52 protein-coding genes (2 of these 52 only partly in view) are annotated in these 57671 nt (G+C 61.6%); 13 read left to right on the forward strand and 39 right to left on the reverse strand.

Going from position 1 to position 57671, the window contains the following annotated elements; genetic code table 11:
* Window positions 1–478: the beginning of a malate synthase G gene (locus QEZ52_RS14790; protein ID WP_406645191.1), read on the reverse strand. 1655 nt of this gene lie to the left of the window's left edge; the window shows 478 of its 2133 coding nt (coding positions 1–478); its start codon is at window positions 476–478; the stop codon falls past the left edge of the window.
* Between the two features lie 260 nt (window positions 479–738).
* Here QEZ52_RS14790 and pepN point away from each other — a divergent pair, with 260 nt between their 5' ends.
* The 4 genes from pepN to gatB all read left to right on the forward strand — a co-directional run bounded on the left by pepN (window position 739) and on the right by gatB (window position 7033).
* Window positions 739–3291, forward strand: a complete 2553-nt coding sequence (gene pepN / locus QEZ52_RS14795; protein ID WP_406645192.1) for an aminopeptidase N — start codon at window positions 739–741, stop codon at window positions 3289–3291.
* A 38-nt stretch (window positions 3292–3329) separates the two neighbouring features.
* Entirely contained in the window at window positions 3330–3761 is a 432-nt protein-coding gene (locus tag QEZ52_RS14800; RefSeq protein WP_406645193.1) for a hypothetical protein, read from the forward strand.
* Between the two features lie 215 nt (window positions 3762–3976).
* On the forward strand, window positions 3977–5275 hold the full coding sequence (locus QEZ52_RS14805; RefSeq protein WP_406645194.1) for a hypothetical protein: 1299 nt from the start codon (window positions 3977–3979) through the stop codon (window positions 5273–5275).
* 246 nt (window positions 5276–5521) lie between these two features.
* Complete coding sequence (gatB, locus tag QEZ52_RS14810) at window positions 5522–7033, forward strand: Asp-tRNA(Asn)/Glu-tRNA(Gln) amidotransferase subunit GatB (RefSeq protein WP_406645195.1); 1512 nt, start codon at window positions 5522–5524, stop codon at window positions 7031–7033.
* A gap of 168 nt (window positions 7034–7201) precedes the next feature.
* On the opposite strand, the gene QEZ52_RS14815 is transcribed toward gatB, so the two are convergent.
* On the reverse strand, window positions 7202–7987 hold the full coding sequence (locus tag QEZ52_RS14815; RefSeq protein WP_406645197.1) for an MBL fold metallo-hydrolase: 786 nt from the start codon (window positions 7985–7987) through the stop codon (window positions 7202–7204).
* Window positions 7988–8266: 279 nt separating this feature from the next.
* Between QEZ52_RS14815 and QEZ52_RS14820 the strand changes: the two genes are divergently transcribed.
* Window positions 8267–8836: a DUF4177 domain-containing protein gene (locus tag QEZ52_RS14820; protein ID WP_406645199.1), complete on the forward strand. Its 570-nt coding sequence runs from the start codon at window positions 8267–8269 to the stop codon at window positions 8834–8836.
* Here the strand turns inward: QEZ52_RS14820 and QEZ52_RS14825 are convergent.
* Complete coding sequence (locus QEZ52_RS14825) at window positions 8833–9087, reverse strand: BolA family protein (protein WP_406645200.1); 255 nt, start codon at window positions 9085–9087, stop codon at window positions 8833–8835. The two genes, QEZ52_RS14820 and QEZ52_RS14825, sit on opposite strands and share 4 nt — an antisense overlap.
* Before the next feature lie 105 nt (window positions 9088–9192).
* Between QEZ52_RS14825 and QEZ52_RS14830 the strand changes: the two genes are divergently transcribed.
* From QEZ52_RS14830 to cobT, 3 genes are all read left to right on the forward strand, one after another.
* Window positions 9193–9816, forward strand: a complete 624-nt coding sequence (locus tag QEZ52_RS14830; RefSeq protein WP_406645201.1) for a DnaJ domain-containing protein — start codon at window positions 9193–9195, stop codon at window positions 9814–9816.
* Between the two features lie 364 nt (window positions 9817–10180).
* Window positions 10181–11167: a cobaltochelatase subunit CobS gene (gene cobS / locus QEZ52_RS14835; protein WP_406645202.1), complete on the forward strand. Its 987-nt coding sequence runs from the start codon at window positions 10181–10183 to the stop codon at window positions 11165–11167.
* A gap of 194 nt (window positions 11168–11361) precedes the next feature.
* Complete coding sequence (cobT, locus tag QEZ52_RS14840; protein ID WP_406645203.1) at window positions 11362–13239, forward strand: cobaltochelatase subunit CobT; 1878 nt, start codon at window positions 11362–11364, stop codon at window positions 13237–13239.
* A gap of 847 nt (window positions 13240–14086) precedes the next feature.
* Here cobT and QEZ52_RS14845 read toward each other — a convergent pair.
* Window positions 14087–14917 (reverse strand): methyltransferase domain-containing protein, encoded by an 831-nt coding sequence (locus tag QEZ52_RS14845; RefSeq protein WP_406645204.1) that lies wholly within the window; start codon window positions 14915–14917, stop codon window positions 14087–14089.
* Window positions 14918–15066: 149 nt separating this feature from the next.
* Here QEZ52_RS14845 and QEZ52_RS14850 point away from each other — a divergent pair, with 149 nt between their 5' ends.
* Together QEZ52_RS14850 and QEZ52_RS14855 are read left to right on the forward strand one after the other, a co-directional pair.
* Entirely contained in the window at window positions 15067–16869 is a 1803-nt protein-coding gene (locus QEZ52_RS14850; RefSeq protein WP_406645205.1) for an aminopeptidase P family protein, read from the forward strand.
* 66 nt (window positions 16870–16935) lie between these two features.
* The gene (locus QEZ52_RS14855) at window positions 16936–17280 is read left to right on the forward strand and encodes a DUF427 domain-containing protein (protein ID WP_406645206.1); all 345 of its coding nucleotides are present in this window, start codon (window positions 16936–16938) and stop codon (window positions 17278–17280) included.
* 84 nt (window positions 17281–17364) lie between these two features.
* Here QEZ52_RS14855 and QEZ52_RS14860 read toward each other — a convergent pair whose 3' ends face one another.
* From QEZ52_RS14860 to napF, 10 genes are all read right to left on the reverse strand, one after another.
* Window positions 17365–17889, reverse strand: coding sequence for a DinB family protein (locus QEZ52_RS14860; RefSeq protein WP_406645208.1), 525 nt, complete (start codon window positions 17887–17889; stop codon window positions 17365–17367).
* A gap of 529 nt (window positions 17890–18418) precedes the next feature.
* A complete protein-coding gene (locus QEZ52_RS14865; protein WP_406645209.1) occupies window positions 18419–18943 on the reverse strand; it encodes a DUF2478 domain-containing protein in 525 nt (174 codons plus the stop codon).
* Window positions 18940–20247 (reverse strand): gephyrin-like molybdotransferase Glp, encoded by a 1308-nt coding sequence (glp, locus tag QEZ52_RS14870; RefSeq protein ID WP_406645210.1) that lies wholly within the window; start codon window positions 20245–20247, stop codon window positions 18940–18942. The genes QEZ52_RS14865 and glp overlap by 4 nt, the downstream gene beginning before the upstream one ends.
* A 34-nt stretch (window positions 20248–20281) precedes the next feature.
* Window positions 20282–20923, reverse strand: a complete 642-nt coding sequence (locus tag QEZ52_RS14875) for a NapC/NirT family cytochrome c (RefSeq protein WP_406645211.1) — start codon at window positions 20921–20923, stop codon at window positions 20282–20284.
* A gap of 33 nt (window positions 20924–20956) precedes the next feature.
* Window positions 20957–21391: a nitrate reductase cytochrome c-type subunit gene (locus tag QEZ52_RS14880; protein ID WP_406645212.1), complete on the reverse strand. Its 435-nt coding sequence runs from the start codon at window positions 21389–21391 to the stop codon at window positions 20957–20959.
* 21 nt (window positions 21392–21412) lie between these two features.
* On the reverse strand, window positions 21413–22336 hold the full coding sequence (napH, locus tag QEZ52_RS14885) for a quinol dehydrogenase ferredoxin subunit NapH (protein WP_406645213.1): 924 nt from the start codon (window positions 22334–22336) through the stop codon (window positions 21413–21415).
* Entirely contained in the window at window positions 22336–23196 is an 861-nt protein-coding gene (napG, locus tag QEZ52_RS14890) for a ferredoxin-type protein NapG (protein WP_406645215.1), read from the reverse strand. The genes napH and napG overlap by 1 nt, the downstream gene beginning before the upstream one ends.
* Window positions 23197–23222: 26 nt before the next feature.
* Complete coding sequence (gene napA, locus QEZ52_RS14895; protein ID WP_406650505.1) at window positions 23223–25724, reverse strand: nitrate reductase catalytic subunit NapA; 2502 nt, start codon at window positions 25722–25724, stop codon at window positions 23223–23225.
* A 28-nt stretch (window positions 25725–25752) separates the two neighbouring features.
* Window positions 25753–26022 carry a chaperone NapD gene (locus tag QEZ52_RS14900; RefSeq protein WP_406645217.1) on the reverse strand — a complete coding sequence of 90 codons (270 nt, stop codon included), beginning with the start codon at window positions 26020–26022 and terminating at the stop codon, window positions 25753–25755.
* Window positions 26019–26516, reverse strand: a complete 498-nt coding sequence (gene napF / locus QEZ52_RS14905) for a ferredoxin-type protein NapF (RefSeq protein ID WP_406645218.1) — start codon at window positions 26514–26516, stop codon at window positions 26019–26021. Before napF ends, QEZ52_RS14900 begins: the two co-directional genes overlap by 4 nt.
* Window positions 26517–27015: 499 nt before the next feature.
* Here napF and QEZ52_RS14910 point away from each other — a divergent pair, with 499 nt between their 5' ends.
* Window positions 27016–27702 (forward strand): Crp/Fnr family transcriptional regulator, encoded by a 687-nt coding sequence (locus QEZ52_RS14910; protein WP_406645219.1) that lies wholly within the window; start codon window positions 27016–27018, stop codon window positions 27700–27702.
* Window positions 27703–27728: 26 nt separating this feature from the next.
* Here QEZ52_RS14910 and QEZ52_RS14915 read toward each other — a convergent pair whose 3' ends face one another.
* The 17 genes from QEZ52_RS14915 to ftsW all read right to left on the reverse strand — a co-directional run bounded on the left by QEZ52_RS14915 (window position 27729) and on the right by ftsW (window position 46253).
* Window positions 27729–29417 (reverse strand): chloride channel protein, encoded by a 1689-nt coding sequence (locus QEZ52_RS14915; protein WP_406645220.1) that lies wholly within the window; start codon window positions 29415–29417, stop codon window positions 27729–27731.
* 226 nt (window positions 29418–29643) lie between these two features.
* Complete coding sequence (gene recN, locus QEZ52_RS14920; protein ID WP_406645221.1) at window positions 29644–31293, reverse strand: DNA repair protein RecN; 1650 nt, start codon at window positions 31291–31293, stop codon at window positions 29644–29646.
* Between the two features lie 41 nt (window positions 31294–31334).
* Window positions 31335–32186, reverse strand: a complete 852-nt coding sequence (locus QEZ52_RS14925) for an outer membrane protein assembly factor BamD (RefSeq protein WP_406645222.1) — start codon at window positions 32184–32186, stop codon at window positions 31335–31337.
* Between the two features lie 176 nt (window positions 32187–32362).
* Window positions 32363–33307, reverse strand: coding sequence for a UDP-3-O-acyl-N-acetylglucosamine deacetylase (gene lpxC / locus QEZ52_RS14930; RefSeq protein WP_406645223.1), 945 nt, complete (start codon window positions 33305–33307; stop codon window positions 32363–32365).
* A gap of 201 nt (window positions 33308–33508) precedes the next feature.
* Window positions 33509–35128 carry a cell division protein FtsZ gene (ftsZ, locus tag QEZ52_RS14935; protein WP_406645224.1) on the reverse strand — a complete coding sequence of 540 codons (1620 nt, stop codon included), beginning with the start codon at window positions 35126–35128 and terminating at the stop codon, window positions 33509–33511.
* Window positions 35129–35593: 465 nt separating this feature from the next.
* Window positions 35594–36928, reverse strand: a complete 1335-nt coding sequence (gene ftsA / locus QEZ52_RS14940) for a cell division protein FtsA (protein ID WP_406650508.1) — start codon at window positions 36926–36928, stop codon at window positions 35594–35596.
* 2 nt (window positions 36929–36930) lie between these two features.
* A complete protein-coding gene (locus QEZ52_RS14945) occupies window positions 36931–37842 on the reverse strand; it encodes a cell division protein FtsQ/DivIB (RefSeq protein ID WP_406645225.1) in 912 nt (303 codons plus the stop codon).
* The gene (locus QEZ52_RS14950) at window positions 37830–38723 is read right to left on the reverse strand and encodes a D-alanine--D-alanine ligase (protein ID WP_406650511.1); all 894 of its coding nucleotides are present in this window, start codon (window positions 38721–38723) and stop codon (window positions 37830–37832) included. The genes QEZ52_RS14945 and QEZ52_RS14950 overlap by 13 nt, the downstream gene beginning before the upstream one ends.
* Window positions 38724–38948: 225 nt before the next feature.
* Window positions 38949–39890, reverse strand: coding sequence for a UDP-N-acetylmuramate dehydrogenase (murB, locus tag QEZ52_RS14955; protein ID WP_406645226.1), 942 nt, complete (start codon window positions 39888–39890; stop codon window positions 38949–38951).
* 136 nt (window positions 39891–40026) lie between these two features.
* Window positions 40027–40320 (reverse strand): hypothetical protein, encoded by a 294-nt coding sequence (locus tag QEZ52_RS14960; protein ID WP_406645227.1) that lies wholly within the window; start codon window positions 40318–40320, stop codon window positions 40027–40029.
* 133 nt (window positions 40321–40453) lie between these two features.
* Window positions 40454–40735, reverse strand: a complete 282-nt coding sequence (locus QEZ52_RS14965) for a hypothetical protein (protein WP_406645228.1) — start codon at window positions 40733–40735, stop codon at window positions 40454–40456.
* An 8-nt stretch (window positions 40736–40743) separates the two neighbouring features.
* Window positions 40744–40995: a DUF2484 family protein gene (locus tag QEZ52_RS14970; RefSeq protein ID WP_406645229.1), complete on the reverse strand. Its 252-nt coding sequence runs from the start codon at window positions 40993–40995 to the stop codon at window positions 40744–40746.
* Window positions 40992–41267: a DUF2484 family protein gene (locus tag QEZ52_RS14975; RefSeq protein ID WP_406645230.1), complete on the reverse strand. Its 276-nt coding sequence runs from the start codon at window positions 41265–41267 to the stop codon at window positions 40992–40994. Before QEZ52_RS14975 ends, QEZ52_RS14970 begins: the two co-directional genes overlap by 4 nt.
* Window positions 41264–42451: an APC family permease gene (locus QEZ52_RS14980; RefSeq protein WP_406645231.1), complete on the reverse strand. Its 1188-nt coding sequence runs from the start codon at window positions 42449–42451 to the stop codon at window positions 41264–41266. The genes QEZ52_RS14975 and QEZ52_RS14980 overlap by 4 nt, the downstream gene beginning before the upstream one ends.
* A gap of 90 nt (window positions 42452–42541) precedes the next feature.
* The gene (gene murC / locus QEZ52_RS14985) at window positions 42542–43945 is read right to left on the reverse strand and encodes a UDP-N-acetylmuramate--L-alanine ligase (RefSeq protein WP_406645232.1); all 1404 of its coding nucleotides are present in this window, start codon (window positions 43943–43945) and stop codon (window positions 42542–42544) included.
* A gap of 8 nt (window positions 43946–43953) precedes the next feature.
* Window positions 43954–45045, reverse strand: coding sequence for a UDP-N-acetylglucosamine--N-acetylmuramyl-(pentapeptide) pyrophosphoryl-undecaprenol N-acetylglucosamine transferase (locus tag QEZ52_RS14990; protein ID WP_406645233.1), 1092 nt, complete (start codon window positions 45043–45045; stop codon window positions 43954–43956).
* 44 nt (window positions 45046–45089) lie between these two features.
* Window positions 45090–46253 carry a putative peptidoglycan glycosyltransferase FtsW gene (gene ftsW, locus QEZ52_RS14995; RefSeq protein ID WP_406645234.1) on the reverse strand — a complete coding sequence of 388 codons (1164 nt, stop codon included), beginning with the start codon at window positions 46251–46253 and terminating at the stop codon, window positions 45090–45092.
* 224 nt (window positions 46254–46477) lie between these two features.
* Here ftsW and QEZ52_RS15000 point away from each other — a divergent pair, with 224 nt between their 5' ends.
* Window positions 46478–47515, forward strand: coding sequence for a glucosaminidase domain-containing protein (locus QEZ52_RS15000; protein ID WP_406645235.1), 1038 nt, complete (start codon window positions 46478–46480; stop codon window positions 47513–47515).
* 50 nt (window positions 47516–47565) lie between these two features.
* Window positions 47566–48750, forward strand: coding sequence for an NAD(P)/FAD-dependent oxidoreductase (locus QEZ52_RS15005; RefSeq protein ID WP_406645236.1), 1185 nt, complete (start codon window positions 47566–47568; stop codon window positions 48748–48750).
* 70 nt (window positions 48751–48820) lie between these two features.
* Here the strand turns inward: QEZ52_RS15005 and QEZ52_RS15010 are convergent, their stop codons facing one another.
* The 8 genes from QEZ52_RS15010 to rsmH all read right to left on the reverse strand — a co-directional run.
* Complete coding sequence (locus QEZ52_RS15010) at window positions 48821–49669, reverse strand: fumarylacetoacetate hydrolase family protein (protein WP_406645237.1); 849 nt, start codon at window positions 49667–49669, stop codon at window positions 48821–48823.
* Window positions 49670–49710: 41 nt separating this feature from the next.
* On the reverse strand, window positions 49711–51114 hold the full coding sequence (gene murD, locus QEZ52_RS15015; RefSeq protein WP_406645239.1) for a UDP-N-acetylmuramoyl-L-alanine--D-glutamate ligase: 1404 nt from the start codon (window positions 51112–51114) through the stop codon (window positions 49711–49713).
* A 161-nt stretch (window positions 51115–51275) separates the two neighbouring features.
* The gene (gene mraY, locus QEZ52_RS15020; RefSeq protein WP_406645240.1) at window positions 51276–52358 is read right to left on the reverse strand and encodes a phospho-N-acetylmuramoyl-pentapeptide-transferase; all 1083 of its coding nucleotides are present in this window, start codon (window positions 52356–52358) and stop codon (window positions 51276–51278) included.
* Window position 52359: 1 nt separating this feature from the next.
* A complete protein-coding gene (gene murF / locus QEZ52_RS15025) occupies window positions 52360–53781 on the reverse strand; it encodes a UDP-N-acetylmuramoyl-tripeptide--D-alanyl-D-alanine ligase (RefSeq protein ID WP_406645241.1) in 1422 nt (473 codons plus the stop codon).
* Window positions 53778–55259 carry a UDP-N-acetylmuramoyl-L-alanyl-D-glutamate--2,6-diaminopimelate ligase gene (locus QEZ52_RS15030; protein WP_406645242.1) on the reverse strand — a complete coding sequence of 494 codons (1482 nt, stop codon included), beginning with the start codon at window positions 55257–55259 and terminating at the stop codon, window positions 53778–53780. Before QEZ52_RS15030 ends, murF begins: the two co-directional genes overlap by 4 nt.
* A 12-nt stretch (window positions 55260–55271) precedes the next feature.
* Window positions 55272–57056, reverse strand: coding sequence for a penicillin-binding protein 2 (locus QEZ52_RS15035; protein WP_406645243.1), 1785 nt, complete (start codon window positions 57054–57056; stop codon window positions 55272–55274).
* A complete protein-coding gene (locus QEZ52_RS15040) occupies window positions 57053–57409 on the reverse strand; it encodes a cell division protein FtsL (RefSeq protein ID WP_406645244.1) in 357 nt (118 codons plus the stop codon). Before QEZ52_RS15040 ends, QEZ52_RS15035 begins: the two co-directional genes overlap by 4 nt.
* On the reverse strand, window positions 57406–57671 hold the end of the coding sequence (rsmH, locus tag QEZ52_RS15045; protein WP_406645246.1) for a 16S rRNA (cytosine(1402)-N(4))-methyltransferase RsmH. 739 nt of this gene lie beyond the right edge of the window; 266 of the gene's 1005 nt are visible here — the last part of the coding sequence; the start codon falls outside the window, past its right edge; the stop codon is at window positions 57406–57408. The genes QEZ52_RS15040 and rsmH overlap by 4 nt, the downstream gene beginning before the upstream one ends.

Consider the following 57671-nt stretch of genomic DNA (forward strand, 5'->3'; position numbering starts at 1 on the left):
ATCCGTGGCCTCGGTCATAGCCGCCCACGGGCGGTTTGGAGCCCATGGCATCCGTGCCGTAAAGCCCGTCATACAGGCTGCCCCAGCGGGCGTTGGCAGCGTTCAGCGCATAGCGGGCATTGGTGATCGGCACCACCAGCTGTGGACCGGGCACCTGGGCAATTTCAGGATCAACATTTTCGGTGCCGATTTCAAAGTCTTCACCTTCGGGCAGCAGATAGCCGATCTGCTCCAGAAAGGTCTTGTAGGCCTCATGGTCATGGGGGTGGTTGCGATGGGTTTTGTGCCAGTCGTCAATCAGCCGCTGGATGTTTTCGCGCTGCGCCAGAAGATCCCGGTTTTCCGGCCCGAACCCGTTGACCAGTTCGCCCATCCCGGCCCAGAACTGATCCGCATCGACGCCGGTTCCCGGCAGCGCCCGGGTTTCGATGAACTCGGCCAGTTCGGACGCCACCTGCATCCCGTGAATGTTGCGCATATTACCCATATCCTCGCCACTCCCAATGTCTGGCTGTCACACCGTCTGTCTGTCTTGCATACGACAGTTACAGGAATGATTTCCCGCCAGCAAACACGTCGGTCAGGAAAACTTACCAATTTAACCGAATACAGTTTTCTGGTTTTTTTGTAGACAACGGCATACAACGCCACCCTACCACGCACGCGCCCTGCAATGCCAGCTTGCAGCCACCCCGCCAGTTTCCTAACGTCGGGCCAATTCATCACACGAGGCCCCCCATGCGCGATGCTGCCCCCCAGACTATCTATCTCAAGGACTACACCGCCTTTGGTTATGTGGTGGACAGCGTCCATCTGACCTTTGATCTGGCCCCCAATGCCACCCGCGTGACCAGCCGCATTGCGTTCCGGCCCAACCCGGACTCATCTGACAGGGCTTTCTTTTTGCATGGCGAACAGCTGAGCCTGATGTCGGCCAGCATCGACGGCACGACGGTCGCGCCTGATGTCACGGACGAAGGTCTGACCTGTGATGTACCGGATGCGCCATTTATCTGGGAGGCGATTGTCGAAATCGACCCGGCAAACAACACTGCACTCGAAGGGCTGTATATGTCGAACGGCATGTATTGCACCCAATGCGAGGCCGAAGGGTTTCGCAAGATCACCTATTATCCCGACCGCCCCGATGTGATGTCGACCTTTACCGTGCGCATCAACGGACCGGAAAAGGTGATGCTGTCGAACGGCAACCCTACAGGGTCCGGGGATGGATGGGCCGAATGGCATGATCCCTGGCCCAAACCCGCCTATCTGTTTGCGCTGGTCGCCGGTGATCTGGTCAACCACCCCGACCGGTTCACCACCCAATCCGGCAAGGATGTGGAGCTGAACATCTGGGTGCGTCCGGGGGACGAAGGCAAATGCGCCTTTGGCATGGAGGCGCTGAAGAAATCCATGACCTGGGATGAACAGGTCTATGGCCGCGAATATGACCTCGACATCTTCAACATCGTCGCGGTGGATGATTTCAATATGGGCGCGATGGAGAACAAGGGGCTGAACGTCTTCAACTCTTCCTGTGTGCTGGCCAGCCAAGAAACCTCGACCGATATGAATTTCGAACGGATCGAAGCGATCATCGCGCATGAATATTTCCACAATTGGACCGGCAACCGCATCACCTGCCGCGACTGGTTCCAGCTGTGCCTGAAAGAAGGGCTGACCGTGTTCCGCGATGCCCAGTTCACCGCCGACATGCGCAGCGGGCCTGTCAAACGCATTGCCGATGTGATCGACCTGCGCGGACGCCAGTTTTCCGAAGACAACGGGCCGCTGGCCCATCCGGTGCGGCCCGACAGCTTTCAAGAGATCAACAATTTCTACACTGCCACCGTCTATGAAAAGGGGGCCGAGCTGATCGGGATGCTCAAGCGGCTGGTCGGTGATGACGCCTATGCGGCTGCGTTGGATCTGTATTTCGACCGCCACGATGGACAGGCCTGTACCATCGAGGATTGGCTGGCTGTGTTTCAGGACACGACAGGGCGCGATCTGAGCCAGTTCAAACTGTGGTACGAACAGGCCGGCACCCCGCGTCTGTCGGTCAGCGACGCCTATCAGGACGGCACCTATACGCTGACCTTCGAACAATCGACGCCCCCCACCCCAGGACAGCCGGACAAGGCGGCCCGCGTCATTCCGATTTCCGTCGGACTGCTGGGCCCCAATGGGGACGAAGTACACGCCACGCAGATTCTGGAAATGACCCAATCCCGCCAGAGTTTTTCGTTTGAAGGACTGTCCGCCCGACCGGTGCCGTCGATCCTGCGTGATTTTTCTGCCCCCGTGATTCTCGACCGGGACACCAGCAACGGGGAACGGGCGTTCTTGCTGGCCCATGACACCGACCCGTTCAACCGTTGGGACGCAGGCAACGCATTGGCCAAGAATGCGCGTCTGTCGATGATCACCGACGGCGCTGCGCCGAATGCGGATTACCTGTACGCCTTGCAGAAATTGGTGCGCGATGACTCCCAAGATCCTGCATTCCGTGCATTGGTGCTGCACCCGCCGAGCCAATCGGACCTGGCGCAATCGCTGTTTGATCGCGGGATCACCCCGGATCCGCAGGCAATCTACGATGCCGCCGAAACCTTTGCCCAGACGTTGGCCCAAACCCTGTCCGACAGCCTGCCGCGGCTATATGCCGACACCACGGTCCCCGGCGCTTATGTGCCAGACGCCGCCGGGTCCGGCAAACGGGCATTGAACTTTCGCCTGTTGTCCCTGTTGTCCCGTCTGGACGGCGGCGAACAGGCGGCGCGCCAGTATGAATCTGCCAACAACATGACCCAGCAGAGCGCGGCGCTCACCTGTCTGTTGTCGATCGACAAAGGCACGGAACAAACACAGGCCTTTTTCGACCAATGGCAGGGCGACCGGTTGGTCATGGACAAATGGTTCGGTTTGCAGATCGCCTGTGCCGCACCGGACACCGCCGCCACTGTCGCCCTGGCTCTGACGCGGCACGCGTTGTTTGACAGGAAGAACCCCAACCGGTTCCGCGCAGTGATGGGCGCATTGGCCATGAACCACGCCGGGTTCCATCACGCATCGGGGACCGCCTATGTTCTGCTTGCCGATCACCTGATCGCGTTGGACGCCGTCAATCCCCAGACCACGGCCCGCATGTGTTCTGCCTTCCAAACCTGGAAACGGTATGACGCTGATCGTCAAACCTTGATCCGGGCTCAGCTGGAGCGGATTGCCGCCGTGGACACGCTCAGCCGGGATACAACTGAAATGGTCACGCGGATTCTGGACGCGTGAGCCGTGCCACCACCCCCAGTATGGATGAGAAGCCGCCAATGCCCACAGACCTGATACACAGGCGCGACACCCGCACCCCCAAGGCGCTGATTGGCGTGGCGGCATATTATCTGATCCTGTTGGGCCTATGGGTGGGCGTGGACGCCGCCTGGTGGATCATCCTGGGGCTGGCCCTGCCCGGTCTGCCGGCCGTGGCCGACCTGTGGCGCAATCCACAGGCCGGGCTGACCCTGACGGACACAAATGTCAGCTGGTTCAGTGGTCCACATCACGATCAAATCGATCTGGCGGAAATCGACATCGCCCGATTTGACACCCGTTGGGATTTCTCGATCCGGGTCACGCTGAAGCTGAACACGGGCAAATCGCTGCGGATCCCTTTTGAATCCCTGCCACCGCACCGCCAGTTTGAACAGCAGTTGCAAGACCGCGGGATCGACGTGAAACGTCGCCACTTTGTCTTTCTGTGATCCGCGCTTGGGTGCCCCGCGTATAACCCGCTATTGAACACGCCATTGATCACGCCCCGGAAACAGGGCGTGATCACTGTTTCCGCACCGGACCATGATGACACGCAATTTCCCGGTGAAGGATCCCGAAACACCGCATCTGCGCCTTTTTTGCGCCCAATTGAGCTGTCAATTTTCAGGAATTGAACGAATTTTTGCCAATTGATGGAACCGAGATGCTGAACCGACCAAACACTGCCCTGGATGCCCTGAAACCTCTGCTCGCCGCACTGGGCAAAAGGTTTGGCGTCCCGGCCTTGTCGGCCCCGGCCCCCCAACTTTTGTTGCCTGCCCCCGCCGCGCTGAACGAACCGACGCGCGCCGAACAATTCCTGGACATACCGATCCCGGATCACAGCAACGACGACGCGGCCTGTCAGACCACCCAATCCCGCGGCCAGTTTCTGGCCCGTCAGGATCGCTGGGACGAACTTTCGGCTGAAATCCGCAGCGCAGACGAAGCCCGCGACACAACGCCCGGCGGAATGCCCATTGCCGACTTGCTGGCCTATGGAGCCCGATCCGATGTGATTCACGCCGTGGAACACGGGCTTCAGGACAATCTGCCGGTGACCCACAGCACGCTCACCGATGGCATCTCTGGCCTGGAAGAGGTGCGCGCCGAATATCCCCAAGACCCCTATATTGCCATGATTGTCGCCCATATGCATGTCGACATTGCCTGGGCCTGGCGGGGCACCAATTGGGACCCAGTCGTCCCCAAGCTGAACCGGGCCCGGTTTGCGGCGCATTTCGACCGCGCTTCGGACATCATGCAGCCCTACTGCTTTCTTGAATTGAACAGTCCCAGCCTGGCTGCCTGCTGTTGTGCGCTGTTGGCAGGCAAACAGATCCCGGGGCGTCGCATTGCCGACACCTACGAAGATCTGATTGATCTGGACCCTCACAATCACCGGCACATGCGCGCATTGGGCAATCACATGCTGCCCCGCTGGTTCGGGTCGTACACCGATCTCGAACTCGAGGCGCGCCGGACCGCCGCCCGAACCCAGGACATCTGGGGCGCGGGCGGATATACATGGGTCTGTTTCGATGCCATCGCAATTGATGATCAGGCCTGTGCCAACGTAGATGTGCCCTTCTTTCTGGACGGATTGCACGACATTGTTGCAGCCCGCCCCAATCAGGAGATGATCAACCTTTTGGCGGCCTATTGCGCGGTTGCCATGCGCAACGGGTTGGGATTGAATCAGGATGCCGACCTGCCGAGGATGCAGATTTCTGATGCCGCCAGTTGGCTGATCCGCGACCATCTGACCGAAGTCCACCCCTTGATCTGGGCGCACGCTGCGGATGGGTTTGACAACAATTCGCGGGTGACTTCTTCGCGTCGATTTGCGGCACGGGGGCGCGCTGATGCGCTTCAGGTGATTGCAGATATGTTCCAGGATGAAATCAGCCAGGGACTGCGGGTGACCTTTACCCCCAATGGGCCCAAGCTGGCCCCGGGCTAAGGGCAGGGTCGGCTTTTTATCTTGCAATTTCGCAATTTACTCACACCACAAACCACAATATACGGCTAAATCTGCAAGACGCAGCTCTGCTGTGCCTTGCCGCGCCCAACGGGAGAGCCCATCCCGCAGGGGGTGGTGCCGACGGGCAGGAGCCTTCGTGGTCGCTTTCGCGCCCATTCCCCCTTGCTCCTCGGCCTTTGCAGCCCTAGAACGCTGGCAAACCGGTATCTATGGAGCGGACAGACCATGCTCGACCTGACTTATGAACTCCCCAAGCCCAAAGTGATCGCGGGCGCCAAGCATGACTGGGAATTGGTCATTGGCATGGAAGTGCATGCCCAGGTCAGCTCCAACGCCAAACTCTTTTCCGGTGCCTCGACCAAATTCGGGGCCGAGCCGAATTCGAATGTGGCCTTTGTGGACGCGGCCATGCCCGGCATGTTGCCCGTGATCAACGAATACTGCGTCGAACAGGCGGTACGCACCGGTCTGGGGCTCAAAGCCGACATCAACCTGAAATCCGCCTTTGACCGCAAGAACTATTTCTACCCTGACCTGCCACAGGGCTATCAGATCTCGCAGCTGTATCACCCCATCGTGGGCGAAGGCGAAGTGCTGGTGGAGCTGGGCAATGGTCAGGCCCGCATGGTGCGTATCGAACGTATCCACATGGAACAGGACGCAGGCAAATCGATCCATGACATGGACCCGAACATGTCATTTGTCGACCTGAACCGGACTGGCGTCTGTCTGATGGAGATCGTGTCGCGCCCCGACATCCGCAGCCCCGAAGAGGCCGCCGCCTATATCGTCAAGCTGCGCCAGATCATGCAGTATCTGGGCACTTGTGATGGCAACATGCAGAACGGCAACTTGCGCGCGGATGTGAACGTGTCGATCTGTCTGCCGGGGCAGTACGAGAAATACCAGGAAACCCAGGATTTTGACCATCTGGGTACCCGCTGCGAGATCAAGAACATGAACTCGATGCGGTTCATCCAGCAGGCCATCGAAGTCGAAGCGCGCCGCCAGATCGCCATCGTCGAAGGCGGCGGCAAGGTCGATCAGGAAACCCGGCTCTATGATCCTGACAAGGGCGAAACCCGGTCGATGCGCTCCAAGGAAGAGGCGCATGATTATCGGTATTTCCCCGATCCCGATCTGCTGCCGCTGGAGATTGAACAGGCGTGGGTCGATGACATCGCGGCCAAATTGCCCGAGCTACCCGACGACAAAAAAGCGCGATTTATCAGTGACTTCGGTCTATCCAACTATGACGCTTCGGTGCTGACAGCCGAAGTGGAATCGGCGGCCTATTTCGAGGCGGTGGCGCAGGGGCGCAATGGCAAGCTGTCGGCCAACTGGGTGATCAACGAATTGTTTGGCCGCCTGAAGAAAGAAGACCACGACATCGCCGACAGCCCGGTTTCCCCGGCACAGTTGGGCGGGATCGTGGATCTGATTTCATCGGATGCCATTTCCGGCAAGATCGCCAAGGACCTGTTTGAAATCGTCTATACCGAGGGCGGCGATCCTGCTGATATCGTTGAGAAACGTGGGATGAAACAGGTGACCGACACCGGCGCGATCGAGGCCGCATTGGACGAGATCATCGCCGCGAATCCGGCGCAGGTGGAAAAGGCCAAGGTGAACCCAAAGCTGGCCGGATGGTTCGTCGGTCAGGTGATGAAAGCCACCGGCGGCAAGGCCAACCCCAAGGCCGTGAACCAATTGGTCGCGCAGAAATTGGGCGAATAATCCGGGCCCAAATCTGGATCTGAAAAGGGCGCCGCGGTGGCGTCCTTTTTTACGTCAAAACCCTAAAAAACCCCCGGCACTATGCGTGCACCGGACGTGCACCACCCGTGCACCGGTTGATGTCGGGTTTTCTGGCCGGTACATTTGGTCTCCCGGCTCTCTTGATCCTCAAATTTCGATCAAGGATCCAGCACCTGGTCGGTCATAGCCAAACACGGTCTGTAGCCGTGCCTGGATGTCAAACGATACACAATGCACAGGTAACAGACGTGGGATATTCGCCGCCCTGAACCAATCAATTGTCTCATCGACTGCGGGCTTTTCCGGGTTGACCAGATGAAACCCGCCGATGACCGCATACAAGTCCTGTCCGGTCACTTTTTGTGCGTGTGTGCAAATGTTGCAAATACCGCTGTGAGAACAGCCAGTCACAACCACTGCGCCTTTGTCCGTACGAAAGGCCAAAGCGGTATCATCCTCCATCGGATCTTCAAAATAATACCCGCGCTCGAACGACACGACCCTGGGAATTTGCCCCAGAAAGAATGCGCCGGGCGCTATCTCCAACGGTTCTGACGCTTCAACAACCTGAAAATCCGCACGGATTTTTCTTTCGATATCTGCGTAATTGTGCGGCAGATGGCGGTCCGGTGGTTCAATAAAGGGATCCAGAAACGCTGTCAGGACACGTGGATGCAGCACAATTTTCTTACGTGTCTTGAACGAATGATACAGAAGCCCGCGCGAGTGATCGCTGTGAAAATGCGAGAGCGCAATGATGTCGGCTGTTTCCAAGTCGATATTGGCGGTCGCCGCGTTTCGGCACCAGACATCTGACCACCCTGTATCAAACAAAATGTTGTGCCCTTTGTATTCAATCCAGGCTGAAAACCCCCATTCTGCCAGCCAGCACAGATCAGACACCAGATTTTCGTTCAATAACCGGATCTTCATTTCCCTCTGGCTCCTTTTTTCGGACTTTCCCAAAACCATAGCATATTTTGCCGAAATGGACGAATTTGCAGCAATTCCAACGCTGTCGGGCGTCTCGTCGAAGTCTCTTATGCGCACAGTTTCGCTGCGATCATCCCCGCGTTCCAGTGTGCATGCACAAGCGACACAGTCATAGACGTTCCGCCAGGTTCACTCTAACGCTGAGCCCCCTCAAACAAGCCGGTGCTTGACCCCCGGTGCCTATGCGCTAAGACGATACCCCGGAACATGGAGAGCCCGATGCAGCAGTTTGAGTACAAGGTTGTGCCCGCCCCGGTCAAAGGCACCAAGGCCAAGGGGGTCAAGGGGCCCGAGGGGCGGTTTGCCAATTCGATCGAGGCTCTGCTGAACGAAATGGCGGTGCAGGGGTGGGAATTTCAGCGCGCCGAGTTGCTGCCGTCAGAGGAGCGCGCCGGGTTGACCGGGTCCGCCACCAACTGGCGCAATGTTTTGGTGTTTCGCCGCCCCGTTGATCAGGGGGTGCCGGTGATTGTCGCAACCGCGGCCGAAACCGAAGCAACCAAAGCGGCGGACACCCCCACAGAGGTGCCCGCGGCCACAGCTCAGCCAGTTGCGCCCGTGGTTGCGCCGCCCGTGGGTGCCGCCAACGACGATGACGTGAGCGGCTCGAATGCGCCTGCGGTCACGATCGAGGTCGATGACGGCGAAGGCGTGATCCCGCATTCGGTGCCCGGCCCCGGCGCTGTGGCGATGTTGAAGGATGACGGTGTCGAAGAGGTCAGCCCGGTTGCCGGCATGACGACGGCCCTGAAAGTCCGGGCCGCCCAGAAGAAAACCGAAGACGATTAAGCCCCGATATCCAACGCCAGGGCGTGAATGCGCCCGACTATTTCGCCCAGGGCCTTGTGCACCATGCGATGTTGTTGCACCCGGGATTTCCCGGCAAATCCGGCGGCGCGGATCCGAACGTTGAAATGGCTTTCGCCGCCGTCCTGATACCCCGCATGGCCGCGATGGGCGTCGCTGTCGTCGTGCACCTCCAGTTCGGTTGGGTCAAAGGCGTCTTGTAGGCAGTGGCGGATTTCAGCTGTCACGGACATTTGCGCATCTCCTTGCAAATATTTCTCTCGTCCCCTCTTCTATCTGGCGGTGCATAGATTACAATCTGCCCTCCGAGTCGAATAACGCGTCCAAAAGGTGCCCCTATGACCAAATCCGATCCCTTTGGTTTTGATATGTCGGTCCGAACCGCCAAGAAGAAGAACCCGCGCGGGCGGCGTGGGATGTCCGGTGCGTCCGAGACATCCGTGCGGGTGTGTGAACACGAAGGCTGTGAAGAGGCCGGGAAATTCCGCGCGCCCAAGGCACCCGATGTGCTGGATGAGTTTTTCTGGTTCTGTCAGGATCATGTGCGTGAGTATAACGCCAAGTGGAGCTTCTTTGACGGCACCACCGAAGCCGAGCTGAACGCGCAGCAGTCCAAGGACAAGGTCTGGGAACGCCAGACCCGCCCCATGGGCGATCCCGAGGCCCGCGCCTGGGCCCGGTTGGGCATCGAAGACCCGCATCAGGTGCTGGGCAACAACGCCACCCAGAACCCCGGAAAAGGCGCGGCCAGCGGCCGCCGTCTGCCCCCCACTGAACGCCGCGCCATCGAGATCCTGGAAGCCAAGGACAATTGGACCAAGGCCGAGATCCGCAAAGCCTATAAGAAGCTGATCAAGGTGTTGCACCCCGATATCAACGGCGGTGACCGCAGCCAGGAAGAACAGCTGCAAGAGGTGGTCTGGGCCTGGGATCAGATCAAGGACAGCCGCAGCTTCAAGTAAACGCAGCGCGGTAGTGCCCGCGACCGGCGCTGGCCCGGTCGTGACGGGGGCGGTCGTGACGGGGGCGATCGGCTGTGCCCGTGTGCAGTCCGGGCGCGGGCAGTACGTAATCAGGGCGCACAACACCGTGCCACCGTCGTGCGATCATCGTGCGACCGTCGTGCCGGACCCTGCATTACGCCGGAATTTTGCGCCTATTGTATCAATACAAATCCCTAAAAACACGGCGCGTAACGCCAGTTTGACCCAGATCACCACGTCATGTGGTCAAACCCTTCCCTGCCCTCTTGCCCTTGGCCTAAAACTGGTGCACCACATGCGGGTTTAGACCCCTTGTGATGGGCAGAGAATAAGGATTTTAGGCATGGCTGATGGTATGCTCGACATCGACGCGAAACCAACCGACGCAGTTTCGGTGCGCGATGTATTCGGAATTGACACGGACATGACCGTAAAGGGCTTTGCTGAGGCCAGCGAACGTGTGCCTGCAAGCGATCCGACGTACAAGTTCGATCCCGACACCACAATGGCGATCCTGGCCGGGTTCAGCCACAACCGTCGTGTCATGGTTCAGGGCTATCACGGGACAGGCAAATCGACCCATATCGAACAGGTTGCCGCGCGCCTGAACTGGCCCGCCGTCCGGGTGAACCTGGACAGCCACATCAGCCGGATCGACCTGATCGGCAAGGACGCAATCAAGCTGCGCGATGGCAAGCAGGTCACAGAATTCCACGAAGGCATTCTGCCCTGGGCGTTGCGCAACCCGGTTGCGATCGTGTTTGACGAATATGACGCCGGCCGCGCCGATGTGATGTTCGTGATCCAGCGGGTTCTGGAACATGACGGCAAGCTGACGCTGATGGATCAGAACGAAATCATCACGCCGAATCCGCATTTCCGTCTGTTCGCCACGGCCAACACCGTTGGTCTGGGCGACACCACGGGCCTGTATCACGGTACCCAGCAGATCAACCAGGCCCAGATGGACCGGTGGTCGTTGGTGGCGACGTTGAATTATTTGTCCCACGATGCGGAAACCGCCATCGTTCTGTCCAAGGCCCCGCATTACAACACGGCTGAGGGGCGCAAGCACATCAGCCAGATGGTGACCGTTGCCGATCTGACCCGGACTGCGTTCATGAACGGCGATCTGTCCACCGTCATGAGCCCGCGGACCGTGATCAACTGGGCCCAGAACGCCGAAATCTTCCGCGATGTCGGCTATGCCTTCCGCCTGAGCTTCCTGAACAAATGTGACGAGCTGGAGCGCCAGACCGTGGCCGAGTTCTATCAGCGTTGTTTTGACGAAGAGCTGCCCGAAAGCGCAGCCAGCGTTTCGCTGGGTTAACTGCGACGTGCCGCCCGGCCGCAAGGCCGGGCAGTGCCCATCCCGCCCTCCGTCAAGCAGGAGGCGTGCTTGCAGCACAGGGGCGGGCACTTCGTTTCCCGCCCGCGGCCAGGCCCCGCCCTCTCGTTTGATCAAAGAAGGCTGGACAAAAGCCGCGCATGGCGGAATGCTTCGACCGAGGACACCTTGCGACCATGAAAAAGCCCAACGATAACCCCGCCGATCCGTTCAAGAAGGCGCTGGCCGAAGCCACCAAGGTGATGGCTGACAATCCCGAGCTGAACGTCTCTTATACGGTCGATCCATCCGGTGTGACCGGGGATTCCGTGCGTCTGCCGCAGGTCAGCCGCCGGATGAGCCGCGAGGAAGTTCTGCTGGCCCGGGGCACGGCCGATGCGCTGGCGTTGAAGTTGAAATACCATGACGACGGGGTGCACAATCGGTATGCCCCGCCCGGTGACATGGCGCGGGATCTGTATGAGGCGTTGGAAAATGCGCGCTGCGAGGCGATGGGCGCGCGCGACATGCCCGGCACCGCATCCAACATTGACGTCAAGATCCAGAACGAAGCCATCCGGCGTGGCTATGATCAGTGCAAACAGCCCGCCGATGCGCCTTTGTCGGTGGCTGCCGGGTATCTGGTGCGCCATCTGGCCACCGGTCGTCCGATGCCCGAAGCCGCCGCCAATGTGATGGAGCTGTGGCGTCCGTTCATCGAGAGCCAGGCGGGCGATACGTTGGACAATCTGGACGACAAGCTGGCCGATCAGGCCGAGTTTGCCAAATTCGCGCGTCAGGTGATCACCGATCTGGGCTATGGCGATCAGCTGGGTGATGATCCGGATGACATGGATGATCAGCAGGATGATCAGGCCGAAGACGATGCCGAAGAACAGCCCGATCCCGACAGCACCGGCGAGGATGATTCCGATCAGGAACAGGCCGATGCGGACGCCGAACAGGCCCAGGAGCAGCAGCAGGACCAGCAGCAGGCCCAGGTGTCGATGGACGAGATGGCCGAAGACGACATGGGCGAAGAGACCGAGATGCCCGAGGGCGAGGCCCCTCAGGAGCCCCCGGCCCCGCCCCCCGCGTCCGAGGCCGACCCGGATTATCAGGTGTATATGGACACCAATGACGAAGAAATCGCCGCCGAGGAACTGGCCGAGGCGGCCGAGTTGGAACGCCTGCGCGCCTATCTGGATCAGCAGCTGGAGCCGCTGAAGGGGGCCGTATCACGTTTGGCCAACAAATTGCAGCGCCGCCTGCAGGCCCAGCAGAACCGCAGCTGGGAGTTTGACCGCGAAGAGGGCATTCTGGATGCCGGTCGTCTGGCGCGTGTGGTGGCCAACCCGACCACGCCGTTGTCGTTCAAGGTCGAGAAAGACACCGAATTCCGCGACACCGTGGTGACGCTGCTGCTGGACAACTCGGGGTCGATGCGGGGGCGCCCGATTTCCATCGCGGCGATTTGTGCCGATGTTCTGGCCCGCACGCTGGAACGGTGCAACGTCAAGGTCGAGATCCTGGGCTTTACCACCCGTGCCTGGAAGGGCGGACAGGCGCGCGAGGCCTGGTTGGCCGAGGGGCGCCCGCAACAGCCCGGACGTCTGAACGACCTGCGCCACATCATCTATAAACGGGCCGACGCCCCGATGCGGCGGACCCGGGCCAATCTGGGCCTGATGATGAAGGAAGGGTTGCTGAAGGAAAACATCGACGGCGAGGCGCTGGAATGGGCGCACCGGCGCATGACTGCGCGGCAAGAAGCGCGCAAGATCCTGATGGTGATTTCCGATGGGGCTCCGGTGGATGACAGCACCCTGTCCGTGAACCCGGCCAACTACCTGGAAAAACACCTGCGCGACGTGATCGCGATGGTCGAGCGGCGCAAGCAGGTCGAGCTGCTGGCAATCGGCATCGGCCACGACGTCACCCGCTACTATGACCGGGCCGTCACAATCACCGATGTGGAACAGTTGGCCGGTGCCATGACCGAACAGCTGGCCGCGCTGTTTGACAGCGACCCACGCGCCCGTGCGCGGGTGATGGGCATCCGCAGGGTCAGCTAGGGCGCGGCCCCCGCATCCGTGGGCTCCCGCCCGGTTTGACCGCATCAAAGATGCGACCAAACCCGTTGGGCCTGGCACAGCAAAGCTGTGCCGGCGGCGGCGGCGGGCTGGTCGCTGTTGGGTTCGCAGGCAGCACAGAACACACAAACCTGGACACCAGACGCGCCTGCGCCGCGCCGCAGGCACGGTGCCCGGCCCAACGGGACGCGGTGCTTTTCAAAGCATCGCGGACGGGCGGGAGCCCTCCGTCGTGGCATTGGGTGCCTCCAATCCGGCAGACAGCCCAACCATGACGGGCAGCTCCTGGCGCATCATCTTGCCGTGTCTCGCCCCGGCAGTCCCATCCTCATGGTCATCGGTATGGTCATCGGCATGGTCATGGCGAAGGTCATGGCGAAGGTCATCGCCCTCCCCAGTGCCTTGGAACCACGCAGACAAACCGGGAAAGAGCCGGCAGGCTCACCGCCAGGACGCAACACCACTGTGACGCGCGATCCCGCCCATTTGCGCCGGTGGACCACATGCGGCGCGCGGCCGCGAAGCGCCCCCCTGTTGGCAGCTGGGCAACGCCCGCTGATCCCCGGCCGCCCGCCCGGAGTTCCGGTGTGATCACGGCGGCGGGGTTCCGCGCCTGCGCTGCTGTCGGCGCGTATTCGACGCCCCCATCACACAGTCCTTTTTGAACTGGCCTTATCGACCTGTCAGGCGCATTTCCCAAGGTGCCTCAAGGCCGCAACACCCAAACCCTGCACCGGCGAGGCCAACGCATTCCGGGACACCTGTGTTCTGTCTGATCCCATCCAATGTCAAAGCGGCGCACGGTTGGCGGGTCTTTTGGGCGCTGCCCTCAGGTCGCCTGAGCCGAGGTAATCACCGCGGGAATTGGCACGGTCCAGGGGCCGGTCGCGCCATGTGCGGCCCGGACGGTTTCCGCCACCGACTGACGAATTTTGGTCAGTGCCGCCTCGGGTTGCGAGGCCAGCAACGCCTTGCCCCGCACCGCCCCTTTGGCAAAGAAGGTGACCGGCGCATCGGGCTGGTCAATCGTCCAGGCGCTGTGCACGACCTGTTGGGCACACTCCGTGAAACCGGCACGCTCCAACGCCGGATAGGCGATGGCGGCATCGGCATAATCGTGCAATCCCGGTCCTGGTGGCAGCTGCACAGCCGGATCACCATGCGCGCCGATGGCCGCAAACACATATCCCAGCGCCGTTGGCACGGTGGGCGCATGCCACACCGAAAACGCCAACCGCCCGCCCGGACGCAGCACCCGATGCGCCTGGGCCAGAACCTGTGGCGCGTCCGGCACATGCAGAATGCCGAACCCGATGGTCACAACATCGAATTGGCCGTCCTCGAATGGCAATTGCATGGCGTCGCCTTCGACAAAGGTCACGCCCGGCACCCGTTCCCGGGCCAGATCCAGCATGGCCGGGGAAAAATCGAGCCCCGTGACATCCGCCTTGGCCTGGTGCAGACCGGCCGCCACGATCCCCTGACCGCAACACAGATCCAGCGCCTGGCTGCCCGCCCCTGCCCCGACGGCGGCGACCATCGGCGCGACGCACATCTGGGACGCCTGGGCAAACCCGTCGGCATAGCTGCGCGCCACCTCGGGATCGGACCATCCCTGTTTTTCAAAGGCCGCAAACGCGGTAAAGGTCGGTTTGGACATCTGGAACACTCCTCAGGTTGGCCCCATGCGCGTGCAGCGACCTGCTGTCTCTTGCAGCATAGCAGATCGCGATGCGAAAATCGCGTCTTGCGCCCGCCCCCGGTTCACGGTTCTCTGGCACCGGATACAGATAGACACAGGACGCGCCCATGACCCTCCCGCCTCTCCAGAGCTTTGATGTGACTGCCCGCCCCGATCAGGGCCCGCCGCGGTTGCAGGCCCTGCGTCGTGAAATCGCCCAGGAGGGGCTGAGCGGGTTTCTGGTGCCGCGGGCGGATGCGCATCAGGGGGAATATGTTGCCGCGCGCGACAACCGTCTGGCCTGGCTGACCGGCTTTACCGGGTCTGCCGGGTTCTGTGCGGCGCTTGCGGACGTGGCCGGTGTCTTTATCGACGGGCGGTATCGCACCCAGGTCAAAAGTCAGGTGGCGGATGTCTATACGCCGGTGCCCTGGCCCGAGGTCCAATTGGTCGACTGGCTGATCGAACAGCTGCCCAACGGGGGGAAGATCGGATTTGACCCCTGGCTGCACACCTCGGGGCAGATCCGTGGCCTGTACCGGGATCTGGAAGGCACCGGGATCGAAATTACGCAGATCGACAATCTGGTGGATCGCATCTGGGCAGATCAGCCGGCTGCGCCGATGCATCCGGTTGCCGCCCATCCGCTGGATTATGCCGGGGAAACCGCGGATTCCAAGATCGAGCGTCTGGCCCGGTCCTTGCAGGAGGCCGGACAGACGGCGGCCATCATCACCCTGCCCGATTCGATCATGTGGCTGCTCAATCTGCGGGGCGCGGATATCGCGCGCAATCCGGTGGCACATGGATTTGCCATTCTGCATGCGTCGGGCAGCGTGGACCTGTTCATGGAGCCCGACAAGCTGACCGGAGTGGTCTCTCATCTGGGGCCACAGGTGCGCTGTCACCCGCCACAGGAGTTTGTCGCTGCGGTGCAGGCCTTGTCCGGGGCCGTGCGCATCGACGGGGCATCGGTGCCCTACCGGGTTGCCGAACTTCTGGCCGAGCACGCCGTGGCCGGTGGCGATCCCTGCGCGCTGCCCAAGGCCTGCAAGAACCCGGCCGAAATTGATGGCAGCGCCGCCGCCCATCTGCGCGACGGGGCCGCCGTGGTCGAGCTGTTGGCCTGGCTGGATGCGCAGCCCCCGAACAGTGTCCGCGAAATCCAGGTGGTGCAAAAGCTGGAAGCCCTGCGCCAACGCGACCCACGGCTGCGCGACATCAGTTTCGACACGATCGCAGGCACCGGGCCGAATGGCGCGATCATGCATTATCGGGTGACCACCGAAACCGATGCCCGATTGGCAGAGGGCGATCTGTTGGTGTTGGACAGCGGTGGCCAATATCTGGATGGCACCACCGACATCACCCGCACCATCGCCATCGGCACCCCCGGAGACGAAGAGCGCGCGGCCTTTACCCGGGTGTTGCAGGGGATGATCGCCATGTCCCGCCTGCGCTGGCCCAAAGGTCTGACCGGGCGCGACATCGAATGCGTCGGGCGCATGCCGCTGTGGCTGGCCGGTCAGGATTTCAACCATGGTCTGGGACACGGGGTCGGAGCCTATCTGAGCGTACACGAAGGGCCCCAGCGGCTGAGCCGGGTCAGCGATGTGCCGTTGGAGCCGGGGATGATTCTGTCAAATGAACCGGGCTATTACCGCGAAGGCGGCTTTGGCATCCGTATCGAGAATCTCCTGGTGGTGCAGGAGGCTCCGGCGCTGGACGGCGCGGACCCGGAGCGGTCCATGCTGAGCTGGCGCACATTGACCTATGTGCCGATCGACCGGCGCCTGATTGTTCGCGACATGATGAATGCGGACGAGCTGAGATGGTTGAATGCCTACCATGCGGAGGTGGCCAAAAAGATAGCGCCAACGCTGGGCAATGACGCCAAATTGTGGTTGGATGCCGCAACCGCCCCGTTCTGACACGGGGCTGTTACGTGCAAGGGCCATGCTGTGCCCGGCCAACTGACGAAAGGTAGGGAAAAAGACATGACCACGACCATCCATATTCGCAAGGCCCCCGGTGTTTGGAGCGTCCGTTCGGGCGGCGCTGTTCTGGGTGAAAGCAGCAATGCGCTGGAGCTGAGCGAAGGCGATCTGGCCCCGGTCATCTATTTCCCACGGGAAGACATCGCCATGGCGTTGCTGGATCGGACGGACAAGACCACCCATTGTCCGCACAAGGGCGACGCCGTGTATTTTTCGATCGTCAATATGTCGACCACCACCGAAAACGCGGTGTGGAGTTATGAGGATCCCAAGGCGGACGTGGCAGCGATCAAGGGGCATCTGGCCTTTGTCGTGAGCGAGTCCGTGAAGGTCGAACAGCTCTGAGACGCCGCGCATCGGGCGCAGGATCAGACGCAGGATCAGGCCCCGCCGTACGGCGGGGTTTTTTTATTTGGGTGCCTGGCGACATCAGCGGTTGGCACCTGGGAGCATGTGCTGTGGCATCGCGGGGATGTCCGTTGGGTCGGGGGCAGCCCCGGCAGCAGTGAGCATGGCATGGATCTGCCCGCGGTGGTGGGTTTGATGATTGAAGAGTTGCACGACGCAGATTGATTTGGGTTGTTCAATCCTGGCCGAACCGTCAGGTGGATCCCATCTGACAATGCCGGTAAGATCCGTGTCGGTCATGCTGTCTGCCCAATGTTCGATCTCTGCATCACGATGTGCGCGCAAGTCTTTGAACGCGAACCAATCTGATGGGCTGGTCAGGGAATGCGTGAGCGTGTCCTGCGGGCGTTCATTCCCTTGGATGCGTTCAAGCATGAGCGCATCGGCCCAATAGAGGTGGTTCAGCGTTGCTGCTATGGACTTGAAGACTGCGCCGCGATCCAACCAGCGCTCTGCGTCGGTCAATCCGGTGGCTGCGGTCACGAGCGAGGCGTTTTGCCAGGTGTTGTAGCGGGCCAGAAGTCGGCAGTATTCGGTTGAAATCATTGGTCTGGGCCTTCCGAGGACACGATTGGAATTTTGGGAAGAGTCGGCGCTTTGCTCGATCAGGCAGCACATTGCGCGCCACCCCGTACTGATGGATCAAAGCTCAGTCGGGTGCGGACACACTATAGGCAGTCCCGGGCTTGTCTAAGCTGTTTTTTGGGTGCTTGTTGCGGTGCTGGCGTCCCAAGGAGCGGTATTGCTGCGCGCCGGCCAGTGGAAGCGGTCAGTGGAGACGGCCAGTGAACGTGACCAATGGGGAGCAGAACCCCAGATCTCCCACCGCAGATCTCCCACCGCAGATCTCCCGCCGCAGATCTCCCGCCGCTGGGAGGTGCATCTGCGATGCCCCTGCCCCCGTTGGGCGTGGCACCGTGCGGTGCACGGTGCCGGGTCTGGTGTCATTGGGTGGCCCGTCCCCCCGAGCGCGTGCTCTGTGGTGAGCGCAGAGCGGGGGCGCTGCCCCCACATTGCAATCCTGCGGATTGAAATGTTCCCCCGAGGTATTTGACCCAGAAAGAAGCAGCCGCCGTCAGGCGGCCTGTGCCTGGGCAATGGCCGTGCGGGCCCACGCCAGCAGGGCGTCAGGTGTCGGGTCGATCTGCACGATGGCCCCGCCGCAAAACGCCTGCAATGCCTGTAGGTTGAGCTTGTTCGCGCCGACCAGCACCGGGGTGTTCCGCGCCGCAGCCCGGGCGATGGTTTCGCGAAACCCGCGGCCGTCGGATTCATGTTTTCCGAATTTGTTGACGATCAGGAGATCGACGCCGGTTTGCAGCCGCGCTTCGGTCAGGGCCACGGCCTGTTCCAGTGCCTCGGGGTCCAGACGACAGCCGCGCGCCTGGGTCCCCAGGGATTGTGAAATCCGAATGACCGGGCCATCGGGCAGAACCTGGACACCCATGTCGCACCGGTGGGTGTCCGGGCGTTCCCTGTCGAACTGGGCCGTGCCGGCCAAGCGCACGCCCTGGGTCATGAGTCGGGCGGCCAGGTCAGCCAGTAGGAGATTTGTGGCCCCCTGGCCGTCTCCGAGCGTATAGGCGAGGTTCACGGTCATATCCTTTCGCTGTCATCGCGCGCAAAGGCGATGAATGGGAAGCGGTCTGTGGCGCCGGGGTATGTGGTTCCGGCCGGGATGTCGATCATCCCGTCTGCCAGCGCCAGCGGGGCCAGCGCATGGGAGCGGACCCGGCCCAGGTCGGTGACCAGAAGGGTCCCGTCCCCGTCGTAGCCACATCTCTGCACCGGGCGGAATTCACGGCGATCCGTGGCCTGGGCTGGTGTGGGTTGGGCCGGTATGGCGTTGGATTGCCGCAGTCGGGCCTGTTGCACAGGCGGCACGGCGGCTCCGGTCAGCGCTGCCAGGCTCATCGGTCCAAACAGCTGCCAGCCGACATAGGCCGACACCGGATTGCCCGGCAGCCCCAGCCAGAGCGCGTCACCGATACACCCGGCAGAGATCGGTTTGCCCGGTTTCATCGCCACGCCCTGGAACACGGGCCTGCCCCCGGCAGCGGCCAATGCGGCGTGCATATGGTCTTCTTCACCGACGGACACCCCGCCTGTGGTGATCAGCAGATCTGTTTGTGTGGCCAGGTCGGCCATGGCGGCCGCGATATCGTCCCGCCGGTCCGCCACCTGTCGACAGGCCATCAGATCGACCCCCAGGCTGGCAAGCTCGGCCCGCAGCATGGGGGTGTTCACGTCCCAGATCCGGCCTGGGGTCAAACCGGGGCCTGCGCCCTGGACTTCGTCGCCGGTCATCAACAGCGCCACGCGCGGGTGCGGTTTCACAGCGACATCCGACACCCCGGTTGCCGCCAAGGCAGCAATGGCGCGCGACGTCAGCACGGTGCCCGCAGGCAGCACCAGATCCCCCCTAGCCATATCGGATCCGGCCCGGCGAATGTGTTGATCGGGTGTCGGCAGGTGATCGAAGATGACCCGCCCGCCATCGCGGGCCGTGGCCTCCTGCATGATCACCGCATCCGTGCCCTGCGGTACGGCCGCGCCGGTAAAAATGCGAATCGCCTGCCCCCGTGCCAGCGACAAGGCGCGTCCGTCTCCGGCGGCCAGACGGTCGCCGACGGTCAGCGCAAACGGCCCCTGCCCGGAAAGCCCGGCCAAGGAAACGGCATAGCCATCCATCGCAGCGTTATCAAAGGCGGGGCTGGGAAAATCGGCCCGGACATCGCTGGCCAGAACCCGACCCGGCGCGCGGGTCAGGTCAACAGTGTCAACGCGGGTGAGGTGGGACAGGACCTGGCGCAAACGGGCCTGGGCCTCTTCGACCGAGATCAGCCCCGTGACCCGGCACCCACATTCGACCGATCCCTGGTCTGCTGTGCGGTTGTCCAGCATGGTCCTGTCCCTTCACCGGTGTCGGGCGTGGCCTTTAGTTGCCCTCAAAGGCGTCGGCCACTTTCTTGTAGGCTTTCAGATAGCCTTCGGGCAGTTCGTGGGCGATCCCCTGGTGGCAGTCGATACAGGTTTTGCCATCGTCCAGCGCCTTTTGGTGGTTCTGGGCGGCGCGGCCTTCCTGTTGGGTAAAGTCCATGAATTCAAAGCTGTGGCAGTTGCGGCATTCCTGTGAATCGGTGCGTTTCATCCGGGTCCATTCACGCGATGCCATCACCAGGCGGTGCTCTTCGAATTTCTCCGGGGTCGAGACCGATTTGGTGATGAATTTGCCATACAGCTCCTTGGAGGCCTGGATCTTGCGGATCATCTTGGGGCCCCAATCCTTGGGGACGTGGCAATCGGGACAGGTGGCGCGCACACCGGAGGAATTGTTCTGGTGCACGGTGCCCTGATATTCGGCATACACATTGTCGCGCATTTCGTGACAGCTGACGCAGAAGTCTTCGTTGTTGGTCGCTTCGAGCGCCCAGTGGAAGCTGCCCCAGAAGCCGACCCCGGCCACAAAGCCGACGATCAGCAATGAGCCCAGCGAAATGGCACCTGTGGGAGTCCAGAACCAGTTCCAGAGACGGCGGATAAAGCCGGGACGCGGTTCCTGTGAGTTTGGGTTTGTCATGGTCTTGTTCCTCAAGCAGGGATCACGCCCGGATCAGTTTCCGGCGGATGCCTCAAAGTCGTTGTCGACCAGAGCCGGAGCGTCGGCCTGGGGCACGTGGCATTGGTTACAGAACCAGCGGGTGCCAGCGACGCGGTCCAGTTGGTTACCGGCGCGGTCCAGATAGTGGGTCATCGACAGGGTCGGTGCATTGCGTTCACCTGCGGTGGTCCAGTCATGGCAGCGCAGACATTGGTTTGCCTTGAGATCGATCTGGTATTGATCGATCGAATGGGGCACCAGCGGCGGCTGTTGACGATAGTTGCGGGTGAACCGCTTTTCGTCCTGTTGGAACACATCTTCGACCACGACGGGTTCGTCGATATCGGCTCCGCGCAGGGATTGAACCGGTGCCGATTGCGCCAAGGCAAAGCTGGCGCTCAGCAGAACCGTGGCGGCGATGGCGCTGAAAGTGGCGTGCTTTTTCATTTTTTATACTCCGATGCTTGCTCAGGCGGCTCGGCTGGCCCCGGATGCAGGTTGAGTTCTTTCTCGGGCGTCACGACCCGGTGCGGGCGTGTCGTCGAAACGGTGGGTAAAGTGGAAGACGTCCATGGCACAGACGTCGATGCAGCGACCGCAATTGGTGCAGTCAGGCGCGAGAATCAGGGGGGTATCCCCGTCTTTGCCGCGCAGGGCGGGTGTGATGACCTGCATTTCGGGGCAGACGGCGAAGCAATCCATGCAATCATCGCAATCGGCGCGTTTGTCGGCAGTGACCCGCAGCACGGATTTCTGCCCCAGCAGGCCATAGAAGGTGCCGACCGGGCACAGATGCCCGCACCAGCCCCGGCGCGACACGAACAGGTCGAACAGGAACACGGCGGCGACAAAGGCCCAGGCAAATCCCATGCCGAAAATCAGCCCCCGGTGCAGCATGCTGATCGGGTTGACGATCTCCCAGGCGATGGTGCCGGTGATCGCGGACACGGCAATCACCATGGCCAGCACCCAGTAGCGGGTGCCCGGTTTGGGCTGCCAGCCCTTTTGCAGGCCCAGTTTGTCATGCAGCCAATGCGCCCCATCGGTCACAGGGTTGATCGGGCAGACCCAGGAACAATAGACCCGGCCCCCGATCAGCGCATAGGCCACGCCAACGATAAGCGCGCCGATCAGGCCAGTCAGTTCCGGCCAATGGCCCGCGACGATGGATTGCACGGTGATGAACGGATCGGTCAGCGGCAGGATGTCGAATGTCATTGAACCGGACAGGTTGCCCTTGACCCACCAGATGCCGAACCACGGTCCCAGCAGAAACAGCGACAGGAACAACAGTTGCGAGGCCCGGCGCAGCAGCAGGAACCGGTGTGCGCGCAGCCAGCCGAATTCTTCGATGGCCTCCTGCCCGACGGGGAGTTTGGTCTTGGCTGACATCAGTTGGACCCTCCCGTGCCGGGAAGCGAGACCGACGGGGTAAAGCCGCCATCCATATTCGGGTTCGGCATGGCATCGGGCAGATAGCCGCCCGGCGCGATCAGATTGTCGGTGCCCGGCCCCGGCAGACGGTCCGGCAGGTCGATCAGCTCATCCACCAGCGGGTTCTGATCCTCCCAGCCGAGTTTATAGTGATCTGCTGCTTCGGCGCGGGCGATGCGACGCGGCAGCACCTTGATCGCCGAGGCGTTGGGCAGAACACAGGATTTTTCGCATTTGCCACAGCCGGTGCATTTGTCGGCATGGACCGTGGGCATGAAAATGGCGTGGTGACCCGAACGTTCATTGTGCGACCGTTCCAGGGTGATCGCCTCGTCAATCACCGGGCAGACGCGGTAACAGACGTCACAGCGCAGACCCAACGCATTGAGGCAGTTTTCTTCGTCGATCAACACGGCCACGCCCATGTCGGCGTCGTCAATGTTGGTCAGCCCGTGATCCAGCGCGCCTGTGGGACAGGCAGCGACGCAGGGGATGTCTTCGCACATCTCACACGGGATATCGCGGGCGGTAAAAAACGGCGTGCCGGTGGCCGGGCCGTCATAGCCCAGTTCCGCCAGTTTCAGCGTGTCATAGGGGCAATCGCGCACGCACAGCCCGCAGCGAATGCAGGAGGCGAGGAACTGATCTTCGTCCAATGCCCCGGGTGGGCGGATCGCCTGCGCAGGCAAGGCGCGGGCGTCGCTCACCAGATGGGCCAGCCCCATGCCCGCCACCGCACAGCCCGCCACACCCCGGGCCGCATCCTGAAGGAAGCGGCGCCGGTCTGTGGCTGTGGGTTTGCGATTGCGGGCGGACATGGGTTTTCTCCGTTCAAAGCTTCAGGTTATGCGCGTTCGATTTTGCAGGCGCATTTCTTGAAGTCGGTTTCCTTGGAAATCGGGCAGGTCGCATCCAAAGTCAGCTTGTTGGTCAGCTGGCCTTCGTCAAACCAGGGCATGAACACGACGCCGCGGGGCATCTTGTTGCGGCCACGGGTTTCAACACGGGACTGGACCTCGCCACGACGGGTCGAAACGGTGATTTCCTGACCCCGACGCAGGCCGCGATCCTTGGCATCTGCCGGGTGCATGAACACCACGGCGGATGGGAACGACCGGTGCAATTCGGGAACCCGGCGGGTCATCGACCCCGAATGCCAATGTTCCAGCACACGACCGGTGACGAACCACAGGTTGTATTCGTCATCAGGCTCTTCTGCGGCGGGCTCGAACGGGGCAAAGATGATATTCGCCTTGCCATCGGGTTTGCCGTAGAATTTGACGCCTTCGCCCTTTTTGACATAGGGGTCATAACCTTCGCGGAAGCGATACAGGGTTTCCTTGCCGTCCACGACGGGCCAACGCAGGCCACGGGCCTGGTGGTAGGTGTCGAAATCGGCCAGATCGTGGGCCTTGCCGCGGCCAAAGCCGGCGTATTCTTCGAACAGGCCCTTTTGCACGTAGTAGCCAAAGTGGTTGGCTTCCTCGTTGGCAAACCCTTCGGCGGTTTCGGACAGCGGGTATTTGTTGATCTTGCCGTTTTCAAACAGAACCTCATACACGGTCTTGCCACGATACTCTGGTTTCTGGGCCAGCAGCTCTTCGGGCCAGACATCTTCGATCATGAAGCGTTTGGCGAATTCCATCACCTGCCACAGGTCCGATTTGGCTTCGCCCGGGGCATCCACCTGCTGACGCCAGAATTGGGTGCGCCGTTCGGCGTTGCCATATGCGCCTTCTTTTTCGACCCACATGGCGGTGGGTAGGATCAGGTCAGCGGCCAACGCGGTCACGGTCGGATAGGGATCGGACACGGTGATGAAATTGTCGGGGTTGCGATACCCGGGCAGCCCCTCTTCGTTCATGTTCGGCGCGGCCTGCATGTTGTTGTTGCACTGGACCCAGTGACAGTTCAGCACGCCGTCCTTGAGCATCCGGTGTTGCAGAACCGCGTGGAAGCCGGGTTTGGGGGGAATGGTGCCTTTGGGCAGGTCCCATTTGTCTTCGGCGAAATCGCGGTGTGCTTCCTTCATGACCACCATGTCGGCGGGCAGACGGTGGGCAAAGGTGCCGACCTCGCGCGCGGTGCCACAGGCCGACGGCTGACCGGTCAGAGAGAACGGCGAGTTGCCGGGTTCCGAGATTTTGCCGACCAGCAGGTGCACGTTGTACATCAGCGAGTTCACCCAGGAACCGCGGGTGTGCTGGTTGAAGCCCATGGTCCACAGGCTCATCACCTTGCGGTTTGGATCGGCGTATTGCTGGGCCAGACGTTCCAGTTTGGCCGCCGGAACACCCGAAATCTCGGCTGCTTTTTCCAGCGTGTATTCGGAAACGTACTCTTTGTATTCCTCGAACGAGATCTTGGTCAGCTTGCCGTGTTTGCCTTCGTGCGACGGGTTTTCCGCCGCCTGTTCCAGCGCGTGTTCAGGACGCAGGCCATAACCGATGTCGGTGTTGGTCTTGGTGAAATTGACATTCTTGTTCACGAAATCCCAATTCACCGCATCATTCTGGATGATGTAATTGGCGATATAGTTCAGGATCGCCAGGTCGGTTTGCGGGGTGAACACCATGCCGTTGTCGGCCAGCTCAAAGCTGCGATGTTCAAAGGTCGACAGCACGTGCACTTCGGCACCGGGTTTGGTCAGGCGGGTGTCGGTCAGGCGCGACCACAGGATCGGGTGCATTTCGGCCATGTTGGAGCCCCAGAGCACAAATGTGTCCGCGTGTTCCAGATCGTCATAGCAGCCCATCGGTTCATCAATACCGAATGTGCGCATGAACCCGGCCACGGCCGAGGCCATGCAGTGACGTGCGTTGGGGTCGATGTTGTTGGAGCGCAGGCCGGCCTTCATGAATTTGGCGGCCGCGTACCCTTCCCAGACGGTCCATTGGCCAGAGCCGAATATGGACACGGCGGTCGGGCCTTTTTCCTTGAGCGAGGCCTTCCATTTTTCGGCCATCACGTCAAAGGCTTCGTCCCAGGAGACGGCTTCGAATTCGCCGTTCTTGTCATAGACGCCGTTGGTCTTGCGCAGCAGCGGCTGGGTCAGCCGGTCCTTGCCGTACATGATTTTTGACAGGAAATACCCTTTGATACAGTTCAGGCCACGGTTCACCGGGGCCTGCGGGTCGCCCTGGGTGGCGACGACGCGGCCGTCCTTGGTCCCGACCAGAACCGAACAGCCGGTGCCGCAGAACCGGCAGGCGGCCTTGTCCCAGCGAATGTCGGGGGTCGAAAGCTGCGCGGTCGCGCCGTTGGGCAGGGTGATCCCCGCGGCCGAAGCCGTCGCCGCAGCGGCGGAGGCCTTCAGAAACGAACGTCGGGACGTTGGCAGGGTCATGTGCTTTGTCATGGGGCTAATCTCCCGTTCAGTGTGTGGGTTGGGCGAGGGCATCGGCGCTGTCGTCCAAATCCTCGAAATGGTGATAGGTAAGGGTGACGGTCAGCACGCCGGGGATCTGATGCATGTCCATGATCTGATCCGAAGCGCGTTTGGCGTCGGTGTCTTCAACGGTGACGACGATGCGCCCGTCTTCCTGGGCGTGAACCTCACCGCCTTCGGTCGCGTCGATGGCCGCAATCACGTCGCCGGTCATGTCGGGCAACGTATGGACCAGGCAGCCGCAGATATTCATCATGGGCGGGTCTCCATCTGGGGGGTTACTTGGGTAAACTGAATGGCCCCGACCGGACAGGCGGCAGCACAGCCGCCACAGCCCGTGCACAGGTCGGTGTCGATATGGGGTTGCGCGCAGCCACCGGTCTGGAGCTGAAACCGGATCGCGCCGTGGTCACAATGGTCCTGACAGGTCCGGCATTGCACCGCGTTCAACGACAGGCAGGTGGATTTGGCCGTCGCCTTCCACAGCCAGGGCTGATCGTCGGTCAGGGCCCCGGTGTCGCAGGCGGCGATGCAGACGCCACAAAAGCTGCAGGCCCCCAGGGCCGGACCGATTTCAGGCAGGCCGCGTTCGCCGCTGATCAGGATCGCCTCGGGACAGGCCGAGATGCAATCGCCACAGCTGGTGCACAAATCGGCAAACTGCGCCGGGGCGACGGCCCCAAAGGGACGCATCTTGGGCGCTTCGTCAAAGCGGCCTCTCAGAAATGAACGTCGGGAATGCGCAGTCATGATGTGTGGGCGTCCTGGCCTGTGTTTGCGGGGTTGCTATGACAGAGGCTTAGGCATTTCAGCCGCACAAGAATTTGATTCAGGTCATGTTCAAAGCGGAATAATTCTCTCATGCGGAGATTTTTACATATTTTAATATCCGAATGTTTTGCGTGTTGTTTACAAGGGAGATTGGCCGCGCAGATTTCAAAAACCCAAAGGTTCTCCTTTGGATCTCGATTGGAAACCGGGCCTGCCGACGGGGATCTGACCCACCTGGCAACCCGCTGACCTTTGGGCATAAAATGCGCTTGGGTCCGGCGAAGAAGTCGGGGCCAAAAGACATCTGGAGATGCCGGACCAGTCACGTCAATTCCTCCGAACCCTGCATTTGGAGATCCGGAAAGATGCATTCCGCACCCGTCTTTTTCCAGCGCAAGGCCAACAGTTGTGTTGGCCGAACACTAGCACTATTGCTGAAAGACAAGTTTGCTCTTTCACAAGCTTTTCAGGGATTCTCGTGACCAGATTGGCCCCATCATTGTTAAAATCCATCCCCTCCTTTGAGCGGATGAGCCTCTCCCAGACCCAGGAAGCCCTGGATTTGGGGCGCAGCCGGTTGGTTGCGGCGGGCAAATCTGTGTTCGAAGAGGGCGACGCGGCAGAGAGTTTTTTCCTGCTGCTGGATGGCCATATCCGGGTCGAACGGCTGAACCAGGAAGGCGACCGGGTAATTTCCCTGCACATCCCCGCCGGGCAATTGTTCGGCATCGCCCAGGCGCTGGGGCGTGACACCTATCCGGCGACGTCGATCGCCGTGGTGGAGTGTCTGATCCTGGCCTGGCCCATGCGGCTGTGGCAGGGTTTTGTCGAGCGGTATCCCGGGTTCGGGCCCGAAGCCTATCGGACCATCGGGGCGCGGGTCGGCGAGATGAACAGCCGGATCATGGAGCTGGCGACCCAGCGGGTCGAACAGCGCATCGCCTGCGCTCTGGTCCGTCTGATGCAGCAGCACGGGCGCGCCACCGACAATGGCACCGAAATCGCCTTTCCGGTGACCCGGCGCACCATTTCGGAAATGACCGGCAGCACCCTGCACACGGTCAGCCGTCTGTTGTCCGCCTGGGAACGGGACAGGATCGTGGTCAGCAAACGCAAACACATCCATGTTCTGGATGCCGAGCGGCTGGAGCAATTGACCCGCTAAGCCCCCCCCCGGACTGCTCTGCTGGATCAACTGTGTTCTTCCGCTGCCGTGGCCGCGAGAGCCCGGTTATAGGCCTTGAGCGCATCCACATGGTACAGCGCGCCCAAAAGCTCGGGCTCGGTGTCTTCGTCCGGGCGCGTCACCACCGGGAGAAACGCCACATCCGCCCGATCAAAGATCGGCATTGCAGCCTCCAACGTGGCCGAGGCCCGCACAAACAGCCCTTCGTCGATCATCCGGGCACAGGTTTCGGCATCCGGCCCTCGGGGATCCCCCATCGGACGCATCGCCGCCCCGGCCCGCAGCATCGCCAGCAGATAGGCCTGCGGACCCGCCGCCAGATGCAGGTCGCGCCGCTCAAGCTGGGTCAGAAAGAACGACCGATCCACCAGCCGTGACGCCAATGCGGTGGACAGAGACACCGCCACCATGACCGCCAGACCGATTTGCCAGTCCCCCGTCAGCTCGAACACGATCAATGTGGTGGAAATTGGTGCCCCCAGCACGGCCGCCGCGACCGCGCCCATTCCGGCAAAGGCATAGAGCGTGTGGGTCCCCGATACATCCGGCAGAATGCCCGTCGCAACCCATCCAAAGGCCAGTCCGGTCAGCGCCCCAATCATCAGTGATGGCGAAAACACCCCGCCGCCCATGCGCCCGCCCATGGTGATCGCCAGGGCCACCGATTTGGTTACCGCAAAGATCACGGCCTGCCCCAGCAACAAGGTGCCGCTGAGCGCCAGAATCGTGGTTTCATACCCGACCCCGATGATATGGGGGAACCAGATCGCCAAGGCCCCCAACAGCGCTCCAGCCACCGCAGGGCGCAACCAGCGCGGCAACTTGAGCGCGCCTTGGACATGGGTTCCGAACACATCGGCCCAGAAGATCGCTTTCATGATCAGCACCGCAACCACGCCGCACACCATGCCCAGGATCAGAAAAGCCGGCAATTCCACATAGAATTGCAGCGCCCCCGGTGTTGCCAGAGTGAATTCAGTGACGTCCCCATAGGCCAGCCGGTTGATCACCGTGCCCGCCACCGCCGCGATGACAATCGGGGCAAAGGCATGCATCGCGAAATGGCGCAGCACCACCTCGAGCGCAAACAATGCGCCGGCAATGGGGGCATTGAAGCTGGCCGAGACTGCGGCTGCCACCGCACAGCCCAACAGGTCGCGGCCGGTGATCCCGTCCGCGTGGATCCGGTTGCTGACCCAGGTGGAAATCACCCCGGCCATATGCACAACCGGCCCTTCCCGTCCTGTGGATCCCCCCAAGGACAGGGTCAGAAACGACGCTACAGCCGAGGCCACGCCTTCGCGGGTTTCCACCCGGCCATCTCCCAGCGCCGCGCCTTCGATCACATCCGCAACAGACCGCACCCGCCCATCCGGGGTAAACCGGTCCAGGATCAACCCGACGATCAAGCCACCGATGGTGGGAATCAAGAGCACCCAATACCAATCCAGCGTGCCGACAAAGGTGTGCAGGAAATGCAGATCCTCGGCCCCATACGCCCAGGACTGCAACGCCGCGATGCCCATCCGAAACCCCAACGCGGCAAACCCGGCGGCAATCCCGATCGCCAGGGCGATGAACCAGAACTGGATCTGACTGGGACCCCGATGACGCATCACCCGCCAGGCATCGCGACAGGCACAGATCATCTGCTCTCGGGTTTCGGACAACAACGAACGGAGTGAATTGGCCATGCGGTGCCTCGGTTGCGCTTTTCTTCTTCTTAGACCGTTTGGACAGCGCCGTGAAACGCAATCCAACCGGCGTGACGCTTTCGCCGGCGGCTGTTGATCCCGGGGCGCATGTTTCACCCCGAGGCGCTGGCGCGCGCAGCCCTGGCTGCGCGCCCGGCCCAACGGGCACGGGGGCATCTGTGATGCCCCCTGTGTGCCGGGCGGGAGCCCCCCGGAAGCGCGCAGCTCAACCCGTCAACAATGCCCGTGCGGCAGCCCGCGCCTCGTCGGTGATGGTGTCTCCGGCAACCATTCGGGCAATTTCGTCGATGCGGTCCTGTGCGTCCAGCGGCACGACCGAGGACAGGGTCACCCCATCCGTCACCGCCTTTTGCACCCGCCAATGATGCCCGCCCCGCGCCGCCACCTGGGGCGAATGGGTCACGACCAGAACCTGTCCCCCCTGGGCCAGCTCTGCCAGACGCCGTCCGACCGCATCAGCAGTTGCCCCGCCGACGCCCCGGTCGATTTCGTCAAAGATCAGCGTGCGATTGGTGTCATCGCCGCGCAGACAGACTTTCAACGCCAACAGGAAACGGCTCAATTCCCCGCCCGACGCGATCTTGTTCAGCGGCCCCGATGGCGCGCCCGGATTGGTGGCCACGGAAAACGCCACCTGATCCCGGCCTTCGGGGCCCGGATCCGTCTCGCTCACCTGGGTGGCAAAGACAGCCCGCTCCATCTTGAGCGGTGCCAGCTCCGCCATCACCGCCTGATCCAGCCGTCCGGCAGCGGCGCTGCGCGAGGCGCTCAGCCCGCCCGCGGCTTCGCCATAGGCCGCCTCGGCCTGGGCCAGGTCGGCCTGCAGCCGGTCCAGATCAGCATCCCCCGCATCCAACGCCGCCAGACGTCCGCGCAGCACATCGGCATGCGCCCCCAGATCATCCGCCAACACATCATGTTTTCGCGCCATGGCCCGGATCGCAAACAACCGCTCCTCGGTCTCTTCCAGCTCCAGCGGATTGAAATCCAACGCATCAAGACAGCGTGACACCCCGTCCTGGGCCTCGCCCAATTCGATCAGGGCCCGCCCCAACGCGGCCATCGGGTCGTCCAACATCCGGTCGGCCTGATCCGACGCCCCCTCGAGCCAGCTCATGGCTTCTGACAGCGCCCCTTCGGCGGATTGCCCGCCCAGCAGTTGCAGCGCCCGGGAAACGTCATCGCGGATCTTTTCCGCACCCTGCATTCTGCGGCGACGCGCATCCAATTCCGCATCTTCGCCCGGGCGTGGGTCCAGCTTGTCCAGTTCGGCCACCGCGTGGCGCAGGAAATCTTCTTCGGCGCGCACCGCATCCAGCGCCGCTCGGGTGCGCTCTACGGCCTTGCGCGCCTCGGCCCGGACCCGCCAGGCCTGACGCACCGCCTGTAACATGGCCCCATGTCCGGCAAAGGCATCCAGCATGGCCCGGTGCCCCCGCGGATCCAGCAACCCGCGATCATCATGTTGGCCGTGCAGTTCCAGCAAAGTTTCGGACAGCTGCCGCAACACATCGCCTGAACAGCGCCGGTCATTGACCCAGGCGGTCTTGCGCCCTTCGGCTGTGTTCACCCGCCGCAGGATCAATTCGTCCCCGGCCGGCAGACCCGCCTCCTGGAGCACGCCAAAGGCCGGGTGTCCCTGGGGCAGGTCGAATTCCGCCACCACTTCGCCCTGTTTGGCCCCCTGGCGCACCAGATCGGCACGCCCGCGCCAACCCAGCACAAACCCGAGCGAGTCCAGCAAAATGGATTTTCCCGCTCCGGTTTCTCCGGTGAGCACATTCAGGCCCGGCTGAAAGCTCAGCTCCAGCCGGTCGATGATCAGCAGATCACGGATATCCAGGGCGCGCAGCATTGTGCCTCAACCAGTCCACATGGGCGCCTGCGCCCCTGACGTTACAACCACTGACCTTTGACGGTCTGACGATAGATCTGGCTCAGCCAATTGTTGCCCCGATCCTTGAGCTTGAGCCCGTTGGCGGTCAACAGCTTGTAGCTGGACTCGTACCATTCGGTGGACTGAAAGTTGTATCCCAGAATGGCCCCGGCGGTCTGGGCTTCGTCAACAAGACCAAGCGACAGATAGGCTTCGACCAGACGGTGCAGGGCCTCGGCGGTGTGCGAGGTGGTCTGGAAGTCCTCGACCACGACGCGGAACCGGTTGATCGCCGATGCATAGTGATCCCGGCGCAGGTAATACCGCCCGATTTCCATTTCCTTGGCGGCCAGGTGATCAAAGGCCAGATCGAATTTCAGGATTGCGGAATTGGCGTATTCGCTGTCCGGGTACACTTCGATCACGGTGCGCAGCGATTGCAGCGCCTGAAAGGTCAGCCCCTGATCGCGGCCCACTTCGTCGATCTGATCGTAATAGCTGAGCGCAAGCAGATATTGGGCATAGGCCGCGTCTTCGTCGGCGGGATAGAAGTCGATATAGCGCTGTGCAGCGGATCGGCTTTCTTCATAGTTCTGACCGGCATGATAGGAAAACGCCTGCATGATCAGCGACCGCTTGGCCCAGGAGGAATAGGGATACAGGCGTTCGATTTCAGCGAAGTAATATCCCGCGTTCTCTGTCTTTCCGTTGGAAAGCTCGAATTCGCCACGTGCAAAGATCTGCTCTGGTGTATAGGCTTCGAGCGATTGCGTGCGGTCTACGGCGGGTCCGCCACTGCCGCTGCATCCGGCCAGAACGCCTGCCAGAAGAAGAACCCCGATTGCTCTGGCTCCAGACCACTTGCCGATCATGATCGCCCTACCCTCACCATCAAATCCCGGGTGTCACCCACCGATTAAGCCCGGTCTAGCACATTCGTTTCCGGTGCAAAACGCCTTAAAAGCAGTTGACCCGGGCGTTCCCGGTTTTTCACATTCTTTTTTGAGGTCAAGCAGCAGGATGCAGAACGCAGCGGACAGCTCCGTGTTCATGCAACGTGGCGTGTTTCCAAGGGAATTTCCGACCACACCAGGCCCTGGCCCGGCAGGCAGGCGGCCATTTCAGGGCTGCAAACCACCTGTTCAATGGCCCCTGGTGTGTCAAAGGCTGCGCGCAGTAAAGTGTTGGTCAGCGAATGGCCCGCACGCACACCAATGTAATGGCCCAGAATCGGCCCACCGGCCAGCGCCAGATCACCCAGCGCGTCCAGCATCTTGTGACGCACAGCTTCGTCATCGTGCCGGAACCCACCGGGGCTCAGCACCGCTTCGCCATCAACGACCACGGCATTGTCCAGGGTTCCCCCCAATGCCAGCCCTTTGGACCGCATCGCATCGACATCCGCCTGGCGGCAGAATGTCCGGCTGTCGCACAATTCGCGGGCAAAGGCCCCATTGCGCATGTCCAATGTCTTGCTCTGTTCACCGATGGCGGCGTCGGCAAAATCAATGTGGAATTCGATGTTCAGCCGATCACATGGCAGCAGCGTCGCACGGGCATCGCCGTTTTCCACTGTCACCGGTTTGAGAACCCGGTAGGCAACCACCGGAGCCGACTGCAACAGCAGACCGCGTTTCATGATGCCGCGCACAAAGGTGATCGACGATCCGTCCATGATCGGCACTTCGGGGCCATCAATCTGGATCAGCACGTTATGAACGCCACAGCCCGCCAGGGCCGCCATGATATGTTCGACTGTCGAGACGGACACGCCAGCCTCGTTGACCAGGCGGGTACACAGAGGGGTGCGTTCAACCAGATCCCAACGGGCGGGGATCAGTGTTTTGCCCAAAGAGATGTCAGTGCGTTTGAACCAGATGCCATGGCCTTCGGGGGCGGGCGTCAATACCATCCGAACGGGTTTCCCCGTATGCAGGCCGGTGCCTTCAAAAATCACTGAGCTCTTGAGCGTGTTCTGCACAATGTGCCTCATATCCCCATGTCCAGCGACGATGCGCTGTGTTGGCGACAGACCTAATGCGCCCTTAACGCATCCTCAACTCAATCTTTGTAACGGATTGAAACATGACTGTAACAGATCGGCAAAACACCGCTTAGATACCCGTAGTGTGTTGAAATACAATAAAAAAAGGCCACCCGAAGGTGGCCCTTGTTAGCGGTATATGTGACCGGTTCAGTTGGCCTGACGGCGTAGAAAGGCCGGAATTTCGATCCGATCCTGATCCGGACCGGATGCGGCCCGTGGTTGTGCCGCTACGTCATCTTGCTGGACCGGAGGCTGTTGACGCGCTGGGGTGTCCCCGGCGCTGCCGGTCATGCGGTGGATCAACGAATTCAGGCCGCGCCGTGCGCCCCCAACCTGCTGATGCTCCTGATGGTCGGCCTGCTGTTGCGTGGCAACGGTCCGTTGCGGCTGCGTTGGGTTGGCTTTTTGCGCCGCCGCCTGAAGACGCACGATGGCCTCGGCCGATGGCGTACCAGGTGCCGGTGCCTTGGGCGCAACGAAGCGGTCCACGTCATCCTGCATGGTGTCACGCTGCGGTTCAAAGGCCGGCATTTCCGGCTGGTATGCCGGGGGCGGCAGACCGTCGTCGTCCAGAAGTTCCGGCTCTTCAAAGATGTCCTCGGCCTGATCCAGCGCGGCGACTTCTTCGACACCCATGCCTTCGAACAGCGAGGGTTCATGCCCCATGGCTGCGGGCCGGGCGATTGGATCGTCCAGTTCCAGCGGCGCTGCGGCGGCAGGCTGTGCATCTTCGACGCTGACGGTTTTCTTCAGCGGTGCCGACATCGGGCGACGCGGCACAGGGATTTCCGACTGCACTTCGGCGGCGTCGATACCGGTTGCAACAACCGAAACGCGCATCATGCCTTCCATCGCCATGTCCAGCGTGGACCCAACGATGATGTTGGCCTCTGGGTCCACCTCTTCGCGGATGCGGTTGGCGGCTTCGTCCAGTTCGAACAGGGTCAGGTCGTGGGCACCGGTGATGTTGATCAACACGCCCCGTGCGCCGCGCAGGCTGATTTCGTCCAGCAGCGGATTCGCGATGGCCTTTTCGGCGGCCTGAATGGCGCGATCTTCGCCCTCGGCTTCGCCCGTGCCCATCATCGCCTTGCCCATTTCGTCCATCACGGCGCGCACGTCGGCAAAGTCGAGGTTGATCAGGCCCGGACGGACCATCAGATCGGTGACGCCCTTGACGCCCTGATACAGCACGTCATCCGCCATCGAGAAGGCTTCGGTAAAGGTGGTTTTCTCATTCGCCAACCGGAACAGGTTCTGGTTCGGAATGATGATCAGCGTATCGACGACCTTTTGCAGGGCTTCGACCCCGTCTTCGGCCTGCTTCATCCGCTTGTTGCCTTCGAACTGGAACGGCTTGGTCACGACGCCAACCGTCAGAACACCCAATTCGCGGGCGGCCTGCGCGATGATCGGCGCGGCCCCGGTTCCGGTGCCACCGCCCATGCCAGCAGTGATAAAGCACATATGCGCCCCTGCCAGATGGTCGACGATCTGTTCGATGCTTTCTTCGGCGGCGGCAGATCCAACCGACGGGCGGGCACCCGCACCCAGACCTTCGGTGACTTTCACACCCAGCTGCACCCGGCTTTGGGATTTGCTTTGCTGCAGCGCCTGAGCGTCGGTGTTGGCGACGACAAAATCAACGCCATCCAGCTCTTTTTCAATCATGTTATTGACGGCATTGCCGCCTGCCCCGCCGACGCCAAAGACCGTAATTCGGGGTTTCAAGTCTTCTTGTCCGGGCATCGAAAGGTTCAATGTCATGCTCTGTCCGCCTGTGTTTCCGCTTTATGTTGCACCCCTGTCTGAGCAGGGATTTTTCCGTCCTATCCACCTTGACTCTACCGCGCGCGCAGAGTCCCGTCACCCAAAAAAGCGCATTTCCCCACAAAATATGGCATTTTTCTGGACGCGACTCGCGGTATTTCGCCGACCACCGCAGATTTTGCGGAAATCACGAAGGCAGACACAAGACACAGGTTTTCGCCCATCGAACAGGTCCAACGGGGCCGGTGATACCGGTGTTCGATTTGCAATGTTCAGACAGATCCTGCTCGACCTGCGTGCCGCGACTGTGCGTGGCTTGACCTGAATCCTAACACGGCATTTCGCGACCTGCCAGCACAAACCACAAATCGGCCCGCCAGAAATTCATTTCCGCTCTGAACGGTCAAACGGTGCGCCCCATCGGGGGCGGAACCAAGCGGGCGCGCAGGCGCGCGCCCTGGATTACCAATTGTCCTTGAACCATTTCACCGCGCGCCGGAAGGACCGGGCCGGATAGCGATCGACAGGGATTTCGAAGTCCCACCATTCGTCCTGAGGGTGGGCGGCAAACAGGCTGAGCCCCACGGCCGAGGCAAAGGCAGGACCGGTGGCCGATTGTGGCAATCCATGCACGCGCAGCGGCCGCCCCAGGCGGACCTGCTGGCCCAGAATGCGGCTGGCCAATCCGTCCAGCCCCATGATTTGGGATGACCCGCCGGTCAGCACGATCTGCTGGCTGGGCAGATGGTCGAACCCGGCTGCATCCAGGCGCACCCGCACATCTTCGAGGATCTCTTCGACCCGCGGACGCATGATCCCGATCAGTTCCGCCCGGCTGACGGTGCGGCGATCATGTTCCCAATCGCCGGTTTCGCCGCCGATGTCGATCATGTCGCGATCATCCGCGCCAGTGGCGTGCACCCCACCGCAAAATGTCTTGATCCGTTCGGCATTGGCCATTGGCACACCCAGCCCCATGGAAATGTCGCTGGTGATGTGATCTCCGCCCATGCGCACGCTGTCGGCATAGATCATGTGTTTTTTCATGAAGATCGACACGCTGGTCGACCCGCCGCCCAGATCGACACAGGCGGCTCCCAGTTCCTGTTCATCCTCGACCAGCGCCGAAATCCCCGACGCATAGGCCGATGACGCGATCCCGGCCAGTTCCAGATCACAGCGTTTGATGCAATGCACCAGATTGCGCACGGTGGCGGTATCAACGGTCAGCATATGCATGTCGACGGCCAGGTTCTGCCCCAGCTGCCCCCGCGGGTCGGCCAATCCGGATCGGTGGTCCAGCGCAAAATTCACCGGCTGCGCATGCAGCACTTCGCGTTCGGCCCCATAGTCCGGCACGTCACAGGCCGCCAGCACGCGGGCGACTTCGCTTTCGGTGACGACCTGCCCTTCGAGATCGACCTGGGCGTCCAGCCCGTAGGAGCGCGGGTTGGCCCCGGAGAAACAGGCGATCACGTGATCGACGCGCACTTCGGCCATTTTCTGTGCTGCCTGAATCGCGGTGCGAATGGCCCGTTCGGTTTCCTGCATGGCGTTGATTTCGCCGAATTGCACCCCACGCGACCGGGTGGTCGCGGCCCCAACGACGCGAAATCCGGTCTGTCCGGCCAGCGAGCCGATGGAATTGTCTTCGCTCAGCCGTCCGGTGCCATCAAAGCGCAGCACAAGGCAGGCAATTTTGGAACTGCCCACATCCAGAATAGCCACAACACCACGTTGCAACGCCTGACGCCGCATCTGCCGCATCGCCCGCTGAGACTCGTAGAGGTCTGTCATCATCACTGCCCGCTTCCATTCACCTGTCTGATCCGCCACCATTCCTGCACCGCATTTTCGCTCATTCGAATGGTGGGGCGCGCCGCCAGGCGCATATCAACTGCAATTACATCCCGTTCCAAAAGGTCCTGGACCTCGTTCACTGCCAGAACCCGTTCCAGCGCTTCGACGGCGCGTTCGGGTGGCAGCAGGATCCGCTGACCCCGATCCAGCACAAGATCCCAGCGCCGATCACCGATCCGCACCAGACCGCGCATCCGATCCGTCAGCGGGCGGGCCGCAGCGATCAGGCGCAAGGCTTCGGGTACATTTTCATTGGCACCGGTTCCCGCGATCAGCGGCAGGTCAGCGCGCGTCTTGCGATTGGGTAGCCCATCGACACGGTTGCCATCGGTGTCCAGCATTTCAACACCGTCTTCGAAACGCCAGACCACGGCGGGAATGCGCTCTTCGACATTGACCTGCAGAATGCCGCCCGGCCGGATCCGGACCGAAGCATTGCGCACCGGATCCAGATCCACGATCGTGGCCCGGATCTGTTCGACATTCAGATCAAATGAGCTGACCGGGAAATCCAATGGCACCACTTCGCGAATGTCTTCGCTGAGGTTGGGGCCCGCGCCGTCGATCGCCATCATGTTGACCATGAATTCCGGGCGTTCCTGAATGCTGGCGCGCAATTCGGCCACAAACAGGTTCAGCGCATCGCGGCGCTGTTCATTGGCCAGAAAGGCGCTGGTGGCCGCCAGGGTCAGGCAGAACGGGACGCCGATACGCAGCCCCAACCGGATCCCCGGCGTCAACATCCATCGTTGCAGACGATATTTCAGTCGCGATGGTGCGGGATCGCATTTCTGGGGTTCCGGCTCGTGGCGCCGAAAGCTTTTGCCCACACGGGCGATCAGCGATTGCATGAGGCGTCCTCCACCATCCAGGCGCAGAGCTGGCCAAAGGTCATGCCGATTTCACCGGCCTGCTCCGGGGCCAGCGAGGTGGGAGTCATTCCGGGCTGGGTATTGGTTTCCAACAGGATCAGCCCATCGACACCGCGGGTCTCGTCCCAGCGGAAATCCGTGCGGCTGACACCGCGACAACCCAGGGCGCGATGCGCACGCAGGGCGTAATCCATGCACAGGTCATAGATGTCTGCGGGCACGTCTGCGGGCACCACATGCGATGATCCACCGGGTTTATATTTGGCATCATAATCGTACCAGCCGTCCACGATGATCTCTGTCACCGACGCAGCGCCCGGGTCGGTGTCTTCGCCGCCCACCACGGTGGTGGTCAGTTCGCGTCCGGGGGCATAGGTTTCCACCATCACCAGATCGGGCATTTCTGCGGACAGTTTTGGCGGTGCATTGGCGGATTCATGCACGATATAGACGCCGACGCTGGACCCTTCGTTGTTGGGTTTGACCACATAGGGCGGCTCCAGCACGTGACGGGCTGTGGCCTCGTCTCGGGGGGCAATCACGCTGTCGACCACCGGCAGACCTGCGGATTTGAACGCCTCTTTTGAACGCTGTTTGTCCATGGCCAGCGCCGAGGCCAGAACACCGGAATGGGTATAGGGCAGGCCCATCCATTCCAGAATGCCCTGCACACAGCCATCTTCGCCCCAGCGACCATGCAGGGCGTTGAACACGACGTCAGGTTTGATTTCATTCAGACGGGCAACCAGATCCGGACCCGCGTCCAGTTCTGTTACCTCATATCCTTCGCCCCTCAGCGCGGCGGCGCATTCACGCCCGCTGGACAAAGACACCTCGCGTTCAGCCGAGGGTCCGCCCATAAGTACCGCAACTTTGGAGGTGCCGCTGCTCGACTGTCCCACCACAAGTGCCTCAAAAAATTCGGAGCGTTTGCGCCCCTTGTTGTTGGTTCGGACCCGTTTTCGGGCCTCGCTATTTGGTCACAATTCGACCCATTTTATTAAGAACCGGTTAACTGTGTCAGACGCCGCTTCCCGATTCAGAGTCCCCCTATCCAATGAAAGCAGGGACCAAGGTTCAGGAAGTCAGTCGCGCGCCGGTTCACCGATCCGCATGATTTCCCACTCTAGCGTTATGCCGCTTTGCTCGTAAACCTTTTTTCGAACCTCTTCGCCCAAGCCTTCGAGATCTGCGGCAGTTGCGCCACCCGTGTTGATCATAAAGTTCGAATGTTTCTCGCTCATCTGGGCACCACCGCGGCGCGCACCGCGCATGCCCGCATTGTCGATCACCTTCCACGCCTTGAGATCATGCACGTCATCGGCCTGACCCGTTGACGAAAACCCGGCCGGGTTGCGAAAAGTCGATCCGGCGGTCCGATCCTTGGTCGGTTGGGTTTCGTCGCGCTTTTTCAACTGGGCATCCATGCGATCCAGCAAAGTGCCGGATGGGGCGTGGGTGCCCTTCAGCGTGGCCGCGATCAGCACCGCGCCATCCGGCAGGTCGGTCTGGCGATACCGGAAGTTCAGGGCTTTGGCGTCGATTTCAACCAATTCACCCTGACGGGTCACGATGGTGGCGGATTGAAACACATCCACCACATAGCTGCCGTAGCAGCCCGCGTTCATCCGCACCGCACCGCCGATTGCGCCGGGGATGGTGCGCAGGAATGTCAGATCGACGCCGGATTCTGCCGCGCGTTTGGCCACATGCGCATCCAGCGCCGCTGCGCCAGCGGTGACAATGTCACCATCAATTGCAATCTGGTTGAACCCGCGCCCTAGCCGGATCACCACGGCGCGAATACCGCCGTCGCGCACGATCAGGTTGGACCCCACCCCCATGGGAAAGACCTGAATCTCTTCGGGAAGCTGACGCAGAAAGTCCTGCAGATCGGCCACATCCGCCGGCTGAAACAGATAATCCGCCGCGCCCCCAACCCGCATCCACGTCAGATCCGCCAGCGACCGGTTCGGGGTCAGTTTCCCGCGCACCTGCGGCAATGTCTGGGGAAAATCCGTTGTCATGTTGGCGTGCCCTGCGTTCAAATCCCATATGCTCAGGGTCCGTAAAGCACATCCTCAGCGAGATAAAGCCCCATGGATTTGACATGGGGCCGATATGGGGCCGTCTGTCAGCAATCGCTTGCCGATCGTGCGGGCGTTACAGCGTCGGACGTCCCGCCATCGCGCGCCCGCCAAGCGTTCCCAGGATGACTGTAAACAACCCCGGCAGGATTGCCCCGGTCAGCATGACCAACGGAAAGAACGCAGCTTCTTCGCCGCCCTCCGGGATCGCCGCCAGGCGAATGATCGTGGCCAGACCCACCAGGCTGAGCAGACCGGGCAACAGCCACAGCTTGCGGCCTTCGAGGTATTTCCCCGCCAGCAAACCGGCAATGGCCCCGATCAGCAGGGCTGCGATAGGTGTATAGATGAGAGCAGTAACCGAGAGCATGTCCGCCTCCTGAAAGATTAGGAGCGCTGAAAATCGCGCATTTGATGGACAGTGTCATGACTCGCCCGCCGCCGACCTTGACAATTGTCAGGTGCGCGGCGGTTTTGGCGATGGTTTTGAACGCTCAGCTGGGTCAGTCAGATCCGGATTTGTGCCATACGGAATAAAGAACATGGGCCACCGCCCCAACCAGCACCCCGATCCCAAAGGGCGCAACCCCAATCACCACGACCATGCCCGGTCCCATGCCCTCCCAGCCCAACAGCTGCGAGTGAAACAGCAGCACATAGCTGACCGCGACGCACAGCGCCGTGATCAACAGGACGACCAGCCCCCAACCGGCGCGCTTCAACATCACACCACAGGCGCACCCGATACAGACGGCACCAATTGGGAACAGAAATTCAGGCTCCATGCGCGCCCCTAGCTGCGCCGCAGCTGCCCGCGCAGCCAGCGGCTGAGATAGATCACCGGCCAGCGCAGGACGCTCATCCCTGCACATAGCACGGCCAGCCCCCACCAGGGGCCGTTCTGATAGGTCACATATCCCAGGATCGGAATGCCGATGGCGATCAGCACATAGGCACGGCGCCAATGATTGTCCCGGCTGGGCGTCATGGCCAGGATATTTGCAACGACGGCCCAGATACTGGCCAAAATCAGTGATAAGGTCATGGGGTCTCCGTGGGGCTGTCTTGCGAGGTCTTGTGAATGCGCCCGCGCCAGCGGGTCCAGAAATAGCGCAGCGGATGACGAAACATCGACACGAACGCAGCCAGGGCGGCCAAGGCTGCGAGCCAGCCGTGGGCCAGACCCAGCCAGGCAATGACCACCGGAGCCAACGCCAACAGCGCCACCCCCGGAGTATATTGCCGGTGCATCGGCAACATCGCGACACCCGTTGCAGCCAGCACCCACAGGGCAGAGATCAGGACAGCTGCGCTCATATCAGGCTCCTCAACGACATCAACAACGCGGCCAGAGCCAGGACGAAGCCAATCACCGGCACGGCCATATGCACCCGAAACGGAGCATCAGGGAGCCGGCGTTTCTGAAGGATCAGCGCCAGGTTCACCAGAACAAAAACCGACAGGAGGATCGTAGATGTCACTTCGGCCAGCTGCGCCACGGGCACCGTCAGCGCCCCGATGATCACGGCTGCGCCCAACAGGGCCGTGGCCAGAACCGGCGTGCCAAACCGGGGATGCGCGTGGTGAAACATCGACAGTCCCCGATTGCGACGCCCCAATCCGAACAGCACCCGGCTGGCCATGACGATCTGGGCCAACACACCATTCAGGGCGGCAAAGACCGCAATGGCCGACAAAAAGGTTCCCCCCCCGCCCCGTGCGGTCTGCCAGACCAGCGCCAGCGGGCTTTCGGATGCGCCCAGTTGCGCCAGCGGCACCGTGCGCACCGCGGCCCAGGCCACCAAGGCGTAGATGACGGATGTAATAGCCAGCGACAACAGGATGGCCCGTGGCAAGGTGCGGATCGGATTGTCGACCTCTTCGGCCAGATTGACGATATCCTCGAACCCGATAAAGGCAAAAAAGGCCAGCACAGCCCCCAGTGCAACGCCGCTCCAGACCAGATCGGCAGGCTGTGCCCAATCCACGCTGCCCGGTGCCTGCGCCCCGGCCCAGATCACCAATGCCAGCCCGGCGACTTCGATGACGGTCAGGACAGCGGCAAGGGCCAGGCTTTCAAGCACGCCAAAAATTGCGACCAGCGTCAAACCCAGCCCCAGGGCGACAATGGCAAACTGCGAATCAAATCCGGTGGCATGGGTCAGGTAAGCGGCCCCGCCCCGCAACACGGCCCCCGCAGACACGGTGCCTGCGGCCACCACCGCCAGTCCGACCAGCAGGGACAGGGATTGGCTGTTCAGCCCCTGCCCGACATAGGCCGCCTCGCCCGCTGCTTCGGGCAGGCGGGTGGAAAATTCCGCATAAGACAACGCCGTGGGCGCAGCGATCATTCCGGCCAGCAAGAACGACAAGGGGGCCCAGATCCCGGCCTGCCCGGCAATGGTACCGATCAGAACATAGATCCCGGCCCCGACCATGACCCCAACGCCATAGGCCGTGAGCAATCCCGGTCCAATCCGTCGATTCAGTGCTTCCACCATGGTCTTCACACTCCCTCTTCGATCTGGTGCCGTTTTCCGTCACGGAAAACGGGTCGGATTTTGCCCAAAATCCGGCGCCAGATGAAACCGTTACGGTTCTCCTTTCAAACGCTCCGGCAATCCATTGGCCCAGGCGCTGATGGTCCCGGCGCCCAGACAGACCACCATGTCGCCGGGCCGGGCTTCGGCGCGCACCAGTTTTTCCAACCCGTCCTCGTCCAACAGGGCGCTGGCGTGGCGGTGGCCGTGGCGTATCAGCCCGGCGACCAGTGAATCGCGGTCAGCGCCTTTGATCGGCTCTTCGCCTGCGGAAAACACTTCGGCAATGGCGACCACATCGGCTTCGTTGAAACAGGCGCAGAAATCTTCGAACAGATCGTGCAGCCGGGAATAGCGGTGTGGTTGGTGCACGGCGATGACGCGCCCGTCGCAGGCCTGACGCGCCGCACGCAGCACCGCGGCGATTTCCACCGGGTGATGACCGTAGTCGTCAATGATGGTGACGCCGTCGACCTCGCCCACTTTGGTGAACCGGCGATTGACGCCGCCGAAATTGGCCAGAGCCGCGCGGATTTCATCCGCTTTCATGCCCAGATGGCGGGCCACGGCAATGGCCGACAACGCGTTTGACACATTGTGATCTCCGGGCATCGGCAGAGTACAGCCGCTGATCACGATGTCCTCGGCCTGCAAATGCACGTCAAAATGCGCCACGCCGCCCTTGTACGTCAGAGCCACGGCGCGCACATCCGCCTGGGTGTTAAACCCATAAGTGACCACCCGGCGGTCGGTGATCCGACCCACCAGAGCCTGAACTTCGGGGTGGTCGGTACAGCACACCGCCACGCCATAAAACGGCAGGTTGGTCACGAAATCATGGAACCCGTCCCGCAGGGCATCAAAGTCGCCCCAATGTTCCATATGTTCGGGGTCGATATTGGTGACGATGGCGATGGTGGCGGGCAGCCGGTTGAACGAGCCGTCGCTTTCGTCCGCTTCGACCACCATCCATTCGCCCTGTCCCATGCGTGCGTTCGACCCATAGGCATGGATGATGCCGCCATTGATGACGGTGGGGTCAAACCCGCCGGCCACCATCAATTCGGCCATCATGGTGGTTGTGGTGGTTTTGCCGTGGGTGCCGGCAATGGCAATATTGGATTTCAGCCGCATCAATTCGGCCAGCATGTCGGCGCGCCGCACCACCGGCAGGCCGCGATCGCGCGCGCCGTCCAATTCCGGGTTGCCCGGTTTGATCGCCGTGGACACCACGACGACGGCGGCATTTTCAAGGTTCTCGGCCCTTTGTCCGACAAAGATCTGCGCCCCCAGCCCCGCCAGTCGGTCGGTGATCTTGGACGCCTTGAGGTCCGACCCCTGCACCTGGTACCCCAGGTTCAACAGCACCTCGGCAATGCCGGACATGCCGATGCCTCCGATGCCGACAAAATGGATCGGGCCGACGTCACCGGGGAGTTTGGTTGCTGGGGTCATCTGTGATGTTATCCTTGTTCGGCCAGTTGTTCGACCAGACCCACCAGACGATCGGTGGCATCGGGAACGCCGGCGCTGAGGGCGGCAATGGACATCTGGGTGGCCCCTTTGGAGTTTTCCAGAACGGCTGCGATCTGCTCTGTCAGAGAGGCAGAGTCAAGCTTGCTTTCGGGGATCATGATAGCCCCCCCGGCATCCACCAACCCACGGGCGTTGGCGGTTTGGTGATCGCCGGCAGCGGCGGCAAAGGGGATCAGGATCGACGGGCGGCCAATGACGCTGATGTCGGCCACAGACGATGCGCCGGATCGCGAGATCACCAATTGGGCTTCGGACATGCGCGCGGGCACATCGGTGAAAAACGGCTGTACATCAGCCGGAATGCCATGATCGGCGTAAAAGGCGCTGACCCGGTCACCGTCTTCGGGACGGGCCTGATGGCTGACGCGCAGGTGTTGGCGGATCTGATCAGGCAGTGCCGCCAGCGCGGCAGGGACCGTGTCGCTGAGGATCCGGGCCCCTTGGGAGCCGCCCATGACCAGAATGGACATCGGATAATCACCGGGTGGGATATAGGCTGCACCGGCGCGTTCCAGCACCGCCTTGCGCACCGGGTTGCCCACATGTTCCGACAGCACGCCTTCGGGCAGGTCCGTGGGCCAGACGCCACAGGCAACACCCGCAACACGGGTGGCAAACAGCTGGTTCACCCGGCCCAGCACGCCGTTCTGTTCGTGGATCATGCGGGGCAGTTTCAACAGGGTCGCCGCGCCCAGCGCCGGGATCGACGGGTACCCGCCAAAACCGATCACCGCATCGGGGCGGTCCTTGCGCATCTGGTGGGCCATGCTCAGCACACCGGCAGCGATCCGCGGGGCGACCAGCGCCTTGGCCATCAGCCCTCCGCGGGCGAAGGTCGCGCTGGACACTTGGGTGATTTCGGTGGTGTGGGGAAAGCCGCCGGTATAGCGCGCGCCGCGCGCATCCGTGGACAGTTTGACCCGCCAGCCCCGTTTCAGCATTGCCTCGGCCAGAGCCTGGGCCGGGAACATATGTCCGCCCGTGCCCCCTGCCGCCATCAAAAGCAATTTTTGCGCCATAGCCCCCAGGCCCCTTTTCTCAAATCGTCATCCCGCGGGTCGGATCAGCCGCGCCCGCGCAGGTAGTCGGCGATACCGCCCTGTGGACGGGTCCGGGTAAAGGCCAGCAACATGCCCACCGCAATCCCGCCCGCGATCAGCGATGACCCCCCATAGCTGACAAACGGCAGGGTCATGCCTTTGGCCGGGAGCAGCCGTACGGCCACGCCCATGTTGATCATCGCCTGCACACCGAACATCGCGGCCAGGCCCGTGCCCGCCAGACGGGTGAACGGATCGCGTTCGCGCATCAGGCGGAACAGCGATCGCACCACGATCAGCGCGTAGAGCGAAATAATCACCAGAACCAGCACCAGGCCGTATTCCTCGGCCGCCACGGCAATGATGAAATCGGTATGCGCATCAGGCAGTGACCATTTCACTTCGCCCTCGCCCACGCCAACGCCGAACAGTCCACCTTCGCGGATCGCGTTGGTGGCATATCCCAGCTGGGTGGTCGGGTCGACTTCGGGGTTCAGGTAACCGTCGATGCGGCGGGCAAAATGTTCGGAATTGGCATAGGCAAACATGCCGCCCAGCACCACGACCCCGGCCATGGCGACCAGCAACAGCATCGGCGCACCGGCCACAAAATACATCACACCCCAGCCAAACAGCACCAGCGACGCCTGACCAAAGTCAGGCTGCATCACCAGCATCAGCACCACAGTCACACACAGGCCAAAAGACCAGAGTTTACCCGGAGGGCCGTTGATTTCCTGGCTGGCCGCGATCAGCCAAGCCGCCACAACGACAAATCCGGGTTTGAGAAATTCGGACGGCTGCACCGAGGCAAAGCCAAGCGAATACCACCGCATCGCGCCCTTGCCAAAATCAGTGCCAAACACCGGCAAAAGCGCCAAGGCCGCAAACGAAATGACAAAGCCGATCACCGCCAGACGGCGCACCAGCTGTGGCGACATCATCGAGGTCAGCAACATCGCCACCAGCGCCGCACAGCCAAACACGGCCTGACGACTGACATAGTGAAAATTGCCGAACCCGTTGCGTTCCGCCAGCGGCACCGACGCCGCAAGCCCCAGCAACAGGCCCACCGCGAACAACAGCATGACGCAGGTCATCGACCATTTATCAAGCGTCCGCCACCATTTTGGAAGAATAGGTTCTCCGGCCCGCTGGGGAACCGCGCCATACACCATCTCAGTCATGAGATCACCGCCACTATCTGCCTCAAGAAACGTCCCGTTTTCGGGATCTGATCCACGCTGTCGCGCAGGTTGAGGCAAATGTACCGCAAATCCGAGTCTCGCACCAGTCTTTTGACCCAGGCGGTGGCGGTTCCCCGCGCGTGTGCAAAACCGGGCAAAATGTGGTAGGATGGCGGCCTGTTTAGACGTTCTTTTTTTATAAATCACATTTGAGGAGACAGGATATGTCCAGCAATTGGGACTCTTTGGTTCACACCTATGCACAATCCACGATCACGGCACCGGCGTTGAAACTGATCACCCTGGCGCAATGGGCTTTGGAGTCCAATTTCGGACAAAGCGAGCTGGCACAGGAGCATCTGAATTTTGGCGGGCTCAAATTTCGCGCGCGGGTCAATGCGACCCGGCATCTGGCCGACCCTGTCGATTATCAGGCCCATGACGGTTGGGACACCTATTGCCGATTTGGCAGCCATCAGGATTTTATTGACGGGTATTGGGCCTTTGTCAGCAATGGACCGATGTACGACGGCTGGCAGGTCTATGGTGATGATCCGTCGGGGTATATCGGACATCTGCAACGCGGCGGCTATGCACAGGATCCGGATTACCTGGGCAAGATCCTGAACCTGCTGCCCCGGATCCGCACCCAGATCAACGATCTGGGTCACAGCACCCTGCTGGCCAGCGGTGCCCTGCTACCACGGCGCAAGTTCCGTCTGGCCGTTCTGATCGGGCACAACGCAGTCGCCAAAGGGGCCTTTTGCGACCAATTGGCCGTATCCGAATGGATCTATAACCAGCGCGTCTACCGCCATATGGCGGACACGGCACCCGAATATGAAATCGAACCCAAACAGTTCTTTCGCCAAAAGAGCGCCACCTACACCGAAGAGATAGAAACGGCCTATGCGCTGATTGATGCCTGGGGGCCAGATGCCATTCTGGAGCTGCATTTCAACGCCGGAGGTGGGCGAGGCACTGAAACCCTGTATTGGGGCGGGTCGGTCAAGGGCAAGGCGCTGGCCACCGCCCTGCAATCCGCGATGCTGCGCGAATTGGGTCTGAAAAACCGGGGGATCAAGGACCGCAAAACCGGGCGCGGGTCGACCTCTCTGGGGGCTTCGGCCTTTCCAACGGTTTTGACCGAACCCTTCTTTGGCGATTCCGCGGGTGATTGCACGGTTATGGCCGCGGTTGGTGAAGAGGCGCTGGCGCGGGCCTATCTGATTGGTGCCCGCGACGCGATGGAGGGGTTCTGATCCTGTAAAACCCTCTTGCTTTTCTCGCCCTGCTCTGGCTTTGGGAGAGAATGCATTTCGAGACGATCATAATCGGGGCCGGTGCGGCCGGCATGATGTGTGCGGCCCACGCGGGGCGCAGCGTGTTGGTGTTGGATCACGCCAAGGCCCCGGGAGAAAAGATCCGGATTTCTGGCGGTGGGCGCTGTAATTTCACCAACATGTGGGCCGAGCCTGCGAACTATCTGTCCGCCAACCCGCATTTCTGCAAATCGGCGCTGGCGCGGTATACGCAGTGGGATTTTATCGAACTGGTGAACCGCCATGGCATCGCCTGGCATGAAAAGACATTGGGTCAGCTGTTCTGTGATGGATCGGCCAAACAGATCGTCGCCATGCTGTTGGCCGAGATGGACCGGGTCGGTGCCCAGCTGTGGCTGAACTCCAGCGTCGCGGAGCTGCGCAAGACCGACGGCGGGTACTCGCTGGACGTCAACCGGGACGGCGGGCATCGCACCCTGACCTGTCGCAATCTGGTGCTGGCCTCGGGCGGGAAATCCATCCCCAAAATGGGCGCGACCGGGTTTGCCTATGATGTGGCGCGCCAGTTTGGGCTGAATGTGACCGAAACGCGCCCCGGTCTGGTTCCATTTACCTTTTCCGATGCACGGTTCAAACCGCTGTCGGGCACCGCCCTGCCGGTGCGCCTGTCCAATGCGCTGGCATCCTTTGACGAGGCGATGCTGTTCACCCATCGCGGCCTGAGCGGTCCGGCCGTGTTGCAGCTGTCGTCCTATTGGCACGCGGGCGAAGCGATCCGGGTCAACCTGATCCCGGAGCTGGATCTGTTCACCGCCCTGCGGGATCAGCGCCAGACATCGGGGCGCAGGGATCTGAGCACGGAACTGGCCCGCCATCTGCCCGCCCGCCTGGTCGACTTCCTCGCGCCGGAACTGGCGCTCAAGGGGCGGTTGGCGGATCAATCTGATACGGCGTTGCAGACACTATGCGACGGTTTGCGTGACTGGCACCTGACCCCGTCCGGCAGCGAAGGCTATCGCACTGCCGAAGTCACCCTGGGCGGCATCGACACCGACGGGCTGTCGTCCAAAACCATGCAAGCCAAAGCCGTTCCGGGGCTGTTTGTCATCGGCGAGGCGGTGGATGTGACCGGCTGGTTGGGCGGGTACAACTTCCAATGGGCCTGGTCGTCGGCCTATGCCGCAGGCGTGGCAATTGCCAAGGGTGCGGTCTGAACCGCAGCCCGAATGAACGCCCCCCAAAAATCCTGGCGGGGCGGGGTCTTCTGCCCGCCCCTCGGCGCTGTTAGCCGTCGCATCCTTTGACGGTCTGCATCTGCGTCCCCATCCCTTCAACGCCCAGCTCCAGAACGTCACCGGGTTTGAGATAGACCTGCGGCTTCTGCCCCATGCCAACACCGGGTGGGGTTCCGGTGCTGATCACGTCACCGGGCTGCAGGCTCATGAATTGCGAGATATACGAGATCAATTCCGCCACACCAAAGATCATCGTTTCGGTAGAGCCCGCCTGGAATGTTTTTCCATTCACCGACAGCCACAGGTTCAATGCTTGCGGATCGGCGATTTCATCCGGTGTGACCAGCCAGGGGCCGATCGGACCAAAGGTATCGGCGCTTTTGCCCTTGACCCATTGCCCCCCGCGCTCCAGCTGAAAGTCGCGCTCGGACACATCATTGATGACGCAATAGCCCGCCACATGATCCAGCGCTGTGGCCTGATCGACATAGTGCGCCGCGCGCCCGATCACGACACCCAATTCGACCTCCCAATCGGTCCTTTTTGCGCCGCGCGGGATGATGACATCGTCATTTGGCCCGCAAATGGCCGAGGTGGCTTTCATGAACAGGATCGGCTCTGTGGGCACCGGCATTCCCGCTTCGGCCGCATGGTCGGAATAATTCAGTCCGATACAGATGAATTTGCCAACCCCGGCGACACAGGGGCCAATGCGGGTATCTGCGCTCAGTATTGGCAGACTGCGCAGGTCCATCTGCGCAAGCCCGGTCAATGCCGCCGGATCCAGAGCCGCATCGCGCCAATCCGCAACCAGCGCGGACGCATCCCGCAGCTGGCCCTCTGAATCCAGAATGGCCGGTGTCTCTCGTCCCGCGGCCCCAACTCTGAGTAATTTCATCTGTTTTCTCCCATGTGACGCCCGTCCGGCCGGCCGCCAACTCAGCCCAGGCCCAGCCGCGTGGTCACTGCTGCGATAAAATCATCACCGCGCTGTTCAAAATTGTCATATTGGTCAAAACTGGCCGCAGCCGGAGCCAGCACCACGGTGTCCCCTGGCTGTGCGTCGGTGATCGCGCGTTCGACGGCTATGGCCATGGTGGTGCAGACCTCGGCCTCTACATCCAGTTGCATGGCAAACCCGGCCGCTTCGCGCCCGATAACATAGGCTTTGACCACAGTGCCGGTCTGACCCCGAAGCGCGTCCAGCCCGCCTGCCTTTTCCAGCCCGCCACAGATCCAGCGGATGTTCGAAAAGGCGCTCAGCGCCTTGATCGCGCTGTCGACATTGGTGGCCTTGCTGTCATTGACATAGCGCACGCCGTCCTGTTCCGCGATGGTCTGGCTGCGGTGTGGCAGACCCGGATAGCTGGCCAATCCGGTCTCGATCTGGCGCGGGGCCAAACCGAGGGTGCGGGCCGCCGCATAGGCGGCGCAGGCGTTTTGGTGATTGTGAACACCCGGCAGTCCCTGAATGGCACGCAGGTCAATGGAACCCGCCTGGCGCCCCTTGCGATATTCCGACAAAAACCCCTTGCGCACAAAGACATTCCAGCCCGGCCCCGCCAGCTTGCGCGATGCAGAGACCCGGATCACCCGGTCGTCTGTCACCCCTTCGCTGAGCTGCCCGGCCAGAAATGCGCCTTCGTTCTCGTCCACGCCAATCACGGCGCGATCCGGTCCACCTTCGGCAAACAGGCGGCGTTTGGCGGCGAAATAGCCGCCCATGCCTGCGTGGCGGTCCAGATGATCCGGAGACAGGTTGGTGAACACGGCCACATCGGGCGTCAGCGACCGGGCCAGTTCGGTCTGATAGCTGGACAGTTCCAGCACCACCACATCCCCGTCACCGGGCGGGTCGATGTCCAGCACCCCCCGACCGATGTTCCCGGCCAGCTGAGACCTGCGCCCGGCCTGTGTCAGGATGTGCTGAAGCAGCGCAACGGTGGTGGATTTCCCGTTCGACCCCGTGACGGCCACAATCCGCGGCGCGATGTCGAAATTGTTCCAGTCATGGGTCGCGACCGAGCGGAAAAACAGGCCGATGTCATTGTCGACCGGAACGCCCGCGTCCAATGCGGCCCGCACCACCGGATTGGGCGTGGGATAGAGATGCGGAATTCCCGGAGACACGATCAGCGTCGCCACAGTGTCAAAGGCACCGGATTTCATCAGATCCTGACAGGAGAAACCTTCGGCTTCGGCTGTGGCGCGGGCGGCGGGATTGTCATCCCAGCACAGCGGCACAGCCCCCCCTGCGTGCAGGGCGCGCGCTGTGGCCAGCCCTGACCGGCCCAACCCGAGAACTGCCACATTGGCGCCTTCAAATCCTTTGACCGGGATCATTTCGCCGTCCTCACCTGAACTTTTTTCTCTCGCGACACCCTGTACTGGAGAACCCGGAATATGCAAGGGCGCGCCGCGTTTCACCGGTGCCAAGGCGTTTCAAACCGCAAGAAAAAAGCCGCTTCGACGCGGCTTTTTATAGGTCACATGTGGCAGACAGCTTAACGCACTTTCAGCGTGGCCAGACCGATCATCGCCAGGATCAGCGAAATGATCCAGAAGCGGATCACAATGGTTGGTTCCGCCCAGCCCTTTTTCTCATAGTGGTGATGGATCGGAGCCATCAGAAACACGCGTTTGCCTGTCCGTTTGAAATAGAGCACCTGAATGATCACGCTCATCGCTTCGACCACGAACAGACCGCCCACGATGGCCAGCACCAGTTCATGTTTGGTCACCACCGCAATCGCCCCCAGCGCACCCCCCAGGGCCAAAGACCCGGTGTCGCCCATGAACACAGCCGCCGGTGGCGCGTTGTACCACAGGAACCCCAAACCGCCGCCAAACAATGCAGCGGTAAAGATCAGGATCTCTCCGGTGCCGGGCACATAGTGCACATCCAGATATTCGGTAAAATCGACCCGCCCCACCGCATAGGCAATCACGCCCAGGGTCGAGGCCGCAATCATCACCGGCATGATGGCCAGCCCGTCCAACCCATCCGTCAGGTTCACCGCATTGGCCGCGCCAACGATCACGATGACCGAAAACGGGACATAGAACACACCGAGATTGATCAGAGTATCCTTGAAAACAGGCAGCGCCAGCCGGTTCTGCAAGGCGTCCGGGTGATAGGCCGCAGCCCACAAGGCGGCCACGATCCCGATCAGGATCCCCAGCGCGATGCGCAGTTTGCCCGGAACCCCTTTGGTGTTCTGTTTGGACACTTTTGCATAATCATCGGCAAACCCGATAGCTGCATAGGCCAGTGTCACGAACAACACCAGCCAGATGAACGGATTGTCCCACCGCCCCCACAACAAGGTCGCCGTAACCAGCGCCCCCACGATCAGCAACCCGCCCATGGTCGGCGTGCCTGCCTTGGTGAAATGGCCTTCGGGACCGTCGTCGCGGATCGGCTGGCCTTTGCCCTGGCGTTTGCGCAGGACATTGATCAGCGGCCTGCCAAACAGAAAGCCGAACAGCAAGGCCGTCATAAAGGCCCCACCGGCGCGAAAAGTGATATAGCGGAAGAGGTTGAAAAAATCCCCCCCATCCGACAGCTCGGTCAGCCAAAACAGCATGTCAGGTGGCCCCGTTCGGTTCGTGTTGCGTTGCAGAGTGGGGGCCATGGCCCAGATCGCGGATGGCGTCAACAACCCGGGCCAATGCCATCGACAATGACCCCTTGGCCAGCACAATGTCGCCGATTGCGACCTCATTGGCCAGCGTGGCTGCGGCTTGGGCGCTGGTTTCGAACCAGTCACCGCGTTTGTGTTCGGGCAGCGCCGCGTGCATGGCCCGCATCAACGGGCCCACGCAGTGCACCCGGTCAACCCCGGCCAAAGCCGGGTGAACCGCCATGTTTGCATGCAGAGCCATCTCATCAGGGCCCAGTTCCTTCATGTCGCCCAAACAGGCAATGCGCCGTCCCCGCCCCCGGGTTGCGGCCAGCACCTCGAGCGCCGCCCCCATCGAGGTCGGGTTGGCGTTATAGCTGTCATCGAGCAGGATGATCTCGCCGCCCGCGACGGTGATCACTTCGCGGACGCCGCGTCCCTTGACCGGGGACCACAGCGACAGGCTGTGTGCCGCACGCACCGGATCCGCGCCCAGCGCCGTGATACAGGCCAAGGCCCCCAATGCGTTCATGGCAAAATGACGGCCCAAAGACTGGATGTGCAGCGTCACGTCGCCGTCAGGTGTGCGCACCTGCGCCACCGTGGTTTCCCCCTGCAGGTCGGTGGACAGCAACCGATAGTCCCGGGCGTGCTCCCCGAACCAGACAACCGGGACGTCGTGATCGCGCGCCACTGCGCCCAGAATGTCAGCCTGGGCGATATCGCCATTCAGAACCGCCACACCGCCGGGCTCCAGCCCATCAACAATGGCCGCCTTTTCACGCGCAATCCCGGTGATGTCGTCAAACGCCTCCAGATGCACCTCTGCCACCGTCGTGACCAGGGCCACATGGGGACGTGCCTGTTGCGACAAAGGCGCGATTTCGCCGGGGTGATTCATGCCGATTTCGATCACCGCAAATTCGGTGTCGCGCGGCATCCGCGCCAGGGTCAGCGGCACCCCCCAATGATTGTTGTAACTGGCCACAGCCGCATGGGTGCGGCCCTGATCCGACAACATCCGGGCCAGCATCTCCTTGGTCGAGGTTTTGCCCACCGAGCCGGTCACGGCCACGATCCGCGCCGTGCTGCGGGCACGCGACGCGCGGCCCAGCGCCTCGAGTCCGGCCTGAACATCATCGACGATCAACAGCGGCGCATCCGGACCAACGCCATCAGGAACATGAGTCACCAGCGCAGCACCGGCCCCATTGGCCAGCGCCTGGGCGACAAAATCATGCCCGTCGCGCGCGGCCCTGAGCGCCACAAACAGATCGCCGGGTTCAATCGTGCGGGTGTCGATCGACACGCCAGTGACCTGCCAATCCCCCTGCACGCGTCCGCCGGTGGCCTCGGCGGCCTCGGTTGCTGTCCACAACACTGTCATGCAATTCCCCCGTCCAGCGCCGCGACGGCCATGCTGGCCTGTTCCACATCGTCAAAAGGCAGCACATCATCGCCAACGGTCTGCCCGGTTTCATGCCCTTTGCCACAGACCAGCAGCGCGTCGCCCGGTCCCAGCAGATGAATGCCGCGCAGGATCGCTTCGGCGCGGTCGCCGTATTCCTGTGCATTTGGCGCACCGCCCTTGACCGCAGCGCGGATCAGGGCCGGATCCTCGGAGCGCGGGTTGTCGTCGGTGACGATCACCAGATCGGCATTGTCATGCGCGGCCTGCCCCATCAGCGGGCGTTTGGTGGCGTCCCGATCGCCACCGGCCCCGACAATCGCAACCAACCGCCCCAACACATGCGGGCGCATGGCGCGCAGGGCCGTGGCCACCGCGTCAGGCGTATGAGCATAGTCCACAAAGACAGCCGCCCCGTTCTGGCGCGTGGCCGCCAACTGCATGCGCCCCCGAACAGTTGTCAGATGCGGCAGCGTTTCAAAGACCCTTTGGGGGTCTTCGCCGCCAGCGATCACCAATCCGCAGGCCAGCAGCACGTTTTCAGCCTGAAACCCGCCGATCAGATCCAGCCGCGCCTGATAGGGTTTGTCATGCCAGGAGAACCGCAGATCCTGCCCTGTCGCATCATAGCGTTGCGCAATCAGCTTCAGATCACCCATACCGCGCCCGACGCCGATGACTTCCTGACCGCGGGCGGCGGCAATGGCGCGCATTTCGGATCCGCGGGAATCATCCAGGTTGATCACCGCCACGCCATCCTCGGGCAACACCCGGCGGAACAGCCCGGCCTTGGCGGCGAAATAGGCATCAAATGTTTCGTGATAGTCCAGGTGATCCTGGGTGAAATTGGTAAACCCCGCTGCTGCCAGCTGAACCCCGTCCAGACGACGTTGTTCCAGCCCGTGCGACGATGCCTCCATCGCGGCGTGGGTCACACCGTGGGCGGCCGCCTGTGACAGAGCATTATGCAGGGTAATGGGTTCCGGTGTCGTATGGGCCAGCGGGTAGGACCAGGCCCCTTCCACCCCGGTGGTGCCCAGATTGATCGCCTGGTGACCCAGCTCGCTCCAGATCTGGCGCACAAAAGTCGCCACCGAGGTCTTGCCGTTGGTACCGGTCACCGCCACCATGGTTTCGGGCTGAGCGCCGAACCACAACGCCGATGTCATCGCCAACGTCTGGCGTGGGTCTTCGGCAACGACCACGGCCACCGACGATTCGGCCAGCAGGGTTTCGGCAATCTGAGCGCCCGTGGCGTCGGTCAGGATCGCGGTCGCGCCACGATCCAGCGCGGCGGGAATGAATTTGGCCCCATGCACCTGGGTTCCGGGCAAGGCCGCAAACAGAAAGCCGGACTGAACGGCCCGGCTGTCCACGGCGAGCCCGGTGATCATCGGATCCACTCCGCCGCGCGCGGTGAGCGCCAGTTGACTGAGAGGTTTGGGGTCTGTGGTCATATCTGCCCTGCCTTAGTTTGAGGTCAGGGTTATACCAGCCAATTGTCCGGGTTCAACGTGTGGTCTGAGACCCAACAAAGGAGCCACCCGACCGATCATTTCGGCCGCGACCGGCACCGCTGTCCAGCCCGCGCTGCGGCGTTCTTCGCCATAGGCAACCACCGACGGTTCATCCAGCGTCAGGATCAGCACATATTTTGGATCATTGGCCGGGAACATTGCGGCAAAAGTGGCGATGACCTTGCTTTCATAATAGCCGCCATTCGGTTTCGGTTTGTCGGCGGTTCCCGTCTTGCCGCCCACCACATAACCCGGAACTTCGCCAAAGCTGGCTGTGCCCGACGTCACCACCTTGCGCAGCATCAGTTGGGCCGCATGGGCAGCTTCGGTCGACATGATACGCGGGCCGTATTGGGGGCCGGGCTGTTTCAGGATCGTGGGGCTGATATAGTGGCCACCATTGGCAATCGCCGCATACCCAGCGGCCAGATGCATCGGGCTGGTCGAAAGCCCATGCCCGTAAGAGATGGTTACAGTGCTGAGTTCACCCCATTGTTTCGGGAACAAGGGCTGTCCGCCACGGGCTTCGACAATTTCGAACGGCGTGGGGTCAAACATGCCCAGCGAGCCCAAAAAGGCCTTTTGTCGGGTCGCTCCGATTTGCAGGGCCAGACGCCCGGTGCCCCGGTTCGAGCTTTTGACAATGATGTCAGCCACGCTGATCTTGCCATAGTTCTTGTTCTTGAATTCGCCGATGGGATAGCCACCAACCCGCATTGGACCTGATGTGTCTATGATGGTCTCGGAATTCACCAGACCCAGATCCACGGCCTGCGCCGCGGTGAAAATCTTGAAGGTCGAGCCCAGTTCATACACCCCCTGCACGGACCGATTGAACAGCGGGCTGTCGGACTGATCCCCGCTCACCGGAGGGCGCGGCCGTTCGTTGGGGTCAAAATCAGGCAGGCTGACAACCGAAACAACTTCGCCGGTGTGCACATCCATCAACACCGAAGTCGCACCTTTGGCATTCATCAGCTTCATGCCGCCATACAGCACCCGTTCAGCCGCTGCCTGTACGGTCAGATCCAGCGACAATTGCAACGGTTTTGCACCATTGGCCGGGTCGCGCAGATAACCGTCAAACTGCTTTTCGACGCCCGCGACACCAATCACTTCGGCCGCGCTCACGCCTTCCTTGCCAAAACCGGCCCCACCCAGCACATGGGCCGCCAGGCGGCCGTTGGGATAGAGCCGCATTTCACGAGGGCCAAACAACAAACCGGGATCGCCCAGATCATGCACGGCCTGTTTCTGTTCCGGGCTGATGCGTTTCTTGATCCAGACGAATTTCCGCTTGCCGGTGAAATCCTTGAGCAGGCGGTCCTGGTCGAGATCCGGAAAGATCGTCATCAACCCGTCCACAGCCGCCACCGGGTCCACCATCTGGGGCGGCTGGGCATAGAGGCTGAACGTGTCGAAATTGGTCGCCAGGATACGCCCGTCGCGATCCACAATGTCAGCGCGCTGCATGGCGATGGCAGATCCGGCCGCATTGGCAAAGGGTTCGGCCGGTTCAGTCGAGGCCAACATGCCCATCCGCGCCCCGATCACCACAAAGGCGCACAGGAAGAACCCACCCATGACCAACAGTCGCCCTTCGGCGCGTTGGCGTGTCTTGTCCTGCATTTCAGCATGGCGGCGGCGGATATTTTCGCGTTCGATCACGTCGGGGTTTTCCCCCTTTGAACGCGCGTCGAGTATGCGGGCCAAAGGCCGTAGCGGCGTGCGGATCATGGGAACTGCTCCTGCCCGGCTGAATCCATGGTCGATACATCTATCCCGTTTTCGAATTCCAGCTGGGTCTGCGGGTATTCCACTTCGTCCACACGACCGAATTGATCGGGACGCAAAGGCAACAGGCCCAGACGGTCAAAATTGATTTCAGCCAGATCGCGCAATCGGTCCGGGCGATTCAAATAGGCCCATTCGGCACGCAGGACACTGAGTCGGACCTGCGCCTGACCGATCTGGCGCTGCAAGGCGCGGTTTTCCTTGAGCACCTGTTGGGTCGCATAATTTTCACGATACGCCCAGAATGCCAAACCAAACACGGCCAAGGCAGTCAGCACATACAGCAACATTCTCATTTGCGTGCCCCTTTGAGCTGCGGCATGCCAATTTCACGGGCGGTGATGGGAGTGGCGGGGGCCTCGGTCCGGCGACCGACCCGCAGACGGGCAGACCGGGACCGTGGATTTTCCGCCAGTTCCTGTTCATCAGGGCCGACCGACTTGCGGGTGACCAGTTCAAATTGCGACGGGATCACTTCGAGTTCGGGCGCATAGCGGTTGGCCCGTCCCGTTTTGCCCGCGCGATGCTGGAAAAATCGTTTGACCATGCGGTCTTCGA

This window comes from Aliisedimentitalea scapharcae (assembly GCF_045277565.1).
GTDB lineage: Bacteria > Pseudomonadota > Alphaproteobacteria > Rhodobacterales > Rhodobacteraceae > Aliisedimentitalea > Aliisedimentitalea scapharcae.

What these genes read in the sequence shown, in the direction of transcription:
- pepN (WP_406645192.1), top strand. Translation starts at nt 739, where the DNA reads ATGCGCGATGCTGCCCCCCAGACTATCTATCTCAAGGACTACACCGCC.
- QEZ52_RS14800 (WP_406645193.1), top strand. Translation starts at nt 3,330, where the DNA reads ATGCCCACAGACCTGATACACAGGCGCGACACCCGCACCCCCAAGGCG.
- QEZ52_RS14805 (WP_406645194.1), top strand. Translation starts at nt 3,977, where the DNA reads ATGCTGAACCGACCAAACACTGCCCTGGATGCCCTGAAACCTCTGCTC.
- gatB (WP_406645195.1), top strand. Translation starts at nt 5,522, where the DNA reads ATGCTCGACCTGACTTATGAACTCCCCAAGCCCAAAGTGATCGCGGGC.
- QEZ52_RS14815 (WP_406645197.1), bottom strand. Translation starts at nt 7,987, where the DNA reads ATGAAGATCCGGTTATTGAACGAAAATCTGGTGTCTGATCTGTGCTGG.
- QEZ52_RS14820 (WP_406645199.1), top strand. Translation starts at nt 8,267, where the DNA reads ATGCAGCAGTTTGAGTACAAGGTTGTGCCCGCCCCGGTCAAAGGCACC.
- QEZ52_RS14825 (WP_406645200.1), bottom strand. Translation starts at nt 9,087, where the DNA reads ATGTCCGTGACAGCTGAAATCCGCCACTGCCTACAAGACGCCTTTGAC.
- QEZ52_RS14830 (WP_406645201.1), top strand. Translation starts at nt 9,193, where the DNA reads ATGACCAAATCCGATCCCTTTGGTTTTGATATGTCGGTCCGAACCGCC.
- cobS (WP_406645202.1), top strand. Translation starts at nt 10,181, where the DNA reads ATGGCTGATGGTATGCTCGACATCGACGCGAAACCAACCGACGCAGTT.
- cobT (WP_406645203.1), top strand. Translation starts at nt 11,362, where the DNA reads ATGAAAAAGCCCAACGATAACCCCGCCGATCCGTTCAAGAAGGCGCTG.
- QEZ52_RS14845 (WP_406645204.1), bottom strand. Translation starts at nt 14,917, where the DNA reads ATGTCCAAACCGACCTTTACCGCGTTTGCGGCCTTTGAAAAACAGGGA.
- QEZ52_RS14850 (WP_406645205.1), top strand. Translation starts at nt 15,067, where the DNA reads ATGACCCTCCCGCCTCTCCAGAGCTTTGATGTGACTGCCCGCCCCGAT.
- QEZ52_RS14855 (WP_406645206.1), top strand. Translation starts at nt 16,936, where the DNA reads ATGACCACGACCATCCATATTCGCAAGGCCCCCGGTGTTTGGAGCGTC.
- QEZ52_RS14860 (WP_406645208.1), bottom strand. Translation starts at nt 17,889, where the DNA reads ATGATTTCAACCGAATACTGCCGACTTCTGGCCCGCTACAACACCTGG.
- QEZ52_RS14865 (WP_406645209.1), bottom strand. Translation starts at nt 18,943, where the DNA reads ATGACCGTGAACCTCGCCTATACGCTCGGAGACGGCCAGGGGGCCACA.
- glp (WP_406645210.1), bottom strand. Translation starts at nt 20,247, where the DNA reads ATGCTGGACAACCGCACAGCAGACCAGGGATCGGTCGAATGTGGGTGC.
- QEZ52_RS14875 (WP_406645211.1), bottom strand. Translation starts at nt 20,923, where the DNA reads ATGACAAACCCAAACTCACAGGAACCGCGTCCCGGCTTTATCCGCCGT.
- QEZ52_RS14880 (WP_406645212.1), bottom strand. Translation starts at nt 21,391, where the DNA reads ATGAAAAAGCACGCCACTTTCAGCGCCATCGCCGCCACGGTTCTGCTG.
- napH (WP_406645213.1), bottom strand. Translation starts at nt 22,336, where the DNA reads ATGTCAGCCAAGACCAAACTCCCCGTCGGGCAGGAGGCCATCGAAGAA.
- napG (WP_406645215.1), bottom strand. Translation starts at nt 23,196, where the DNA reads ATGTCCGCCCGCAATCGCAAACCCACAGCCACAGACCGGCGCCGCTTC.
- napA (WP_406650505.1), bottom strand. Translation starts at nt 25,724, where the DNA reads ATGACCCTGCCAACGTCCCGACGTTCGTTTCTGAAGGCCTCCGCCGCT.
- QEZ52_RS14900 (WP_406645217.1), bottom strand. Translation starts at nt 26,022, where the DNA reads ATGATGAATATCTGCGGCTGCCTGGTCCATACGTTGCCCGACATGACC.
- napF (WP_406645218.1), bottom strand. Translation starts at nt 26,516, where the DNA reads ATGACTGCGCATTCCCGACGTTCATTTCTGAGAGGCCGCTTTGACGAA.
- QEZ52_RS14915 (WP_406645220.1), bottom strand. Translation starts at nt 29,417, where the DNA reads ATGGCCAATTCACTCCGTTCGTTGTTGTCCGAAACCCGAGAGCAGATG.
- recN (WP_406645221.1), bottom strand. Translation starts at nt 31,293, where the DNA reads ATGCTGCGCGCCCTGGATATCCGTGATCTGCTGATCATCGACCGGCTG.
- QEZ52_RS14925 (WP_406645222.1), bottom strand. Translation starts at nt 32,186, where the DNA reads ATGATCGGCAAGTGGTCTGGAGCCAGAGCAATCGGGGTTCTTCTTCTG.
- lpxC (WP_406645223.1), bottom strand. Translation starts at nt 33,307, where the DNA reads ATGAGGCACATTGTGCAGAACACGCTCAAGAGCTCAGTGATTTTTGAA.
- ftsZ (WP_406645224.1), bottom strand. Translation starts at nt 35,128, where the DNA reads ATGACATTGAACCTTTCGATGCCCGGACAAGAAGACTTGAAACCCCGA.
- ftsA (WP_406650508.1), bottom strand. Translation starts at nt 36,928, where the DNA reads ATGACAGACCTCTACGAGTCTCAGCGGGCGATGCGGCAGATGCGGCGT.
- QEZ52_RS14945 (WP_406645225.1), bottom strand. Translation starts at nt 37,842, where the DNA reads ATGCAATCGCTGATCGCCCGTGTGGGCAAAAGCTTTCGGCGCCACGAG.
- QEZ52_RS14950 (WP_406650511.1), bottom strand. Translation starts at nt 38,723, where the DNA reads ATGGGCGGACCCTCGGCTGAACGCGAGGTGTCTTTGTCCAGCGGGCGT.
- murB (WP_406645226.1), bottom strand. Translation starts at nt 39,890, where the DNA reads ATGACAACGGATTTTCCCCAGACATTGCCGCAGGTGCGCGGGAAACTG.
- QEZ52_RS14960 (WP_406645227.1), bottom strand. Translation starts at nt 40,320, where the DNA reads ATGCTCTCGGTTACTGCTCTCATCTATACACCTATCGCAGCCCTGCTG.
- QEZ52_RS14965 (WP_406645228.1), bottom strand. Translation starts at nt 40,735, where the DNA reads ATGGAGCCTGAATTTCTGTTCCCAATTGGTGCCGTCTGTATCGGGTGC.
- QEZ52_RS14970 (WP_406645229.1), bottom strand. Translation starts at nt 40,995, where the DNA reads ATGACCTTATCACTGATTTTGGCCAGTATCTGGGCCGTCGTTGCAAAT.
- QEZ52_RS14975 (WP_406645230.1), bottom strand. Translation starts at nt 41,267, where the DNA reads ATGAGCGCAGCTGTCCTGATCTCTGCCCTGTGGGTGCTGGCTGCAACG.
- QEZ52_RS14980 (WP_406645231.1), bottom strand. Translation starts at nt 42,451, where the DNA reads ATGGTGGAAGCACTGAATCGACGGATTGGACCGGGATTGCTCACGGCC.
- murC (WP_406645232.1), bottom strand. Translation starts at nt 43,945, where the DNA reads ATGACCCCAGCAACCAAACTCCCCGGTGACGTCGGCCCGATCCATTTT.
- QEZ52_RS14990 (WP_406645233.1), bottom strand. Translation starts at nt 45,045, where the DNA reads ATGGCGCAAAAATTGCTTTTGATGGCGGCAGGGGGCACGGGCGGACAT.
- ftsW (WP_406645234.1), bottom strand. Translation starts at nt 46,253, where the DNA reads ATGACTGAGATGGTGTATGGCGCGGTTCCCCAGCGGGCCGGAGAACCT.
- QEZ52_RS15000 (WP_406645235.1), top strand. Translation starts at nt 46,478, where the DNA reads ATGTCCAGCAATTGGGACTCTTTGGTTCACACCTATGCACAATCCACG.
- QEZ52_RS15005 (WP_406645236.1), top strand. Translation starts at nt 47,566, where the DNA reads ATGCATTTCGAGACGATCATAATCGGGGCCGGTGCGGCCGGCATGATG.
- QEZ52_RS15010 (WP_406645237.1), bottom strand. Translation starts at nt 49,669, where the DNA reads ATGAAATTACTCAGAGTTGGGGCCGCGGGACGAGAGACACCGGCCATT.
- murD (WP_406645239.1), bottom strand. Translation starts at nt 51,114, where the DNA reads ATGATCCCGGTCAAAGGATTTGAAGGCGCCAATGTGGCAGTTCTCGGG.
- mraY (WP_406645240.1), bottom strand. Translation starts at nt 52,358, where the DNA reads ATGCTGTTTTGGCTGACCGAGCTGTCGGATGGGGGGGATTTTTTCAAC.
- murF (WP_406645241.1), bottom strand. Translation starts at nt 53,781, where the DNA reads ATGACAGTGTTGTGGACAGCAACCGAGGCCGCCGAGGCCACCGGCGGA.
- QEZ52_RS15030 (WP_406645242.1), bottom strand. Translation starts at nt 55,259, where the DNA reads ATGACCACAGACCCCAAACCTCTCAGTCAACTGGCGCTCACCGCGCGC.
- QEZ52_RS15035 (WP_406645243.1), bottom strand. Translation starts at nt 57,056, where the DNA reads ATGATCCGCACGCCGCTACGGCCTTTGGCCCGCATACTCGACGCGCGT.
- QEZ52_RS15040 (WP_406645244.1), bottom strand. Translation starts at nt 57,409, where the DNA reads ATGAGAATGTTGCTGTATGTGCTGACTGCCTTGGCCGTGTTTGGTTTG.